Here is a 57179-nt window from a genome sequence, read left to right on the forward strand (position 1 = left end):
TTGATATTCTTCATCACTCTCACCTTTTTGCAATATTTCTTCCGCTTTCGAAATATGTGTATATTTATTAAACTGTGCCGCTATTAAATTCACCACATTTGCTGGTCCCATTGAAACCGTAACAAGCATAAAATCACCAGATTCTTTCGTTCCACCCTCAACTTGAACATAAGGCTCTAATTTGGCAGCCATTCCTGGTTTTGTTATATAATACGGTAAACGTACGTAAACAAGTAACATCGCCAATATAACCCCTATTAAGATTGCATATATAAACCGAAAACGCTTAAACATTATGTTTCTCCTTCCACTGCTCAATTAATAAATAAATATTTGAAATATGTTTTTCTGCTTCTACTTCTCCAACTCGAATAATGTCTTCAATGTTTGTAAAAGCACGTGAACTAAATTGCTCTACAGCTGGTCGCATCATTAAATCCGATGCAATTTGCCGATTCATTACAAGCTCATGCTGCATAATTTCAATACTTTGCATGATTACGTCATAAATGGACGTAACATCGCCATTTACCTTAATTGGAGATACATCAACAGCGATAACAATATCGGCCCCTAACTCTTTCACAACCGATACTGGGATGCGATCAATGACTCCACCATCCACTAATAATCTTCCATCTATTTTTTCTGGTACAAACACTCCAGGAACAGATATGCTAGCCCTCACCGCATCTGCAACTGGCCCACTTGTAAAAACCACTTTTTCCCCCTTCAATATGTCAGTAGCCACAACAGCCGTCGGGATATCTAACTCTTCTAAATTTTTATTATATGTAAACATTTTAATCATATCTTTGACACGTTTTCCAGCAATAAATCCCATTTTCGGTACCGTGAAATCTAAATAATACTTCCGCTTAAAAACAGATGCTAATTTATACAATCTTTCAACGTTACTACTTGCCGCATAAAACGTACCTATTAGCGCCCCCATACTACTTCCTGCAATCATGTGAATAGGGATACCCGCTTCCCTTAAAACCTTTATTACACCAATATGAGCAAACCCTTTCGCTCCTCCAGACCCAAGTGCTAAACCAATCTTTGGTTCTTTCATTTTTCTCACCCTTTAATTTTTTTCATTCCTTTTTCATACTTATGGTCTAAATTCACTACGTATCCACGTATACTGAAATGAACGTTTTTTGGGACAAAGGGGGATTTACTTACATGTATGAAAAATGGAAAACCGCTTTCCTTACCATATCAACGCTATTTTTAACCTTTTCTCTTGTACTCCACCCCCAAGCCGCTTTGCAAGCTTCTATTCGCGGGTTAAATATATGGTGGGAAGTTGTATTCCCTTCACTACTACCGTTTTTCATCATTGCGGAACTTCTAATTAGTATCGGTGTTGTAAAATTTATTGGCGTTATATTAGAACCACTCATGCGCCCACTTTTTCGCGTTCCAGGGATAGGCGGATTTGTTTGGGCGATGGGAATGGCTTCTGGTTTCCCTGCAGGCGCCAAATTAAGCGCTAGACTACGAAAAAGCAATCTTTTAACTCAGATTGAAGCAGAGCGCCTCGTTTCTTTCACAAATTCTTCTAATCCACTTTTTATTTTCGGTGCTGTGTCTATCGGTTTTTTTAATAATCCGAAATTAGGAATTATATTAGCCGCTGCCCATTATTTCAGTAACTTTGCTGTCGGATTAATTATGCGTTTTTACGGCGATAATACCGCTTACAAAATTAATACACACACTACAAAAAAACGTCGCTTTCAAAACCCTTTTTTAATCCTTCACGAGACACGCTTACAAGAAAAAAGACCAATTGGTAAATTACTTGGGGATGCCATTGTTTCTTCTATTCAAACATTACTTATGATTGGCGGATTTATTATTTTATTCTCTGTGTTAAATAAAATGATTACTGTATTTCACATTACAGCAGCTCTTTCTTTTATTATGCAACATATTTTATCATTCTTCCAACTAAGTACAGATTTTAGTATACCTATATTATCAGGTATTTTCGAAATGACACTCGGAAGCCAAATGATTAGTCAAATAAATGAAACACCGCTCTTACAACAAGCTATGGTAACAAGCTTCATTTTAGCATTTAGTGGTCTTTCTATTCAGGCACAAGTTGCTAGCATATTAGCTGAAACAGATATCCGATTTAAACCCTATTTTTTCGCACGAATTATTCAAAGTATTCTTGCCCCTATTTTTACATTTGTATTTTGGACACCATTTTATGAGAAAGTGAGTTCTTTCTCGCCTATGCCAAAAGATATTCCTGTATTTTTATCCGAACATCCTTCTATACTACATGAAATTTGGACATCTTTTATACATTATGGACCAATTTTCACATTATTTTGTCTATACTTATATGTTATTTTATTATTTTTGCGCACATATAAAGAAAAACCCCGTTCACTTTAACGGGGTTTGAAACTTTTCTTTTAAAGCACGTTCTACAATAGGAGGTACAAGATCTACTACACTTCCTCCATACCTCGCAACTTCTTTTACAATACTCGAGCTTAAAAATGAATATTGATTGTTTGTCATAATAAAAAATGTTTCAATATTTTCATCTAATTTTCGATTCATAGAAGTAATTTGCATCTCATATTCAAAATCAGAAACTGCTCGTAAACCACGTAATATTGCATTTGCATTACGCATTTTTGCATACTCTACTAATAGCCCACTATGTGAATCTACTTTTACATTCGGGATATCCTTTGTCGCTTCTCGAATTAATTCTAATCGCTCTTCAACTGAAAAGAATGGTTTTTTTGATGAATTGTTTAAAACGACTACGTACACCTCATCAAATACTTTTGCTCCCCTTTTAATAATATCCAGATGCCCAAGGGTAATTGGATCAAAACTTCCTGAAGAAATAGCTATACTTGTCATTCTGTCCCCTCACCTTCATACTTATAAATCGATATTGCAGTAATCCCATAATTCTCAGCTCGTACTTTTACAAGCCTTCCTATTGAATTAGGTAAAACTACATCATTACCATGCTCTGCCATAATTAATCCATCACTATGTAGCAATCCATGTTGATCCATTATACTAATTAAAGATACAATTTTTTGCTCTTTATATGGAGGATCTATCAATATAAGATCGAATGACATTTCACGTTTTATTAGCGCCTTTACTGCACGTTCAGCATCATTTCGATATACTTCAGCTTGTTCCTGTACTCTACAACTTTCTAAATTTTGATGAATTACTTTTATCGCTTTACTATCCCGATCAACAAAAATTGCTTTATCAATCCCTCTGCTCAAAGCCTCAATTCCAAGACCACCACTACCACCAAATAAATCAAGGGCGATACCACCATCAAAATAAGGACCTATCATATTAAAAATAGATTCTTTTACTTTATCTGTCGTTGGACGTGTTGTATTACCAGGAACCGCTTTAAGTGGGTGTCCTTTACATTTTCCTGAAACTACTCTCATCTGTTGTCACTACCTTTATTTCAATCTATCGAGCGATTATAGAAAGCCATTCCCACTTCGGTAACCGTTAACAAACCACATTCACCTAACTATAGGAAAACTCGGCCTCAAATAACCTCTCGTTATTTTTATATATTCATCTCATCATTCACTAATATGAACCCAATATGTATATTAGTTCCACTTTATCTTTTTTATCCTATCACAAAATAAAAAAAAGAAAAATAAAAAGCCCAACATAAAATTTAATTTCATTATGTATATCTTCATTTAGATTGGACATAAATAATTATAACAACATCACCTTCGATGTTGTTGCCAACCGCGGAGAAGACTTACGTTTCCCCATAAGTTCTTCCTCCGGTTTCTCCTCTCCCTTTGCCTTCTTACTAGTACATGCTAGTATAAGAAGGGCCCTGCTATGCAGGGTTTTTTTTCTTTGTGTGCTTTTCATTTAAAAAGTGAAATGGTACAGTAAAAGAAAGAGGAGGAAAAGATATGATTCAACGCTTTATAGAACTTGGAGAAGGCTACTCTGATTTATATGAATTACTTGAAATTGCCAAAACAAATCAAGAACGTATAGCACATATGTTACAATTTGAAACGATAAAAAACGATAAAAAAGTATGTTCGCTTGTTGTAATATTAAAACCAACTACTACTGGTGATTTCCAACCATTATACATATGTCGTGAAGGCATTCCTGTATTTGAAAATAAAAAAAGTAAACGTGTCATTTTATTTGAAGAAACGGCAGAACAACTCGGAAAAAAAGTGGCTACCTTTACTGTAAAACCATCTACAACTTTCCCAGAAAAAGAACTATTTTTTAATCATTTAATTGGTATTTTACGAATGAACAATTTCATTCCTCCGATGAAATAACACGTTATTTCAAGTGAAAAATCCCCGGCTAAATTTAGCCGGGGATTTTTTCTATTAGCTATAATCGTATTCTTTTGCTCGATCAGGACGGGAATTTTCAAATTCCGTTTTTAAATACGGGCGATACGACTGTTCTATCTTTTTCACAAAAGGAAGTTTGTTCAACTTATGCATCATATGCTCAATTTGTTCCATATCACAATATACTACAGCATATTTTAATCGTTTTGATATGTAATGTATGTTACCATATTTCCTTAAAATCTTGGCATGTTTCAATGAATGTAAATAAACAATCATACTTTGTCGTTGCCCGAACATAATCTTCTCCATCTTCTCCTTTTAAAAACATATATTTTATATTCTATGAAAACCAATCAGAAATTTATAACATTACAGGACAAACTCTGTATACGTTTTCTTCCAACTTCTAAAAAACGGGGTACATCACCCCGTTTTTTTACAACCACAACCTCCGCCAGTACCACAACCTCCACCACAGCCACCAGCATCAAAGAATGGATTTCCTGTTGGCACTTTAATGGAAGAAGACACTTCCGAACCGATTGCTACACTAACTTCGTCTAATAACTTCTGCAAAGCAGTTTCTGCTCTTTTAAAAGCTGCAACCTTATCATGTAAGTCCACAGAACGCTTTAATTCTCTCATTTTCATTGACACGGTAGTATAGTCAGGATGGTATTTTCCAAAACGCTGTACTTCCTCATACCGTTCTTTCATCGCTGTAAATTGCTGAATGAGCGTCTGAAGTTCCATATCTTCATGTAATTCTCTATAATACTTACGATAATCTTCTGCTATATCTGAACAGATAATCGCTTTTGCAAGCTGCTCTGCCTTATCTAATATTAATACGCTTTCTAGCGTCGCTACAATCATGAGAGACACCTCCGAGTATCCATCATACCACATTTAGATTAGAACTACTAATTGAAGTGACTTACTCAAAAGAAAGATATAATGAAACTATTTTTACACTATATCCGTACACACTTATACATTAATATGTTCCGCTATATTATATTTAAGAACATCCCACTTTCCACTATTTTGTTTCACATAACTAATACACGCATTTTTTAATGGTGTCTTAAATGTAATTTCATCTGGTTCAATGGCATGTAAAATCGCTTTTATCGCGTGTGAGTGAGCAACAATAATAATACGTTTGCCAAAATGAGTTGTCGCAACATCTTCTAAAGCAGCAAAGCAACGAGCTACAATCTCTTCATCTCGCTCCATACCTTCTACTTTACCTTCAGCAATCAACTCTCTAACAGCCGCAACCGGCTTCCCTGAAGCTTCTCCAAAATTCCGTTCAACAAATCGCTCATCTAATAAAATCGATTGTAATCCAACTGTCTTTGCAATTTCATTAGCCGTTTCTTGCGCTCTAATTAACGGGCTACTTATAATGATATCCCACGTTTCTTCTTGTAAAGCAGCTGCACTCTGACTCGCTTGCTTCTTACCAACTTCATTAAGCGGAATATCTTCTCGTCCCTGAATAATTTCTTGAAAATTCCAATCAGTTTGTCCATGTCGTACTAAACAAATTTCCGTCATGCTGCAACTCCTTTTTAAATAATCAACCTCTATTGTAACAAAAGTTCTGCATGACGGACATATTTTTCACTTCCAATTAGGTTGCATTTTGTTGCTTCATATACTGAAACATATCAATCATGATCGAAGCAACGGCCAATTGATTTTGAAACTTTTCCACTTTATCTGGTATTGTTTTTTTGAAATGTTGCATCGCCGCTAACTCAAAAGCCTCTTTTTCTTCAGGATTTCGTGTTAATTTTCTATACCAGTACGGTTGCTCTCTAATATAGCGAGATAAATCCTCATCAGCCTTTATAAACTCCATAATTTCTGCTCTCATCATCTTTCCCCCTAATCCTTTTGAAAGAAAAATGGGTTATTTTCTGAAGTACTTTGCTCTTGCTGCGTACGGTTACCTTGAAATTGCTGAATAACTTGTTGCACGCTCCCAATTGCACTCGTCACATTGGCTAAATGGTTCTGCATTTGTTCCACGTCCAACTTTTTAAAAAAAGAAAGCATTTGCCCCATCACATCAGCAGTTTTTTCCTCTTCAGTTCGATTATCTTTTTCTTTTTTATTTTCTTTTACCGAAGAAAACGCAGGCGCTCCATCCGGTCTATAAGTTGCCCATATTGGATCTTCTTCACCAAGTAAGTACCATTCTTCATAAAATTGTTGCCATGTTTTATGACCACTTCTAACCTCATGAACCATTTTAGGGTGATGGTTTACAAATTCTTTAAACTGTTGAACCGATGGATGTAACGGTCCTTTTGTTGTTGGCATAATCCTCACCTCTCCATGTATATCTACTATATAGTAAGAAAAAAAAGGCGCATGGTTCGCCTATTTTTAGACGATTCATGCACCTTTTTTTCTGCTATTTGCATACGGTCAGATTCCCACCTACAATTCAGTGAATACGAAGTAACTAATTTGGTGATGTTAACACCCCACCGCTTACAATTTCACTTTATTTTCGAATAAAGTTTTGTGTATAAAATTTATCGTATACACCCACACCTAATCCTGTAAATTGTTCATTTAATAAATTCTTTCTATGCCCCTCACTATTTAACCAACCTTGCACTGCCGCAATTCCATCACTATGTTGAGCCGCTATGTTCTCACCAGCAAGTTGAAATCCTACTTTCCCGCGCTGCAAGCGATCTCCTAGTGTACCTAATGTAGGTGAGTCATGAGAAAAATAATTATTGTCTTTCATATCTTTGCTGTGACCAACAGCAACATCTGCTGTTTCCTGATCCCATGTTAATAATGGTAATTTATGACGACCTCGAATGATATTTGTTAAATCAAAAATTTGTTGCATATTCCCATTTTCTACTTGTTTTATTTTTTCTGGAGTCAATGGTTGTTCTGCTATTAATTCACCTGAATAAACGAGCTGATACGGTCTTTGGCGTAATAAAGTTTCATCATCCATATAACGAACACCAACAAGCTCATGTGTAAATTGATCAAAATACAATTGCGCCCATCCATCTTCTACAGGTATTAACGGTTGTTCCATGACTTCGGTATCAGATAGCTCAAATTGATAACTATTTTTCCCTCTTTTTAATGAAATTTCATGCGAAAGCGGACTTTTTTTATATACTTCTTCATATTTTTCATTTATATAATAAGGTGGAACCTTAACTTGTTCACCAGCTGCGTATGCCGTTACAACTTTACGTTCAGAAACTCCAAATTGAACATACTGAGTTAAATCCTGGTTGTATACCCACCATTCATATCCGTATGCAGATGGCTCTATTCGAGAGGGTTCTCCCCACTTCGCTAATAAGTTTTCAGAGTCTTCACCAATCATATTTAAAACAGTGTCTGAGGAGTCTTCCTTAATTTGCTTTTTCTTTTTCACAATTTTATTTTCTTGCTTTGATTGAGATGGGGTTAATATATATTGTGAAACGAGTAATTTCCCGTATAAATCAACAGCTAAAATTAAAAATGTAATCATTACGATACGCAATAATTTCTTCAAACGATATACCTCCTGAACAAAACATAAAATTGAGATATACACAAATCCTTTTCTTTCTTTTTGTGTGTACCGTACTCTTTTCACTATATCATATTTTTGTGAAAAAAGTCTGGATTATCCCTTTTCTCTCAATATGAATTGCACTTTCTTATTATTCATACTATTATAAAAATAATGGTGTAACATTAAAAAAGGAGGTATTATATGCAATTTACAAATACGCAATTTAATGGAGCCGTCGTTGAATTAACTCTTTTAACTGAAATCATGGAAAACAACCACTTCGTACTTGCCGGACAGTGGGATTATGAGCGAGTTACATACGATTATAAATTTGAAATATTAAAGGATGTTTATTATTTACGAGTGCAAGGAGTTGCTGTTGAAGGTGACATTGGCAGTAGACACGCTGAAGTAAAACTACTTCCCCCCTTATTAGGAAAACATTATTATCCTCACGGCGTTGAATATGGTGATGATGAGACTTTCCCAACGAATGTACTTCAAAAAAGCGAACAACTCCTACAAAATGTCGAAAAAGAGTTAAAAGAATTTCAAATTATTGATTAACAAAAACAAGCGCATCAATATGATGCGCTTGTTTTATTTCCCTTCCCTAAGAATGAATCGTTTTTTTTACTGGATATCCATAAATAGATCCATCTTTTACTTTAATCTCATCTTCCCAAGGAACCTTATATTTACCTTCAGCTAAATCTTTTACAAACGTATATGGATTTTCTTTCACCCCACCAGGAGTTGCTACATATCCTCTTGAACCTAGATTATATATATTATTTTCCAATCCCCATCCTAATCTAGCCTGATCTGCTAGTTCTGGATATACTTCAGCAGTAACAATCTCCCAAGGATTTCGATGTCCCTGTACTAAAGTAGTCCCATCAAAATTACATACTTGTCCTTCACCAAAGTAATAAAATACGCCATCATAACCCGCTAAGTTTACCGACAATGTATACATTAAATTCTGCCATGCATTTGAACGATTGGTTAGCATCCATTGTTCACTAACTTGTGTACTATATCCAGAAATACGAATTAAGACATTTGCACCTTTATAGGCCGCTTCACGAGCTACTTCAGGGAACATGCCATCATGACAAATACAAACAGCTAATTTACTTCCTCCAGGTCCATCACAAACAGGTAAGCCTAAATCTCCAGCTTTCCAAGGCTCGACTGGCACCCAAGGATTTAGCTTACGATACTTCAAAATCATTTCACCTTGTGGATCAATAATAACTGCTGTATTATATGGCTCTCCACCATCAGGATTTTTCTCCATTATTGAAAAAACACCATATACTTTAGATTCTTTACATGCCTCAGCAAATAAGTCTGTTTCTGGCCCAGGCACTGTGCATAAAAATTCTTCTGTAGTCCATTTTTTTGTATTGAGCCCTTGTGTACTATATTCAGGAAATACTATCAATTCTAAACCAGGGTAACCTGATTTGGTCGAATGAATTGTTTTTATGATTTGTTGAATTTGTTTATCAATGTCTGCACGCGATTCTACTACTGGTACTGGATATTGAATTAGTGCTGTCAAAAAACCACTAATCGGCTTTACCATACTTCCACTACTACCCATTTAAACTCCCCCTTAAAATAGTTCGTGTTTATTAAAGATAACAATATATATTTGTAACTCTCTAAAAAACTTGCACTACATATGGAATTATTACGCATGAAAGCTAGTAGTAAATTTTATCTCCACTTTTAGTACACGCCTACACTAACTTAACATAAAAAATTAGAAAATTCAATCTTTTTAAGGTAGCTAAAACTAAGTAAAAAAAGCGCATGGAATCCCATACACTTTTTTTACTTAGTCTGTAAATACGGCGGCAATTGTTGCAACTGCTCCTTATCCTTTTCACGTTCTCTACGTGCCCATCTAAAGAATACATAGCCTATAATTGTACCGTACACTATTTCCTGGACAATTTTCATTATGATACCACCAGTTTGCTGGTCTTGTACGACTGGCATCCAGTGCAAAAATTCTGGTCCCGTTATATTTAAATCTGATAAAGTGCCCGCTGGTACACATAGTTCCATCGCTTTCATCCAAGCAGCCGGATCCGTATACGTTGCAAATAACGGGGCTGTCGCAAAAATGATTAACGCACAAGCAGGCGTTAATAATATGCCATTAGCAAACATATAACCAAGTTTCTTTATATCACTTAATGTTTGATATTCTGGTAATGGATTTAACATCGGCCACCACATCATGATTGCTGTAAAAAACAATATAGCGAGACAAATAGGATGAGCTATTTGACTTTGTTTTACCGTATCAAAAACAACTGGTAAATGATAAAAAGAAAACAGGCCGTTAAATACAAATAACGCAATAAGCGGTTTAGCAAATGCCTTTAATATAATTTGAACAAACTTAAAAGAAGTAATGTAACGATATAACCAAATTGGTATACCAAGCAACAGTAACGGTGGAACTGCAATATACATGACTGCCATTTCAAACATATGAGCACTAAATATAATATGGCCAATTAAATCAATAGGCCCTCCCTTTACAAAATACAAAAGAACAATACCAGTCGTAAAATAAAAAATTTGCTTCTTACTTACCTTCGTCGCATTTTCAAATCGCATTCTATATGGCCCAATAATTAAGAAGTACCCAATAAGAATCGAAAGCATAAATAATAAAAAGATTGGACTCCATAAAGCCTGAAAACCAAATATCCACAAGTTACTCATTTTCACACCTACCTTCGTAAGGTTATCTCATAATATGAAGAGGGAGCTGTGACAACACAAGCTCCCTTATTTTTCACTTTTCAAATCCACACGATTGTCATAAAAGCTAAAATTGTAATTAACCCTATTAGCAGACCAGAGTAAAGAAAGAAACTTGCTGCTTCATGTCCTTTATGACTCATATGCATAAAATAATACAATTGAAAAATTACTTGTACCACTGCTAATAGTAAAATAAACGGTACAGAGAAAATCGGACTAAAAGTTTTTGGATACGCCACCGCTACAAATGCAACTAATGTTAAAAAAATCATTAATGCAAACGTAATAACTTGATGCCTCATTTCCTCCGCACTTTTTCTCTTCCGATAAACAAGATCAACTTTAGGATTATTCGTTTGCTTTATCGCCATTGTTTATCCCACCATTCCCATTAAATATACTACAGTGAAAATAAACACCCAAACTACGTCAATAAAGTGCCAATAAATCGATGCAACATAAAACTTCGGTGCATTGTATAAATTTAGACCTCTCTTCGCATTTCTAAAGATTAATGTTAGAATCCAACATAACCCAAACAATACGTGGAGTCCATGTGTACCAACAAGAGCATAAAACGCAGAGCCAAACGCACTACTTCTCATAGTATGCTTAAATTCATGTGTATAATGATAAAACTCATATATCTCAAACCCTAAAAACCCTAAACCTAGCAATACTGTTACTAGTAACCAAAGCTGCATTTTCTTAAAGTTAAAGTTTTTCATGTGATACATCGCATATACACTCGTTAAGCTACTCGTTAATAAAAGCATCGTCATAATGAAAACGAGTGGCATTTGGAACATCTCTTGAGATGTTGGTCCACCATTTGTAGAATTCTTTAACGCTAAATATGTTCCGAATAAGGAAGCGAACAACACTGTTTCGCCTCCAAGAAATAACCAAAAACCGACAAACTTATTTTTCCCTTCAAGGGTTGCTTTTTCAGGCTCTGCTGGAAATGTTTCATTCGTTAATTTTTCATCTACATGCATTATGCCTTGCCCCCCTTATCCTCTAAATCTTCTTTATGAATATGATACCCATGATCATCAATTACTGAACGTAGGAACATTGCGCCAAATGTAATGATTAAACCAATAATTGCTACTAATAACCAGAACTTATCTTTTCCGCCCTGCATATACATCGCACCAAATGCCGCTATAAACAATCCGAAAGAAATGACAAATGGTGAAAACGAAGGATTTGGCATATGAATATCACCAACTGGTTCCGCTGCTGTCATCTCTTTATTACCTTCACGTTTTTCAATCCAAAACGGATCTAATCCGCGAACAAATGGTAATTGTTTAAAGTTATATTCTGGTGTCGGTGCTGGCATTGTCCATTCTAATGTACGTGCATCCCACGGATCACGACCAGCTTTTTCTTTTGATACTGTCGTTTTAATTACATTGAATAGAAGAACAATCGTTCCAAGAGCCATAAACACCGCTCCGATGGAACTAATCATATTCCCCATTTCCAACCCTTGCCCTTCAAGATATGTGTAGTAACGGCGTGGCATACCAATCAAGCCAAGGAAATGCTGAATAAAGAACGTTAAATGGAAGCCGATAAAGAATAGCCAGAACGTTATCTTTCCTAATGTTTCATTTAATACTTTATTAAACATCAGTGGCCAATAATAATGAGCTCCTGCAAGTAAACCAAATACAACACCGCCAACGATTACATAATGAAAATGCGCTACTACGAAATAGTTATCATGAAATTGATAATCAGCTGGTGCAGATGCTAGCATAACCCCTGTAACTCCACCCATTACGAATGATGGAATGAAAGCTACTGCCCACATCATTGGTGTCGTAAAACGAATACTTCCGCCCCACATTGTAAAGAGCCAGTTGAATATTTTGATACCAGTTGGAACCGCAATCGCCATTGTTGCGACCGAGAAAATAGCATTAGCAACTGGACCAAGTCCAACAGTAAACATATGGTGCGCCCATACCATAAATCCTAAAAATCCAATTAATACAGTCGCAAACACCATCGATGAATAACCAAACAATCGTTTTTTCGAAAATGTCGCGAAGATTTCTGAGAATATTCCGAAAGCTGGGAGTATAAGAATGTATACTTCTGGATGACCGAAAATCCAGAATAAATGCTCCCATATAATTGTATTCCCGCCCAATGCCGGATTAAAGAAACTTGTTCCAAATAAACGATCTAACATTAAAAGTCCTAATCCTACAGTTAACGGCGGAAAAGCGAATAATATAAGCGAAGATGTTACAAATGTCGTCCATGTAAACATCGGCATACGCATGTACGTCATTCCTGGCGCCCGCATATTAATAATGGTTACAAGGAAGTTAATACCTCCAATTAATGTACCAATACCTGAGATTTGCAAGCCGAGTACATAGAAATCAACACCATGACCTTTAGAGGCTAAAGCTAAAGATGCATAAGATGTCCATCCTGCATCAGGTGCTCCACCTAAAAACCAACTTAAATTTAAAAATACTCCACCAAAGAAAAATAACCAAAATCCGAGTGAATTCAAAAACGGGAACGCTACATCACGTGCACCAATTTGAAGTGGTACAGCGGCGTTCATAAATGCAAACACGAGTGGCATAGCTGCGAGGAAAATCATTGTTGTACCGTGCATCGTTAATACTTGATTATAAGCATCCCCAACAAGAAAAGCGTTGTTAGGAATCGCTAATTGAAGGCGAATAAATAGAGCTTCTATTCCGCCTATTACAAAAAACAATCCACCTGCAATTAAATAGAGAATGGCAATCTTTTTATGGTCTACTGTCGTTAAATAATCCCATATGACAGCACCCATCCCCTGTTTTTTTGCTACAGAACTCACGTTTTCAACCTCCCCTTCGCGAATAATCCCTCTTTACTTTTCAACTTTTAACGTTTGTAAGTATGCATTTAATGCATCAATTTGATCATCCGTTAAGTTGCCATATTTGCCAGTCATTTTGTTTCCTGGCTTCATATTTTCAGGATCTTTCAGCCATTTTTTTAAGTTTTCTTCATTGTTTTCGGCAATACCGGCAACCATATCGCGATCCGCAAAGTTTGCTAAGTTTGGTGCGATACGAGCGGAAGGTGGTCTACTATCATTAGATCCAACTGCATGACAACCAATACAGCTTTTATTAAATATTTCTTGGCCCTCTTGCGCCTTTGTTGAAGCTACTTCTTTCTTCCCATCAATCTTCTTCATATCAGCAAGCCATTTTTTGTACTCGCTTTCATCTAAAGCTTTCACTTTAAATTGCATTAAAGAATGTGATGGGCCGCAAAATTCTGTACAAAAACCATTATAAGTGCCCGATTTATCTGCCTTTAACCACATTTTGTTCACATTGTCTGTATTTGTATCCATTTTCCCTGCTAAAGATGGAACCCAAAATGAGTGTTTAATATCGGCACCCTTCAAATTTAAATACACTTTCTTACCTGTGGGGATGACCAAATCTTGCGAAGTTACTATCTTTTCTGATTTATAAGAAAATTCCCACCAATAAAGATTCGCTGTTACATCAACAACGATAGTATCTTTATCAATATTCTTTTTCTCCATCGCACTTACATCAGCAAGTTTGAATGTATATGTAACTGTTGGAACAGCTAAGATTAGTAAAAGAATAATCGGAATAACTGTCCATATAATTTCTAGCTTGTGATTCCCTTCAACTTGCTCTGGAATATAATCTTCCTGACCTTTCTTTTGTCGGAAACGCACAATTACATATAAGAAAATAATAGTAACTACTAGTACTACTCCTACCATGATTGCACTCGCCAGTAGAAGTAAATCATATTGCATTTTTGCTACTTCTCCTTGCGGAATTAAAGTAGATTGAAAGGCTTTACCGCATCCCCCTAACAGTAAAGCCAGCAGTGAAACGAACGAAAGCAGTCGCCACTGTTTCTTCATACAAACAACCCCCACTTTCCTTGTGAATTAGATTGTACTTTATAGTTAAGTAAAGTAAATCTCAACGTAAAGAAATCCAATTATGTCGTTGTCTTAGAAGAATGTAACTACAATCATTGATACAAATAAGATTGTTAAATAATTTAGGGAATAAACAAACATTTGCACGGACCATTTGATGTCATCTTTCTTACGGAAGCCATAAAATCCTAAAACGATCCATCCGATGTTAAGCAGTGTTGCAATTACCATAAATGTTATCCCTAGTCCACTCATATAAAATGGTAGTGGTAATAAACATACTGTCCAAATCATAATTTGGCGTTTCGTAATTTCAAATCCATGAACTACAGGAAGCATTGGAATTCCTGCATTTCGATATTCATCAACACGTTTCATTGCTAATGCAAGGAAATGTGGGATTTGCCAAATAAACATAATTAAAAATAACATCCAAGCAATTGGATGGCCTAAAGATGGATCGATTGCTGCCCATCCAATTAAAGGAGGAACTGCACCAGATATACTACCTACAACAGTATTTAGTGTATACTTTCTCTTTGTCCATAAACTATATAGAACAACATATGTGAAAGCACCAATAAATCCCATTAAGACTGCCATTGGTGTTGTTAATAATAAAAATACAAAACCAAGAAGTAATATGACTAGTCCAAATGTAAGTGCAAATCCTGGTTTATACTTTCCAGTAACCGTTGGACGGGTCTTTGTTCTTTCCATTAATGGATCGATGTCTCGATCAATGTAGTTGTTTAAACAACATACCCCTGCCATAACTAATCCAGAACCAACGATTGTAAAGAATAACTTATCCAGATTGTCCATTACACTTAATCCATTAAAGTGTAATGCCAACCAAAATCCTGTAAATACAGTAAGTGTATTTGAGTTTACAATCCCCATTTTAACGAGTGCTTTTAAATCTTGTAACCGAGTTGTTTCCGGTACACTTGTAACAGCGGACTCATCATGCAGCTCACTTGTTGCATGGTTCATCACTCTAACCCCCTCTTAAAACTTTCATCTTTCTTTTTGCGCATATTTCAAATGAAATAATTCGCTTCTATATAGCAATATTATTACAGTAGAAACATTGTTAACCCATTCTACTACTAATCTACGCCCATACTCCAATATATTAAATCATATTTCCCGAACATTTTGTGAAGAAAACATGAACTTTTTGTGTCGAATAAAAAAAACTTCATTCTGACTTGTCCTTATCATAACATGATGTTACCTTCTATAATAAACTATTTTGTCTTATTTAACACGTATTCTCCCCATTTCTTTTCAAAATAGCCTATTTTTCACCTAAAATTTTCCTTATGAACCCTGTTTTTACACCTATTTTCTCCCCCTTTCCTTCCCCCTCCATTTCTTTGCTATTTTATTATTTTTTATATATCATAGGAACTAGCGCGTTTTATTCTATACATAATGGAATGAAAATATTTCGCAATAACTTCATAGCAGAAAGATGGTGAAAGAGATTGCAACGCTTTATTAAATGGTTAGCAGTCATTACAAGCCTTGATTTATTAATAGTTTTATTAGGAGGCGCTTTAGTTACAAAAACAGGTTCTGGTCAAGGTTGTGGTAAATCATGGCCACTTTGTAACGGTGAATTTGTTCCATCTAATTTATCAATGGAAACTATTATTGAACTTAGCCACCGATTAACATCCGGATCAGCTGGAATTCTTGTCACTCTCCTTTGTATTTTGTCCTGGAAATATTATAAACATGTGCGTGAAACAAAAACGTTAGCAATTTTATCCTTCGTATTTTTAGTTGCACAAGCATTAATGGGAGCAGCAGCAGTTGTTTGGGGCCAAATGCCAGCTGTACTTGCTATCCACTTCGGTATTTCCTTAATTTCATTTGCTTCTGTCATTTTATTAACGTGTCTTATCTTTGAAATTGACCAAAAATTTGATGCACGTTCACTTATTATGGACAAAAAAATGAAATTTCATATTTATGGTGTAACAATTTACAGTTATATCGTCGTCTACACAGGTGCTTTAGTACGTCACGAACGAGCTAGCTTAGCCTGTCCAGACTTTCCTTTATGTAGCAAAAACAGACCTATGCCAACTCAACTACATGAATGGGTTCAAATGGGCCATAGAGTTGCAGCGATGTTAATTTTCGCTTGGATACTATACGCGATGATTCTCGCTATTCGCCATTACAAACAGCAACCTGTCGTATATTGGGGATGGATCATTTCATTTATCCTTGTTACACTTCAAGCTGTAGTAGGAGTTTTAGTTGTATTTACAAACGCTAGTTTAGCAATGGCATTGTTACATTCTCTATTCATTTCTTGCTTGTTTGCCGTACTATGCTATTTAGTTATGTTAGGAACAAGAAGTAAAGTGAATGCAAAAGAAGCCGAATTAACTTCTAAACAAACAAAATAATTTAAAACTAAAATCCCTTGCCAATTCGGCAAGGGATTTTTTGCAATAAAAAAAGAGCTGTATTTTACACAGCTCTTTTTTTATTTTAGTGATCTAATTCAATAAGTAAATCACCCGTTTGAATCGCATCACCATCGTTAACATATACTTTCTTCACTTTACCATTGAACGGCGCTTGAACTGTCGTTTCCATTTTCATCGCTTCTGTAATTGCCATAGAATCGCCTTTTTTCACTTCATCGCCTTCTTTTACAACTACTTTAATTACCGTTCCTGGCATCGTTGCACTAATATGATTTGGATTCTCACGGTTTCCTTTCACACGTTGTGCAACTGTTGCTTTTACACTCTCGTCTTTCACGATAATTTCACGTGGTTGACCGTTAAATTCCAAGTAAAGGACACGATTTCCATCCGGCTGAGGTTCTCCAATTGATACTAGTTTAACCATCAATGTTTTACCCTGTTCAATTTCTACATCAATTTCTTCACCTAGTCTCATACCATAGAAGAACGTCGGTGTATCAAGTACAGATACATTTCCATAAAGCTCAGCAACTTTTTCATAATCCATAAATACTTTTGGATATAAAGCATATGCAACTACATCAAAAATCGTTACTTCGCGTCCAAGTTTATGGAATAATTCTTCTTTTAACGCTTCGAAATCTACTGGCTCTAGTAATTCACCTGGTCTTACTGTTAATGGCTCTTTCCCTTTTAAAATAATCTTTTGTAATTCTTTCGGGAAACCACCGTACGGTTGACCTAAATCACCAGAGAACATTTCAACAACAGATCCTGGGAAGTCCATAGCATGTCCACGCTCTAAAACATCTTGTTCTGTCAGATGGTTTTGAACCATAAATAATGCCATATCACCAACAACTTTTGATGATGGCGTTACTTTTACAATATCTCCAAACATGTCATTCACACGGCGGTACATTACTTTCACTTCATCGAAGCGATCTCCTAAACCAACCGCCTTCGCTTGTTGCTGAAGATTACTATACTGCCCACCCGGCATTTCATGCATATATACCTCTGTATGAGGCGCATTCATACCACTTTCAAACGGTGCATAGTATTTGCGTACATCTTCCCAATAATGAGATAGTTTTTCTAAAGAATCTATATTAACATCTGGTTGTCTTTCGTTTCCACCTAATGCATAGTATAGCGTGTTCGCACTTGGTTGTGACGTTTGACCAGCCATAGAACTCACTGCTACATCGACGATATCAACACCCGCTTCAATTGCCTTCGTATACGTTAATATACCATTTCCACTCGTATCGTGCGTATGCAGGTGAATCGGAATCGACACTGTCTCTTTTAATGCAGAAACTAAATCATATGCTGCATTTGGTTTTAATAAGCCCGCCATATCTTTAATACCTAAAATGTGAGCTCCTGATGCTTCTAACTCTTTTGCTAAATTTTTATAGTAATTTAAATCATATTTACTACGCAGTGGATCATGGATATCCCCTGTGTAGCACATTGTTGCTTCTGCAATTTTACCAGTGTCTCGTACAGCGTCAATTGCAACTCTCATGCCTTCCACCCAGTTTAAGCTATCAAAAATACGGAATACATCAATGCCTGCTTGAGCAGAACATTCCACAAATTTTTGAATTAAATTATCTGGATAGTTTTTGTATCCAACTGCGTTTGAAGAACGAAGTAACATTTGGAATAAAACGTTCGGCATTTTTTCACGAAGATCTAGTAATCGTTCCCATGGATCTTCTTTTAAGAAACGATACGCAACATCAAACGTTGCACCGCCCCACATTTCCGCTGAGAATAGGTTCGGTAACATTCTCGCTGTTGGCTCCGCAATTTGATGTAAATCTTTTGTACGAATACGAGTTGCAAGTAATGACTGGTGTGCATCACGGAATGTTGTATCCGTTAAAAGTACACGTTTTTGATCCTGTACCCATTTTACTAATCCGTCTGCTCCACGCTCGTCCAAAATTTGTTTCGTTCCATTTTGGATTGGCTCTGAATGTTTTAAACATGGAATACGAGCATCTGGGAATATTGGTTTTTCTTTTTTACCTACTCCTGGGAAACCATTTACTGTTACTGTACCAATGTAATTTAACATTTTCGTTCCACGGTCTTTACGTTTCGGGAACAAGAACAATTCAGGTGACGCATCGATAAATGAAGTATCATATTCTCCTGATAAGAAGTTTTTATGTTTTACTACATTCTCTAGGAATGGAATATTTGTTTTAATACCACGAATACGGAATTCTTTTAAGTTACGTTCCATTTTTGCAGCAGCTTGCTCAAAAGTAAGTGCCCAAGTTGTAACTTTTACAAGTAAAGAATCGTAGTACGGTGTAATAACTGCACCTTGGAAGCTATTTCCTGTATCAAGACGTACACCAAAACCACCGCCTGATCGATACGCCATAATTTTTCCTGTATCCGGCATAAAATTATTTAGCGGATCTTCAGTTGTTACACGAGATTGAATTGCAAATCCATGTACAACTACTTCCTCTTGCTTCGGAACACCTACCATTTTGCTATGTAATGAATGTCCATCAGCTATTAAAATTTGTGATTGAACAATATCTACTCCCGTAATCATTTCTGTAATCGTATGTTCTACTTGAACACGTGGATTTACTTCAATAAAGTAAAACTCATCATCTTTTACAAGGAATTCTACTGTTCCTGCATTTAAATAATTTACATTTTTCGTTAACTTCACAGCAGCATCACAAATACGCTGACGCAGATCATCTGAAAGTGATACACTCGGTGCAATTTCTACAACTTTTTGATGACGACGTTGTACAGAACAGTCACGCTCGTATAAATGAACAACATTGCCTTCTTCATCTGCTAAAATTTGTACTTCTATATGTTTAGGTTTTTCAACGAATTTTTCGACGTAAACTTCATCATTACCAAAGGCTGCTTTTGCTTCTGATTTCGCTCGATTATATGATTCTCCTAATTCCTCACTAGTACGCACAATACGCATACCACGACCGCCACCCCCAAGGGATGCTTTAATAATAATCGGGTAATCATACTTTTCAGCAAATTTTTCGACTTCTTCTAATGAATTTACTGGACCATCACTACCAGGTATAACTGGAATTTGTGCTAGCTGCGCTTGTGTTCTTGCTTTCACTTTATCTCCAAACATATCTAAATGCTTACTTTTCGGACCGATAAAGATAATTCCTTCTTCTTCACAACGTTTAGCGAATTGAATATTTTCTGACAAGAAACCATATCCAGGGTGGATTGCATCTACATGATTACTTTTTGCAATCTCAATAATGCCTTCAATATCTAGATAAGCATCAATTGGTTTTTTTCCTTCCCCAACTAAATAGGACTCATCGGCTTTATAGCGATGATAAGAACCACTATCCTCTTTAGAATAGATTGCAACTGTTTTTAATCCAAGTTCCGAACAAGCTCGAAACACACGAATTGCAATCTCTCCACGGTTAGCTACCAATACTTTTTGAATACGTTGCAGCTTTGTCATGATTTTCCCCCTCTACTTTCCTACCACTCTAGAGATAAAATATATACACACCTTAAAAAGCGTGAAGTTCTTCACTTTCCACATTATATTATACTTAGAAAGCTTCACTTTATTTTTATCCATCATACCTTATTTTTTAACAAATGATAAGTTTTCTGTGCAATTTGTTTCACAAAAATAGTATAGCATACCTCTTCCTTTTCTAACAACTTAATTGTATATCACATTAAACTAAATGTGATATATTGTTTAACCAAAAGATATATTAATACATCACATTTAAAACTACTTAAAAATAAAAACACATCATGCTCTAAAGCACAATGTGTTTTTATTTTACAACTACAAGATGTGGTCCATTTTGTTCTTTTTCTTTCATTAATCCATTCTGTTGTTTCTCTTGTCGTTTCACGTGACTAGCAATATTGAGTAGTATCCCCATCGCAAGTAGATTAGCTAATAAAGAACTACCACCGTAACTGACAAACGGTAATGGTACTCCGGTAAGTGGTATTACTCCAGACATACCACCAACATTAATAAACGTTTGAACTCCAAACAAGCTTGCAATTCCGATAGCTATTAAACTTCCAAATGGATCTGTACACTTTTGTGCGACTCTAAATGATCGAATAATTATAAGCAATAAACAAATCAAAATGATTGCTACGCCTATAAAACCAAGTTCTTCCGATATAATTGCCATAATAAAATCCGTTTGTGGTTCTGGTAAATAACCATACTTTTGCACACTATTTCCTAATCCCCTACCATTAAGCCCTCCAGAAGCAATTCCAATAAATGAATTCACCAATTGGAATCCATCCTTTTGAGGATCATTAAACGGATCAAGGAAAACAGAAAAACGTGCCTTTTGATATGGATTTAATGCATAATTGCCAAGAAGATATAGTGCCGGAATCCATACTATAGAAGTTAAAGCAATTCGTTTAATCCATAAGTTAACCTGTACTCCCGAACAAAGGAACATAATTCCTACTGTTCCTGCAATTAACAAATCAGTACCTAAATCATTTTGCTTTAATATTAAAAACATGATTATACCAACACCAATGAGTACTGGACCTGACCCTTTGAAAACAGGTGTATTCGTTTCTTGTCTTTTCGCAAAAAAATGAGCTAATATGAGGATAACCGTTATCTTTACAAATTCCGCAGGCTGTATTCCAAATATCCATCCGTTTGCACCGTTTACTGACTTAGTGAAAAAGGCAGCTGCAGCTAATAAAGCAACACTAGCACCGTAACTCCCCAACAAAAAAATTCGTTTTCTCCAAACTTTATATGGGATAGTAGCAATAATTATTAATACTATTGTCCCAACAACTAAAGTAATTAATTGTCTTTTAAAAAAGAAATTTGCTGGTTTATCAAATCGCGAAATCGCAACAATGGAACTAGAACTATATACCATTATTACTCCCAGCACACATAAGATAACAAGAGGAAGTAACAATGAATAATCCATTGATTTCCATACTTTTTTCATTTCATTTCCTCTTTCTGTTTCAATTTAACTATTGTTGTATTCCATATGTACATTGATTCTTCCTGCTTTATTATACAAATAAAAAGCTCAAACTAATTTAGTTTGAGCCCCCTTATTTGAACCCGTTATTGTTGTTTGTTTGTAAATGCTTCATGAAGTGCAGATAACTCACGTTCGAGCTCACCTAACATTGCTTTCCCTTGTTCTTCTGCAATAAGACCAAGGCGAACTGCAAAATCGACCTCGCGGGATAGTCCAAACATTTGTGTGTCTAACACTTCTTCATATAATGGACATTGCGGCATTGTAAGATGGTCCATTTGCACCTTAATAAGTCTTAAAATCTTCTCTGCATCCGCTTGTAGAAGGGCTAGTGCCTTTTCCTGATGATTTGCTACTGTCTCAGACGCCAAATTGATTCCCTCCGTTTCCGTCCTACTCTCCTCTATCCTATCTATTAATATTAGCGATAGTTTTAATAAATTGCAATAGAAACATTTTTTGTGACAACAGTGTCTAATACTATTATACTGAAAAGTGGGAGTATAACACAAATGGGGGAACAACAATGAGCGAAATTTTATTTATTAACGGAAAAGTACGTTTTCCAATCACTATTGATCCAACTGTTTGGATCTTTGATGATCGAAAAGTAGATTTGACAACTTACTTTGATGAAACTAGAGAAAACACGTCTGAACTAGAAACTTATTTAAAAAACACTTCAGAACATTGGGATCGCGAAATCCGTGATGGTGCCGCTTTTCCTCCAATACAACAAAGTGTGAAGAAATATAAAAAAGAACAGCTGATTACTGGAACATTTGGTATACCATTTCATCCATTCCTTGCTAACGCTGAAATTTTAGAGGACGCTACGCAAGTTGAAATTGAAACGGTAGATCATACAATGACACTTCCATTAGAAACTGTCAAAAATGCTATACTAGGCTTTTCAAAAGAAGGAAAACCATTAAAAGAAGACGGGCCTGTTCATCTCTATTTCAACGATGGATCTAATCAACAAAATCCAATCCGTAACATCCGTAAATTTACAATTATTTAAAGAAAAGGAGTGAGCTTAAGCTCACTCCTTTTTACAATAAATCTGCTGCTAGTTGAGCTAAATTAGATCGCTCCCCTTTAACAAACTTCACATGACCACTAATACGCTGTTCTTTAAACTTCTCTACAACATACGTTAAGCCATTATTATATTCATCTAAATATGGGTGATCAATTTGCTGAGGATCTCCCATCAATACAATCTTACTCTTTTCCCCTACCCTAGTTAATATCGTCTTCACTTCATGCTTTGTTAAATTTTGTGCTTCGTCAATGATAATGAACTGATCTGGAATACTTCTCCCGCGTATATAAGTAAGGGCTTCTACTTCAATCGAACCCATTCCAGCTAAAATAGCATCTAACTCTCCTGGCTTTTTCGTATTAAATAAATACTCTAGGTTATCAAAAATTGGCTGCATCCATGGTCTTAATTTTTCTTCTTTTTCTCCTGGTAAATAACCGATATCTTTTCCGACTGGAACAATTGGTCTTGCCACAAGTAATTTTTTATATAACCCTAAGTCTTCTGTTTGCATAAGTCCCGAAGCTAACGCAAGTAACGTTTTTCCTGTGCCGGCTTTCCCCGTTAACGTTACAAGCGGAATATCTTCACGAAGCAACAATTCTAATCCCATAATTTGCTGCACGTTTCGTGGTCGTATCCCCCACACTTGTTCATTGTGAAAAATAAGTTTCTTTACCTTCTTCCCTAAGTGATCCACAATGCCAAGCGCAGAACTAGAGCCCCCTAATGCATCTTTCATTACTACAAATTGATTTGGGTAAAAAGGATGATTCGCAATTTCAGATAGAGGCAATTCACCTTTCTCATAAAAATAATCCAATTGTTCTTTTGATATATATCCTTCTAAAAAACCAGAATATATATTTTCTACTTCAATTACGCGATCACTTAAATAATCTTCAGCCTTCAAACCAATTGCATCAGCTTTTACCCTTACGAGTACATCTTTACTTACTAAAATAACAGACTTCCCGTCCTCTTTTTCCTGTTCTTCTAAAGATAGATTTTTTGCTACAGCTAAAATTCGATTATCATTTGTTTTTTCTACAAAAATATCTTGTAGTTGCACAAATGAACGATGGTTCAATTCAATACGAAATGTTCCGCCGTTTTCTAGCGGGATACTTTCATGCAGCTTTCCTATTTCACGAAATTTATCTATTAACTTAGATACATAACGAGCGTTTCTTCCTACTTCATCCATATAACGTTTTTTCGAATCAACCTCTTCTAATACAACTGCTGGAATCACTACTTCATTGGTTTCAAATGAAAAAATAGATAAAGGATCCTGCAAAAGTACATTCGTATCTAACACATAAATTTTATCCAACCTGTTACCCCCTGACTCCACTTTTAAATTTGTAGAACAAGGGTTTCATCCATAAAATATGGACGAACCATTGTTATAATTATATGTACCGTGTAAACGAGGTAGAATCGAAAATCATAGTCATTAAACCTTTTATTTATTCTTTATTCATTTCTATTCAATATATTACTTTTTATTATAATTATTAACGTTAAATCACAATAACCGACTACAAAAGTGAATAAACGAATTTCTTATTTAGCATCTTTATAATTCTCTTATCCCTACTAACACTTCGTTATCCAGCTTTTTCGCTGCCCGAAGATCATATGTTTTTTCATATGTTGGTTCAATTGCAAGTTTCGCTCCATAAAACATAACATCACGCACTTCTTGCACCTTTACTTCTATTACAGTTAATTTTAGAGAAATACCTTCCATTCTATCTGTCAAAATTTCACCTGCACCACTTATAGAAAATACGGATTCATTCGCCATTATAGTCAATACCACACCTGTATTATGACGTATATTTTCCACAATACGTGAACGTTGATTTACTGCAAATCGAATACTAGTTTCACTCACTGCATACACCCAAGAAATAGCACTTACGTTAGGAACTTGTTTTTCGAAATCTGTCGTTGCTATCATAACAATACACTCTTTACGCAACGTTTGTACTAAATCCTCTGTTAAGGTAGGCTCTACTACATTCGCCATATTTTCACCTCCAAATATACTTGGTATATCCTTATCATAACTTATTTTTTGAATTGCGAAAATATTATTTTTTCCCACTATTATTCAAAAACATTATACTTCCATGATATACTTATACTGATAGAATTCGTATTGAGGTGACGAAATGAGAGTCAAATGTATGATTTGTGATAAAAAAGATATGTTAGATGATGAAAATCCTATGGCAAAAAAACTGCGTAATCGCCCTATTCATACATATATGTGCATGGAATGTTCGGAACGAATTGCAGAGCGTACAATGGAACGTCATGCAAGTGGTAATTTCCGATTATATCGTGATAAAAAAATCGAAGATGATTGGTAAAATGTAAATAAGTCCTTACTCATATAGATAAGGACTTATTTATATTTTTCTGGTTCACGATTCATCTGATCCAAAAAACAATCAATGGCTTCTAACGGAAACCTTGCAGATTTCTGTTCTCCATTTATTTCATATGTAATTAAATACATTTCCTCGTTCTTTTCGACTTCCACATTTCTTAATTTATGTTCTTCATATACCATATTTTGAAATAACAAATATGTTTCTTTTGCAGCACTATCATCTGGACGTGCTTCCGCAACTGTTTTAATTGTTAACCAATTATATAGTACATCTTGTACTGAACGCATGAAAACTCCCCTTTCTTATCCTGCTTTTTGTTGTTTCGCTTGACGCAAACGCAGTCTATAAATTCCAAGTACAATTGCCGCTACAACAAGTCCTTCTCCAACAGGTAAAAACACAGCAAAAAAGGTTAATACTGTGCATCCAATTGCTAATGATATGTATATCACAATATTTTTTAGTACAGACAACTTTCTAGCAAACCCTAAATTATAAACGAGAGCACTTAATATAATAATCGTCCCATAAAGTAACCACATTCCTAACTCTGGATTTTCATCTACCTTACACAATTTTGCAAAAAAAGACATCCTTTCTAACACACTCTTCCCCCCCTAGCAGTAAAATGCAATTTTCTTTATACACTTAATACAAGAGTAACTCGCAAAAAAAATACTGTCCACAAAAAAGAGTAAATATTCTAAAAAATAAACAAAATAAAAAAACAACGCCCTTTATAAAGGGCGTTGTTTTTTTATTTTTACGCTTCAACAGATTTCTTTTTCTTAGCAGCTCTTTCGCGCTCACTCTTATCAAGAATCTTTTTACGTAGACGAATTGATTCTGGAGTTACTTCACAGAACTCGTCATCGTTTAAGTACTCTAATGATTCTTCTAAAGTCATTAGGCGTGGTTTCTTCATTGTTGAAGTTTGATCTTTCGTCGCAGAACGAATGTTAGTTTGTTGTTTCATTTTCACAACGTTAACTGTTAAGTCGTTCTCACGAGTGTGTTCTCCGACAATCATACCAGCATATACTTCTGTACCTGGTTCAACGAAGATTACACCACGGTCTTCAACTTGCATAATACCGTATTGTGATGCTTTTCCTGTTTCAAGTGAAACTAGAACACCTTGGCGACGTCCACCAACTTGTCCAGCGTGTACTGGTTGGTAGCAATCGAATGTATGGTTTAAAATACCGTAACCACGAGTTAATGTTAAGAATTCTGTTGTGTAACCAATTAAACCACGTGCTGGAACCATGAAAGTAAGGCGAACTTGACCGTTTCCGTTATTCACCATATCTAACATTTCACCTTTACGTGCACCCATAGATTCCATAATAGAACCAGTGTATTCTTCAGGTACATCGATTTGTACGCGCTCTACAGGCTCACATCTTACGCCATCAACTTCTTTAATGATTACTTCTGGCTTAGATACTTGTAATTCATAACCTTCACGACGCATGTTTTCAATTAAGATAGATAAATGTAGTTCCCCACGTCCAGATACGATCCACGCATCAGGAGAATCTGTATTATCTACACGTAAACTTACATCTGTTTCTAATTGTGAACGAAGACGCTCTTCAATTTTACGAGATGTAATGTATTTACCTTCACGACCTGCAAATGGGCTGTTATTTACAAGGAACGTCATTTGTAGTGTTGGCTCATCAATACGTAATAATGGTAACGCATCTTGATGTTCAACTGGACATACTGTTTCACCTACGTTAATGTCTTCCATACCAGAAACGGCTACTAAGTCCCCTGCTTTTGCTTCTTCAATTTCTTGACGTTTTAATCCCATGTAACCGAATAATTTCGTTACGCGGAATTGCTTCACGCTTCCGTCTACTTTCATTAAAGCAACTTGTTGTCCAACCTTCATTGTACCGCGGAATACGCGACCAACTCCAATACGTCCAACGTAGTCGTTGTAATCAAGAAGTGCTACTTGGAATTGAAGTGGCTCTTCGCTGTTATCAATTGGTGCTGGAATATGTTCGATAATTGTATCGAATAATGATTTCATATTCTCTTCTTGATTTGCTGGATTTGAATCTAAGCTTGCTGTTCCGTTCATTGCTGATGCAAATACAACTGGGAACTCTAATTGATCTTCGTTTGCACCAAGCTCAATGAATAAGTCGATTACTTCATCAACTACTTCATCTGGACGAGCGAAGTCACGGTCAATTTTGTTTACAACTACGATTGGAGTTAAGTTTTGCTCAAGAGCTTTCTTTAAAACAAATCGTGTTTGTGGCATACAACCTTCATATGCATCAACAACAAGTAAAACACCATCAACCATTTTCATGATACGTTCTACTTCTCCACCGAAGTCAGCGTGACCAGGTGTATCTAAAATGTTAATTCTTTTATCTTCATAGTGAATCGCTGTATTTTTCGCTAAAATTGTAATACCGCGTTCTCTTTCTAGATCATTTGAATCCATTGCGCGTTCTTCAACGTGTTCGTTCGCACGGAAAGTCCCCGCTTGACGTAATAACTGGTCAACAAGTGTTGTTTTACCATGGTCAACGTGGGCAATAATTGCTATATTACGTAAATCTTGTCGTTTTTTCAACATGTCCAACTCCTAATGTCTTTTTAATCCTTCTCTATTATAAGAGCGAAGGGGATACAATAGCAATTAAAATAAAAGCAAGAATGAAAATATAGTTGTATTCTTACTTTTGTGAAAGTAAAATGAGATTGGAGGGTGAAGAAATGGAACACATTCAATATCGCTTTTTATTAACTGCAATTATCGGTGTTATTTTCTTAATCGGTATCGGCATTATGATTGCTGAAAATAGTCCAATCGGTATTATTATTTGCATTATCGGCACATTTGTTACAGTTGGATACGGTTTTGTAACAAAAAGAAAAATGCGCAAATCACAATAACGCTAAAAAGTAAGAAGCTTATACACAGCCTCTTACTTTTTTTGTTGCTCTCATATAAACGATAACACTTCTTCATACACTCCTGGTTTTGCAACTAACACACTGCTCTTCTCTATGATAGAAAGTGGCGCTCCAGAGAATGTCGTCACCTTACCTCCAACTTCTTCTACAATTATCTGCCCTCCGCCAAAATCCCATGGTGATAATCTCGGCGTTACATATGCATCTATTCTTCCTGTTGCAACGTATACCATCTCTAATGCTGCACAGCCATATGACCTTGTGCCCCTTGCTTTCTTAACAAGTGCCATCATACTTTCCATATTAAGCAATGGATTATCTGTAAGCCATATCGCATTTAAAGCTACAATACCTTGCTCTACAGTTCCTTTTTCCAATGGAGGAATTGATATACCATTACAAAAAGCTCCAGATCCCTTGACTGCATGATATAGTTCATCATGCACTGGATCATATATAAGTCCAATCTTTCCGATACCGTTCTCATAAATCCCAATTGAAATCGCAAAATTTCTTTTTTGATGAACAAAGTTCATCGTGCCGTCAATTGGATCAATTAACCAAACAACCCCGTCAGAAGACGTTATCTCGTCTCCATAACCCTCTTCTCCTAAAATATTATGATTCGGGAATGTTTCTTTAATTTTCCCAATTAAAAACTGTTCTATCTCTCGGTCCATATTTGTAACTAAGTCAGCTGCATTTGATTTTGTTTCTATAATAAGTGCTTTTTTCATTGATGCCATTAAATGCTCTCCTGCATCCCGAATCCACCGTTTGGCGTGTGCATCGATGTCTTTCCATACTTCTTGCATGTTTAAACACTCCGATCTATACTGTTCACAGAAAAAACGAACCCTTTATAAGGTTCGCACCAACTAATTTTTTATACATATACTATTATTACGCTTCTAAACGAATCATTTCAAGTCTTAACACTTCTAACTTTTGTACACACTCTTCTTTTTTCTGGTTATCATCTTCCATCATCGCATCATATAAAGTTGCTAATTCATAATCTAGCTCCAAACGTAGCACCGGTATTCTCTTTTCAGCATCTGTTCTCTTTAACGCATTAATCACCTGTCTCATATTATTTGCCTCCTCCCAATATTCGTCTGCCCTCGGACTAGAATTAATTCAATTTTCTGATTTTTTGTTTTATACTATACTATGTTGGATAAATCATCTATGCAACAAAATTATATTTTTTTATTTAAATTTTTTTGTGCTGTTTTTTTTATGAATAGTACAAGCTATGCTAAAATAAAAGCAAAATAGGAGTTGGAGGAACAATCATGACAATACAAACATTCAAATCAACTGATTTTGATGTCTTTACAGTTGATGGTCTCGAAGAACGAATGAGTGCAATTAAAACGAACATTCATCCTAAGCTAGAAGCTTTAGGGGAACAATTTGCAGAATACTTATCCAAACAAACTGATGAGAACTTTTTTTATCATGTTGCAAAACACGCACGCCGCAAAGTCAATCCACCAAACGATACTTGGGTTGCTTTTTCAACAAATAAACGAGGATATAAAATGCTACCGCATTTCCAAATCGGCTTATGGGGTACTCATGCCTTCATATACTTTGGTTTAATCTATGAGTGTCCACAAAAAGTTGAGACGGCTCATGCCTTCTTAGAACATTTAAATGATTTAAAAACAAATATTCCAAATGACTTCGTTTGGTCCATTGACCATACTAAACCAAGTGTGAAATTACATAAAACACTTGAAACCGAAGACTTACAAAAGATGATTGAACGATTAGCTACTGTAAAAAAAGCAGAATTATTAGTTGGTATTCATATATCACCAGAGGAGTTTTCAGCAATGACCAACGAACAATTCCTTGCTAAGATTGAATCTACGATGCAATCACTCCTTCCTTTATATGCACTTTGTAATCGATAGTAGAAAACGGACAATTTATATTGTCCGTTTTTAGTTGTTATCACATTATATCACTTCAGTTTTTATTTTTCAAAATATTTTTTACATTTTTACAAGCTTTTGTTCTTCGACTTCTTTTGCCCTTTGAATAGCACGATATATAGAGTATCCACTTACCTCTTGAAATTCTTTATCAATTTTCTTTTCTTCTGCTTTCGATGGAACAATCTCTTTAAAACGACGATATAAACCCATTAACTCTTCTCTTATAATTCCTTTTTCATAAGCTTTCTCAATCGCTTCATAAAACTTCACCATTGTAACCATTTCCTCATTTGACCAATCATAATCTAACGGATATTGATATTCCATTTTGCACCTCATTTATCATTTCTTCTTGTTTCATTATGCTATCTTAAAGAGAATATTTTATTCTTCATTATAGCCACTCTGCATTATACACTATTTATTCATTTTAATGGAATTGTCTTCCTCTATTCATTAGTTGAGGCTAACTATTAAACATACTCACCTTAAAAAGATTTTTTTCTATACATCTATAATTATTGGTGATATAATGCTTTTGTTTTATAGAAAATAAAGTGAAGCTACCATCTCAAAAACGATTTTTTGAATGGCAGAAAAACAAGCCTTATTCTAAAAAGGGCTACACTTTTTTAGAGCAGGATTATATAAAACAAATTACACTAAATATTATGAAGAAGAAGGGGTGTATAGATTGTCCCAATACGAAACACCATTGTTTACCGCTTTAGTTGAGCACAGTAAGCGAAATCCAATTCAATTCCATATTCCTGGTCATAAAAAAGGACAGGGCATGGATCCTACATTTCGCGAATTTATTGGGCATAATGCATTAGCAATTGATTTAATTAATATTGCGCCACTCGATGATTTACATCATCCAAAAGGTATGATTAAAGAAGCACAAGATTTAGCAGCAGCCGCATTCGGTGCAGATCATACTTTCTTTTCTATTCAAGGTACAAGTGGCGCTATTATGACAATGGTGATGAGCGTTTGCGGTCCTGGTGACAAAATCCTAGTACCACGAAACGTGCATAAATCAGTAATGTCAGCTATTATTTTCTCAGGTGCAAAACCGATTTTCATGCATCCTGAAATCGATCCGAAGCTCGGTATTTCTCATGGAATCACAATTCAATCTGTCAAAAAAGCACTTGAAGAGCACTCAGATGCAAAGGGCTTACTTGTTATTAACCCAACGTACTTTGGGTTTGCTGCAGACTTAGAACAGATTGTACAATTAGCACATTCTTATGACATCCCTGTACTAGTCGACGAAGCTCATGGTGTTCATATTCATTTTCACGATGAATTACCTATGTCAGCGATGCAAGCTGGTGCGGATATGGCAGCAACAAGTGTTCACAAATTAGGAGGCTCTTTAACTCAAAGTTCTATTCTTAATGTGAAAGAAGGCTTAGTGAATGTAAAGCATGTCCAATCTATTATTAGCATGCTTACAACCACATCAACTTCTTACATCTTGTTAGCATCCCTTGATGTTGCGAGAAAACGTCTTGCTACAGAAGGAACAGCACTCATAGAACAAACAATACAATTAGCTGAGCATGTTCGTGATGCTATAAATTCTATTGAGCATCTTTACTGTCCTGGAAAAGAAATGTTAGGTACAGATGCTACCTTTAACTATGATCCTACAAAGATAATTGTATCTGTAAAAGATTTAGGTATTACCGGCCACCAAGCTGAAGTATGGCTTAGAGAGCAATATAACATTGAAGTAGAACTCTCAGATCTATACAACATACTATGTCTTATCACTTTGGGAGATACAGAAAGTGATACAAATACACTTATTGCAGCATTACAAGATTTAGCAGCAACATTTAGAAATAGGGCAGATAAAGGTGTTCAAGTACAAGTAGAGATTCCAGAAATTCCAGTGCTAGCACTTTCTCCTCGAGATGCTTTTTATTCGGAAACAGAAGTCATTCCATTTGAAAATGCAGCGGGGCGTATTATAGCTGATTTTGTTATGGTTTATCCGCCAGGGATTCCAATCTTTACTCCGGGGGAAATTATTACACAAGAAAACTTAGAGTATATTCGTAAAAACTTAGAAGCAGGTTTACCTGTACAAGGTCCTGAAGATATGACATTACAAACATTACGTGTTATTAAAGAGTACAAGCCTATCAGTTGATAGGCTTTTTTTTCACCTTTTTTCCTTTTCTTCATACGATACTTAAGAATGTAACGTATAGGTGGGGATACTATTATGATTGTAATAGGCCGTTCTATTGTACATCCTTATATTACAAATGAATACGAGCCATTTGCAGCAGAGAAACAACAAATTTTATCAATAATGGCAGGAAATCAAGAAGTTTATTCCTTCCGAACAGCTGATGAACTCAGCTTTGATCTCAATTTACGAGTTAATATTATTATCTCTGCACTAGAGCTTTTTCAAAGTGGATTTCAGTTTCGTACATTTCAGCAATCCTTTTGCAACCCCCAGTATTGGAAAAGAACGTCTCTTGGAGGATTCGAGCTTCTTCCAAACATACCACCTTCTATTGCCATACAGGATATTTTCAAAAACGGAAAACTATATGGAACTGAATGCGCAACCGCTATGATCATTATTTTTTATAAAGCTTTACTATCATTGTATGAGGAAGAAACTTTCAATCGTCTATTTGCAAACCTTTTACTTTATACATGGGACTACGACCAAGATCTAAGGCTCATAACAAAAAACGGTGGCGATCTTGTTCCAGGTGACCTCGTTTACTTTAAAAACCCACAAGTAAATCCAGCTACGATTGAATGGCAAGGAGAAAATACAATCTATTTAGGAAATTTCTTTTTTTACGGGCATGGCGTAGGTGTAAAAACAAAAGAAGAAATTATTTATTCATTAAATGAACGACGAGTCCCTTACGCTTTTATTTCAGCTTTCTTGACCGATACTATTACCCGTATCGATAGTCGTATAATGAGCCAATACGCTTCTTCTAGTACACCACAGACCTCCATAAGCTTTATTCCGATTAGGGATGATGCAATCGTTGCAACAGTTGGTCATACAACTACAATTTATTAAAAAAGCGCCTACACATGTAGGCGCTTTTTCTTATTATTAAGCTTTTGTATGTTCTTTATGGTCACATTCGCAATGAAATCCACATTTCCCGTATAGTACTGTTGATTTTTCATCTTCAAAATGTCCAATTGTTCCTTCACACACTTGGCATACGATTGTTCCCATTTTCATTTCCCCCTGAGTTTCAATAGTAATCTATTTATTTATCATTAAGCTTTCGCATTATCTTTTCTAGCACAGTCACAATTTGTTCCGCATTTTCCGTAAAGTACCGTCGTTTTCTCATCTTCAAAATGTCCGATTGTTCCTTCACATACTTGGCATACGATTGTTCCCATTTTTCATTTCCCCCTAAGTTTATGGTCCTAAAAACTTTTAGCTGTCCATTTCCTATCAATTATTGGGCTTTTGTATGCTCTGTGTGATCACATCCGCAAGATCCACATTTCCCGTAAAGTACCGTTACTTTCTCATCTTCGAAGTGTGCAATTGTACCTTCACAATCTTGACATACGATTGTTCCCATTTTTCATTTCCCCCTAAGTTTATAATCCCAAAAACTTTTTGTAACCGCTTAACTTTCTGTCTTTATTTTAATATGTTATACTTTTTACGTCAATAGGTTTTTAGTATAACACATTAAATATTTTAAATTTAAATTAGTATGCGATATTCAAATAAAAAACAGCCATATTTATAAGTACGACTGTTTCACATTAATTATTCTTCATATTCCGCATGTAAAGAAGTTGACGGAACTAGAAATTTGAAAAACTGAGCTAACTCCTTTGCTTCCTCTTCTGATCCTAATTTAAAAATCTCCTGTATATATTGAACATTCTCTACATCATCTCGTCCGAGTAAAGTAGACCTTCCTGTTTGCATACAAACAATGAGCGGCTTTCCAAAAAACATATTTGTATAAATAACACCAAAATCATAACGTGTATCATGTGTCATAAACCCTAAAAATCGTACCTTCACACTTTCATGCTCATCATACAATTTTTCAAACATTGGTTTCCACCTTTCTACATCACGTTTCATTAATAGTATATTAAACAAAACATGTAATACTCCTTTTAATTGTCAAAAAATTCAGTAGGATGTAGAATAATAGTATTCTACTAAGTTAGGGGGAACTTATATGCAACACGCCTTTATTACGCTTGTACCGAAATCCAACCAACAATCAGTTTCAATAGATGATATAAAACAACTTTTTCATTATTATAAAACAGTTACTTCTAAAACTGGTGCCCAAATTAATTACACGTATACAAATACCGCTTTTCCTTATGAAATTTTAGATACATCTACAACAACATTAAAACTTCAATCCAATCACGACCGGTATGACTCAATTTATATTGGTGTTGGTATAGAAAATGAACAATCTTTCATCCAAGTTTCTTTACCACCTAATGCAACATTTGGTGACAAAGGGAAAGCAAATGAATTTTGCCGTTTTTTAGCGAAGAAATTAGAAGGAGAGTTACAATTATTTAATGGACGAACAATGTATTTTTATAAACGCTAATTTAAAAAATAGATAATATGATTAAAAATAATATACAATTCGAACATGTAAGAAATAAAGCTTGCTTTCTTACGTGCAATACAAAATATGCTATTACATAGGCTAAATATAGAAATACGAAAAAAAGAATAACTTTATAATGAAACTTATCACCATTCGATAATGTTAATACAGTGGAAAAGCCACTCCATAGTAGTAAATGATAAAATATAACATGTAATATTTTCATGGAACCTTCTCCTTTGACATGCTCTATTTTATTAATATATGGGGGTACGTTTGAATCAATTACATATTATAGGATGATATATATTACCTTTGAAGTAAGTTAAGCCGGAATCATTTGTTAAAGTATTATATATTCATTCGACAAGTACGTTTAAAGACCTTGCAAGTCATTTGATGAAAATAAAAATAGCCCCTCTCTTACAATAAGAGAAGGGCTATTTACATTACTTAAATTATTTTACAATGTGAATTGGCATTCCAAGAGCAACTTCAGCTGCTTCCATTGTGATTTCACCTAATGTTGGGTGAGCATGGATTGTTTGAGCGATATCTTCAGCTGTCATTCCAGCTTCGATAGCTAAACCAATCTCAGAGATAATATCAGAAGCACCTGCACCTGCAACTTGAGCACCTACAAGAAGACCATCTTCTTTACGTGTTACAAGTTGTAAGAAACCGTCAGTGCTGTTTAATGATAATGCACGACCGTTAGCAGCGAATGGGAACTTAGATACAGTTACAGTCATTCCAGCTTCTTCAGCTTGTTTTTTAGTGTAACCAACAGATGCTAATTCTGGATCAGTGAAGCATACTGCAGGAATTCCGATGTAATCGATAGCTGATGCATGGCCACTAATTGCTTCTACAGCTACTTTACCTTCGTAAGAAGCTTTGTGAGCTAATGGTGGTCCAGGAACGATATCACCGATTGCATAGATGTTTGGTACATTTGTACGACATTGCTCATCGATTTCGATGATGCCGCGGTCAGTCATTTTAACTCCAACCTGCTCAAGACCGATTTCTTGAGTGTTTGGACGACGACCTACAGTTACTAATACGTAATCTGCTTCTACAGTTTGGATTTCACCTTTAACTTCAAAGCTAACTTTTACGCCAGTTTCTGTTTCTTCAACGCCTTTAGCCATAGCTTTTGTATGGATATTTACGTTACCTTTTTTCTGTAGAGCACGTTTAACAACAGAGCTCATAGCTTTTTCGAAACCAGCTAAGATTTCATCGCCAGCTTCTACTACAGTAACTTCTGTACCGAAGTTAGCATATGCAGTACCTAATTCCATACCGATGTAACCGCCGCCGATTACAACAAGTTTTTTAGGAATTTCAGGTAAGCTTAAAGCACCTGTAGAGTTGATAACACGTTTAGAGTATTTGAATCCTGGAATTTCGATTGGTGTAGAACCAGTTGCAAGAACAGCATTTTTAAACGTATAAGTTTGAGCTGCATCTTCAGTCATAACGCGTAATGTATTAGCATCTACGAAGTAAGCTTCACCGCGAATGATTTCAACTTTGTTACCTTTAAGAAGGCCTTCAACACCGCCAGTTAATTTCTTAACTACGCCGTTTTTCCATTCTTGAACTTTTGTAAAGTCAACTTTTACGTTTTCTGCAGTAATACCCATGTCATCAGAATGCATTGCATTCTCATAACGATGACCTGCATTGATTAACGCTTTTGAAGGAATACATCCAACGTTTAAGCATACGCCACCAAGGTTAGCTTTTTCAATGATTGCTACCTTTTGACCTAATTGTGCTGCACGAATTGCCGCAACGTATCCACCAGGACCTGCACCAACAACGACTGTATCTAATTCAATTGGGAAATCTCCTACTACCATTGTTATTACGCCTCCATTACTAATAATTGTGGGTCATTCAATAGACGTTTAATTTGGTTTAACGCTTTTTGAGCAGTTGCACCGTCAATTAAACGATGGTCAAAGCTTAGAGATAATGCTAATACTGGAGCTGCAACGATCTCACCGTTTTTCACAACTGGTTTTTCAGCGATACGGCCGATACCAAGGATTGCTACTTCTGGGTGGTTGATAACTGGAGTGAACCATTGTCCACCTGCAGAACCAATGTTTGTAATTGTGCAAGAAGCACCTTTCATTTCAGCTGGAGCTAGACGACCTTCACGTGCTTTACCAGCAAGATCATTGATCTCGTTAGAGATTGTGAAGATAGACTTACGATCTGTATCTTTAACAACTGGTACTAATAGACCTTTGTCTGTATCAGCTGCGATACCGATATTGAAGTAATGTTTATGAACTACTTCTTGAGATGCATCGTCTAAAGAAGTGTTTAACATTGGGTATTCACGTAATGCAGATGTTAAAGCTTTAACAACGTACGGAAGGTAAGTTAATTTAATACCTTTGTCAGCTGCTACTGCTTTGAACTTCTTACGGTGAGCAACAAGTTCTGTTACATCTACTTCGTCCATTAATGTTACGTGAGGAGCTGTGTGTTTAGAGTTAACCATTGCTTTCGCAATCGCTTTACGGATACCACTCATTTTCTCACGAGTTTCTGGATATTCACCAGCTGGGATTGGTTGTGCTTTTGGTGCTTCTTCTTTCGCTGCTGCTGGAGTAGCTTCTACTGCTGCTGGAGCCTCAGTTGCTGCTACAGTTTGTCCACCATTTGCAAATGCATCGATGTCAGCTTTTACGATACGGCCATTCTTACCAGTACCAGCTACTTTATGAATGTCTACACCTTTTTCACGAGCGTATTTACGAACAGATGGCATAGCGATTACGCGCTCATTTACTACTTCTGCAGTTGCTGCTGGAGTAGCTTCCGCTGCTGGAGCTTCTACTGCTGCTTCTTCAGCTTTTGGAGCTTCATCATGATCGTCACCTTTAAATTTAAGGTTTTCGTATCCAGGAGCATCAAATTTAATTAATGTATCTCCTACGATTGCAACTGTTCCTTCTTCTACAAGTACTTCAAGTACTTTACCTTTAACAGGAGAAGGGATTTCTACTACTGCTTTATCATTTTGTACTTCAAGAAGTACATCGTCTTCGTTTACTTCATCGCCTGGTTTAATAAACCATTTTACGATTTCACCTTCGTGGATACCTTCACCGATATCTGGTAGTTTAAATTCAAATGCCACGGAATTCAGCCCCCTGATTCATTTCATTATTATGGAATATGTACAAAAGAAACCAGCATGTGCTGATTTCTTTTGCACATGAAAAGCTAAAAATTAGAAGTTCATTACTTTGTTTACAGCTTCAACAATATCTTTGTGGTTTGGTAACCATACGCTCTCTGCTTGAGAGAATGGGAATACTGTATCAGCAGCTGCAACACGTACAACTGGAGCTTCTAAGTTTAAGATTGCACGGTCGTTAATTTCCGCTACAACGTTAGCTGCAATACCAGCTTGTTTTTGAGCTTCTTGAACTACAACTACGCGACCTGTTTTTTCAACAGAAGCGATGATTGTTTCGATATCTAATGGTTGAACTGTACGTAAGTCAACAACCTCTAAAGAGATACCTTCTTTTTCAAGTTCTTCAGCAGCTTTTAATGCAGCGTGAACCATAGCACCGTAAGCGATAACAGATACATCTGTACCTTCACGTTTGATATCAGCTTTACCTAAATCAATTGTGTAATCACCTTCTGGTACCTCTTGACGGAATGAACGGTACAATTTCATATGCTCTAAGTAGATAACTGGATCGTTGTCACGAATCGCAGAGATTAAAAGACCTTTAGCATCGTATGGAGTAGATGGAATAACAACTTTTAGACCAGGTTGTTGAGCCACTAATCCTTCTAAGCTATCAGCATGAAGTTCAGGAGTATGAACACCACCACCGAATGGAGAACGAACTGTTACTGGAGCAGTCCAACGTCCACCAGAACGGTAACGCATACGAGCTAATTGACCAGAAATTGAATCCATTACTTCATAAACGAAACCGAAGAATTGGATTTCTGGAACTGGACGGAATCCTTCAAGTGCAAGACCAACTGCAAGTCCACCAATACCAGACTCTGCAAGTGGAGTATCCATTACACGATCTTCACCAAATTCAGCTTGTAAACCTTCAGTAGCACGGAATACACCGCCGTTTACACCAACGTCTTCACCAAATACAAGTACGTTAGGGTCATTTTTCATTTCAACGCGTAAAGCATCAGTGATTGCTTGAATCATTGTCATTTGAGCCATGGCTTACTTCGACTCCTTTTCTTTGTAGATTTCATATTGTTCAGCTAAGTTGTAAGGCATTTTTTCGTACATGATTTCCATTAAATCAGTTACTTTTTGTTTTGGAGCTTGGTCAGCCTTAGCAATTGCTTGTTTGATATCTTCTTTTGCTTCTTCGATTACTGTCTCTTCAACTTCTTGAGACCATAGGCCTTTAGCTTCTAAGAACTTACGGAAGCGTACGATTGGGTCTTTTTGTTCCCATTCGTTTTCGATATCTTTTGTACGGTAACGAGTTGGGTCATCACCAGCCATTGTATGTGGACCGTAACGGAATGTTAAAGTCTCGATTAAAGTAGGGCCTTCGCCATTTACTGCGCGCTCACGAGCGAAAGCAGTTGCTGCGTATACAGCTAATGGATCCATACCGTCTACTTGAATTCCGTAAATACCTGCTGCTACTGCTTTTTGTGCTACAGTTTTAGCTGCAGATTGCTTTTCTACTGGAGTAGAGATTGCATAACGGTTGTTTTGAACAACGAAGATTGCTGGAGCTTTGAATGCACCTGCAAAGTTCATACCTTCGTAGAAGTCACCTTGTGAAGCACCACCGTCACCAGTGTAAGTAATTGCAACAGATTTTTTACCACGTAGTTTCATACCTAACGCAACACCAGCAGTTTGGATGATTTGCGCACCGATAATGATCTGTGGAGCTAATGCATTTACATTCTCAGGCATTTGGTTACCCATGAAGTGTCCACGAGAGAATAAGAATGCTTGGTATAATGGTAATCCGTGCCATACTAATTGTGGTACATCACGGTATCCTGGTAAGATGAAGTCTTCTGCTTCAAGTGCGAAATGACTTGCTAATTGAGAAGCTTCTTGTCCAGCTGTAGGTGCGTAGAAACCTAAACGTCCTTGACGGTTTAAAGAAATAGAACGTTGATCTAATACGCGAGTATACACCATACGACGCATTAATTCTTTTAATTGATCATCAGATAATTCAGGCATAGCTGCTTCATTCACAACTTCACCGTTTTCATTTAAAATTTGTAATGTTTCAAATTGAGCTGCGATAGCTTTCATTTGCTCATCAACATTAAATAGGGTCTTTTTTGTTTTAGTACCCATTCCGTTCACCTCTTCCTCTCTTGAACCATATTCTGAAACGCTTTCACTGGCTATTTTCCAGTTTAAAAAGCGCAACGATGTAAACCAACATGTTTGTATGTCGGTTGAGAATAATTTTGTGTACCTAACAATCTGTACTAATGTTTTTTCAGAAACATATTAATACAATCTTGATCACGTTTTTTAGTTTACAACTATTCTAATTACGATGTCAATTACTTTGAATACGTTTTTTTATAAATAATATGCAGGTTTCTACTACACAAACGTGTTTTTATTTTTTACATCTGTATTAGTAAGCATTGACCTACTGTTATATTATTCCCTTTTTCACTTATTTTTTCTCTTAGAATAATATGTAAACGATTTAATTCTCTTTAGTTTTTCTCTCTTCGTAACAAAAATATACAAACTACTCTTCCTTTTTTAGGTAAATACCTATACATTTCTACCCTCTCTTCCATACATTATAGTAACCGCAGTATTAGCGGGAAATGATAAAGGAGGTCATCTCATGTACGGATACTCATATTGCTATCCAACTTGTTCATATCCTTCCTACGGTTATGGCGGTTCTTGTGGCGGGTCTGGACGCGGCTTCGCCTTAATCGTTGTGTTGTTTATTCTTTTAATTATCGTTGGTGCTGCTTGCATTCGCTAATTGTAAAACGAAACAACTATGGAAAGAAAAAGACGGCTTTGCCGTCTTTTTCTGTTTACCACATACATAACTACTCTATAATAGAACGATTTCCAAAATGCCTTCCCTTTCTTGCCGATGACTTTTTCCATCTCCTTTGGTAGACTAAAGAGGAAAGGAGAGATTACATATGCTTACAATGAAAGATGTTATTCGCGAAGGAGATCCTATTTTGCGCAACGTTGCAGAAGAGGTGTCCTTACCGGCAAGCGAAGAAGATACAACTACCTTAAAAGAAATGATTGAATTCGTAATAAATAGCCAAGATCCTGAAATGGCTGAAAAATATAGTTTACGCCCTGGAATCGGATTAGCGGCTCCGCAAATCGGTGTTTCAAAAAAAATGATTGCAGTTCATGTAACCGATGCGGATGGTACATTATATAGCCATGCATTATTCAATCCAAAAATCATTAGCCATTCTGTTGAACGTACATATTTACAGGGTGGTGAAGGCTGTCTATCTGTAGACCGCGAAGTACCTGGTTATGTTCCTCGTTATACAAGAATTACAGTAAAAGCAACTTCTATTAACGGAGAAGAAGTAAAATTACGTTTAAAAGGTTTACCAGCAATCGTATTTCAGCACGAGATTGACCATTTAAATGGCGTTATGTTCTATGACCATATCAATAAAGAAAATCCTTTTGCCGCTCCTGATGATTCCAAACCTCTAGAGCGATAATAATAAAAAGGCGGAAGTTAATCTTCCGCCTTTTTATTATGAAATGGGTTCCATATTCAGTTATAGCAATCCAGCCCACTTTAGTCCATGATATATACCGTCTTCATTAACATCCTTTGTCACATGATTTGCAAGTTTTTTCAAGTCTTCATGGCCATTTCCCATCACAATACCTGTGCCAACGGCTTCGATCATTTCTAAATCATTTAAGCCATCTCCAAATGCATACACTTGATCACGATTAAAACCTAACTTTTCAATGTATTTCTCAATTCCTTTTGCCTTAGAACCACCATTCGGAATGATATCCATTGAATATGCATGCCAACGAATAAAATGAAAATCTGGATAATGATTAATAAACTTTTCCTCTTCATTTACTTCACAAAAAAGTAGTGTTTGATAAATATTACGTTCCTCATAAAAATTAGGCTCATATGCTGGATGCTCAAAGTTTAAGCTTCCAAAGCCTTCTTTCACATAATCATGATATTCCACTGATGCTCTCATATCTTGATGGTCAAGATATACAAGTGGATATCCTTCTTGTTTTGCAAACTGAGTAAACTTATGTAAAGCATCTGGATGTAACGGATTATTAAATATTACCTCATCTTCAAAGACAACATATTGTCCATTAAAACTAACATAATTATGTATATCAAGTTCCTTACGAATATCTTCGAACATAAATGGCGCGCGCCCTGTCGCAATTGCTACATGTACACCTTTTTCTTGTAACTGTTTTACTGCATCTCGTGTAGATTGCGGAATTTTTTTATCATGATCTAATAATGTTCCATCAATATCAAAAAAGACAATTTTATCATTCATTTGTCAAAATCCTTTCTGGCACTCTATATTCCTATTTTGAATATCACTTTTCAAATTCTAAAAAAAAGTATAACATATTAAACATCTGTGAAGAAAGCGTTCCCTTTCTGACCTTATTTGTAAACTTTGCATATATATATTAGTAAAACATGTGGATACTTGTTCGTATGAATTTTCTTTTCCATTCTTCCTCATACTATACCTATAACTAACGGCTACTAATCGTTACTATAGAATAACTTTCACTGTATGGGAAAGGACAAGATTCACCATTCACTTTTGTCCTATCTCTTATATCAGAGATAGAGTTTTCACTAGTAATAGGCATGTTTAAAATAAGGAAAGGAAGGAGTAATCATGCTGAAGAAGCTGAAGAAAAAGCTCAAGCGTTATTTAAATGGTCTAGTCCGTAAAAAGACAGTCGCTTAAATTGTGCCCATTTCGGGCTTTTTCTTCATTCTCATTCGAAAAAACATGAAAATCGTGACTGTTTGCTTTATAATAAGTAACAGATAATGCAAAACATAGACAAGGAGAGGTTTTCCAAATGATTTTTAAAGTATTTTATCAAGAAAAATTAACTGAGGTTCCAGTACGTGAAAATACAAAAGTTTTATATTTAGAGGCTACGTCTGAAAAGGATGTTCGTACAAAATTAAATAAGTTCGCATATAATATCGAGTTTGTTCAGTCTGTTACTGGCGCTCATCTTGAATATGAAAAAGAAAACGCTGATTTAACATTAGCGGAAATCGTATAGCGATATGAAATTTCTAAAAAACGACCAAGTTGCTGTATTTGCTCTCGGTGGGCTTGGTGAAATCGGTAAAAATACATACGCTGTTCAATTTCAAGATGAAATTATTATAATTGATGCTGGAATTAAATTTCCAGAGGACGAACTTCTCGGAATCGATTATGTAATACCAGACTACACTTATTTTGTGCGAAACGAAGATAAAATTAAAGGGTTATTCATTACACATGGTCACGAAGATCATATCGGCGGAATCCCTTACCTATTACGTCAAGTGAACATTCCAATTTACGGCGGAAAATTAGCAATTGCACTCATCAAAAACAAACTAGAAGAACACGGCTTACTTCGTAAAGCAAAACTTTACGAGATTCAAGAAGATGACGTTATTAAATTCAAAAAAACGTCTGTATCCTTCTTCCGTACAACTCACAGTATTCCAGATTCGTACGGCGTTGTTGTGAAAACACCTCAAGGTCAAGTCGTTCATACAGGTGACTTCAAATTTGACTTCACACCAGTTGGTGAACCAGCTGATTTAACAAAAATGGCTGAAATCGGTAAAGATGGCGTACTATGTCTATTATCTGATAGTACGAACAGTGAAGTTCCAAACTTTACTATGTCTGAGCGTCGCGTTGGTGATAGCATTCAAGACATTTTCCGTAAAGTAGAAGGACGGATTATATTCGCAACCTTTGCATCAAATATTCACCGCTTACAACAAGTTGTTGAAGCTGCTGTTGAAAACAACCGTAAAGTAGCTGTGTTTGGTCGAAGTATGGAAGCAGCGATTGAAATTGGACAAAACCTTGGTTATATTCGTTGCCCGAAAGATACATTCATAGATGCATCTCAACTAAACCGCTTACCAGCTAATAAAGTTGTTATTTTATGTACAGGTAGTCAAGGTGAACCGATGGCAGCACTTTCACGTATTGCAAACGGTACACACCGCCAAATTCAAATTATTCCTGGAGATACAGTTGTTTTCTCTTCTTCACCAATTCCAGGAAATACAATTAGCGTAAGTCGTACAATTAACATGTTGTACCGCGCTGGCGCTGATGTAATTCATGGGAAACTTTCAAATATCCATACAAGTGGACACGGTGGACAAGAAGAACAAAAGTTAATGTTACGTCTAATTAAACCGAAGTACTTCATGCCAATTCATGGTGAATATCGTATGCAGCGTATGCACATGAACATAGCAAATGATTGTGGCATCCCTGAAGAAAATTGCTTCATTATGGATAATGGCGATGTTCTTGCTTTACGTTCGGATGAAGCTAGCGTAGCTGGAAAAATCCCATCTGGTTCGGTCTACATTGATGGAAACGGTATTGGAGATATTGGCAATATCGTATTACGCGATCGTCGTATCCTTTCTGAAGAAGGACTTGTAATTGTAGTTGTAAGCATTGATATGAAAGAATTTAAAGTTGCAGCAGGACCTGATATCATCTCACGCGGTTTCGTTTACATGCGTGAAAGTAGCGATTTAATCAATGATGCACAAACATTAATTACAACTCATTTAGAAAAAGTAATGGAGCGTAAAACAACACAATGGTCTGAAATTAAAAATGAAATTACAGACACATTAGCTCCATTCCTATATGAGAAAACGAAACGCCGTCCAATGATTTTACCAATCATTATGGAAATATAAGAAAAAGGACAATGCCATGAAGGCATTGTCCTTTTCTTTTCTCTTATCTTAAAAAGTGTTTAAATCGATCCACTTCATCGTCATGACCAATGACAATTAATATATCTCCTGCTTGAATATTCTCCGTAGCTCGAGGGGATACGATAACTTCTTTGCCTCGTTTAATTGCTACAATATTCAATCCAAACTTCGCACGAATATCTAATTCAATTAAAGAGTGCCCATCAATTTTTTTATTCGCAATAATCTCTACAATACTATGCTCATCTGAAAGCTCAAGGTAGTCTAGCACATTGCTTGATGCAATATTATTAGCAATCCTTTTTCCCATATCACGTTCTGGATGCACAATATGATCTGCACCTATTTTACTTAACACTTTTTCATGATAATCATTTTGAGCTTTTACAGTAATATTTTTTACACCCAACTCTTTCAAAATCAAAGTCGTTAAAATACTTGAATTTAAATTATCTCCAATAGCAACGACTACGTGATCAAAATTTCGAATACCAAGGCTTTTTAATACCATCTCATCTGTTGAATCTGCAATTACAGCATGCGAAGCTATATTTGCAAATTCATTAATTTTATCCTCATCTGAATCGATTGCCATTACTTCCATTCCTAATTGAGCTAATTCTCGGCAAATACTTCCACCAAAGCGACCAAGTCCAATGACAGCAAATTCTTTTTCTTTCTCACCCACGGGAATTCCTCCAATAACTTCAAGTACTATTTATTTTCAGTGTAACACACTTTATATGCGTCACAAAAACTGTAATTAGCTCTTATTTTTGTTTTTGTATATAAAAATATTGTTGCAAGTAAAAAGCGATACCAACAAGTAGCATAGCAAATACAAATATATTTCCAAAAGAACTAAATGTTTCAAAAACGAATAATAATGTTTCTTGACCAAAAAAGGCAAATAGAAGCTGTGTGAATGCAAATAACAACGCCCATATGTAATGATCTTGATGGAATAAATAATGCGTTGCACCTAAAAAAGCAATAAACGAAAAGATAAAGATCCACCAATTTTCTAAAAATAGTTGCCAATTAGAAAATTGATATCCATTTACTAATATCGCAATAAGCGCGATAACTACCATCGTCGGCACACTCCAAAATAATGCCCGTCCTCTAAAGAAACGAGTGCCTTTAACATCTCCTTTTTCATGTGCAATATATGTTAGTACTACTGTGCTTATATACAAAACAGAAAGAATTGTTAAAACGATAATAAGCCAAAAATGTAATTGATAATATTCATGCTCTATATTTGTCACGATTGCAGCTAACATGCACGGAATTAACATTCCCGTCCAACCATCTACTTTTCTTTCATTCCAAAAGACCGTATTACCAATCCTTATTCCTAACAACATAAAAATAATGATACCCAATACAAATAACGTAGTTTTATTCCCTACTAAACTCGTTGAAAAAGCAATTAATCCAATAAATAAAAAGAGCACAAACCCATTCATAATTTCTAGTACAGGTGATAAATATCTCTTCACCCATTTGTATGTTTCGTCATATTCATTATTATCTACTAGACGATAGGCATAAAAACTTATCCCAAAATAAACCGCCGCAATAATAACGTACGCATATAAGACGAAACATAAAATCGCACTGCTAATTTGCACGTAATTCCCCACCCTTTTTTCTATGTTTCACATTGATTTTACACACTTTTCATACTAAAAGTAAACATATATAAGTTAGTCAAATAATTAATAATGAGCAGTGGCTAACCCCCCTGCTCATTATTAAAACAGTACAATTAACTTTAATTCTTCCATTTGTATGTCAATGTCTAAAATCAATCTATACGAGCGTTACTTACACCTCAGAACAAAAAGTTTTTTGGAACCTTCAAGAAAGTGGAAGTTTTATTTTCTATTCCCTTTCCACTTTACATATTGGCTTAAAAATGTAATTGCCTTTTCAATCACTTCTTCGTCTGGTTTTAATTTTGCATGATGTAAACCATATTCTGAATTTACTCCAAGCCAAAACATAAATCCAGGGATTTCTCGAAGCATATAACCAAAATCTTCACCCGTCATTGCCTCAGTACATGTAATAACATTCATATCAGTTTGTTTATGTACAAATTCCATAAACTCTCTCGTTAACTCTTCATGGTTATATACTTGATGATACATTGCTCCGTAATCTATAATCGCCTCACACTGGAAAGAAGCTTCGATACCTGCAACAATTGACTCAATTCTGCTTTTCACACGCTTCATTGATTCCACTGATAATGTTCGAATCGTTCCTTCTAAACGAGATTTTTCTGCAATAATATTTTGAACCGTACCACCAGTAATTTTCCCGATTGTAATTACTGCACTATCAAGAGGATTTACATTGCGACTAATAACGGATTGAAGCTGTGTAACAAGATGACTCGCTGCAACAATCATGTCATTTGCAGTATGTGGATAGGCAGCATGGCCACCTTTCCCTTTTAAATCAATATATAATTCTGAAGTATTGGCAAATAACAGTCCTTCTTTCGTTGCAATTGTCCCCACAGCGTATTCTGGTGCAATATGAAGACCAAGAATTATATTTGGTTTCCATTCTTTTAACTCTTCACTTTCTAACATAGGAAGAGCACCGCCTGGTCCTTCTTCTGCTGGCTGGAATAGAAATACAAGGTCATCATCTATTCTTTCGCTCACAGCTTTCGTTAGAAGGCCTAAACCGATTGTTGTATGTACATCATGGCCACATGCATGCATCATTCCTTCATGAATAGAAGCAAACTCGTATCCAGTTTCCTCTGTAATTGGTAAACCGTCTATATCTGCACGATAACCTATTATTTTTTCGGGATTTTTTCCATTTACTTTAACGATTACACCCGTTTTCCATGTCTTCACTTCCACAAATTCATGAGAAAGTGTTCCTATATAATCTAAAATATACTGTTGTGTTTTCCATTCCTTAAATCCGATTTCTGGAATTCTATGTAGATCTCTACGAATTTGGACAAATTTGCTTACTGTCATTTTTGCACCTCTATCTATAAAAAGCGTAAGAGCCCATTTACGCTCTTACGCTTTTTTTACTTTTTATTTCTCTGGGTTTAATTGACGAAGCTCTTGTTTAATTTCTGTTTTTGCTTTTGTCTTCTCATCAATTTCTTTAATTACACGTGCTGGAGTACCTGCAACAACTGTGTATGGAGGCACATCTTCTGTTACAACAGCTCCCGCTGCTACAACTGCACCTTTACCTACTGTAACACCCTCTAAAACAACTACATTTGCACCGATTACTACATCATCTTCAACGATAACTGGTTTTGCAGAAGGTGGCTCAATAACACCTGCAAGTACAGCACCTGCACCTACGTGACAGTTTTTACCGACTGTTGCACGTCCACCAAGTACTGCGTTCATGTCGATCATAGAACCTTCACCAATTACAGCACCAATGTTAATTGTTGCATTCATCATAATTACAGCGTTGTCACCAATTTCAACATGGTCACGAATAATAGCACCTGGCTCGATGCGAGCTTTAATACCTTTTAAATCAAGCATTGGGATTGCAGAATTACGACGATCGTTTTCTACAACGTAGTCAACGATGTGCTTATTATTCTCATCAAGAATTGTCTTAATTTCAGACCATTCTCCGAATAATACACCTGATTTTTTATTCACAAATGCTTGTACTGTTTCAGGGAATGTTACTTCTTTTAAATCCCCTTTTATGTATACCTTTACAGGAGTTTTCTTTTCACTTTTTTGAATAAACGAAATAATTTCGTTAGCGTCCATCATTTTCATTCTTGTTGCCTCCTAAATCCATTTATAATGTTACTCTACCAAACGAAAGAGCGAGTAGCAAGATAATAATCTTATTTTCCCCTTTGAATTTCTTCTATAATTTCTAAAAATGCTTGTACTTGCTTCAACTGCCTTGCCGAGTCACTTGTTAACAACCATGTTTCTCTCGTCAGTTGAACAGGTGTTTTATACATATTTTCCTGTACTTCCTTTAAAACAGTAGAAGGTAAAAGGGCATAACCTATACCATTTAAAACAAGTTGTTTACATGTTTCAATTTGGTCAACTACAATCGTTCGCTTAGGCGGATTAGAAAATAAACCATACCACCAATTTTGTATTTGTCCATAATAAGTCGAGTCACTTTTAAATTGAATGAACGGTCTATTTGTTTCTTTTAACATCGAAATATCTTTTATTTCTTTATCAACTAAATACAGTTCATCTTCAAATAATTGTTGCTTCTGACCTTTATATTCTTGTGTTCCCCTCAGTATAGCAACATGCACGTCTCCTTCATAAAACTGCTTTTGCACTTCACTACTCCATCCAGTAAACAGCGATATCTTTACAGAAGGATATTTATGCACAAACTTTTTCAAAACAGGAGGGAGCCAATATTGACCAATAACTGATGCAACAGCTATTTTTAACGTTCCATGAGTTTCCGTTCTGAAAACAGCCAGCTCACTTTTTATATCTTCTTCCCTTTGCAACATTTCTTTGGCATAATTTGCAACTTTTTCCCCTTCAGGTGTAATTGTCAATCCTTTTTGTGAGCGAATAAAAAACTTCATTCCCCATTGTTTCTCCATAGATTGTAATCGTTGACTCAGCGCAGGTTGGGAAACAAATAAACGTTCCGCCGCTTTTCTCATATTTGATTCCTGAGCTAACACAACCATCATTTGAAAATCATCAATTTGCAACTTTCTCCCTCTTTCCTTAGCTTCCATACACCTTATTTCAATAAGCTTTTCATCCTTAATTTACCCGAATGCTTTCATTCAGAAAATACAATTGTCCAGCACAAACTTTCCTTATGTTTTATGTCTTTTTAAATATAATACATACACAAGTGATATGCACGAAAAAAAAGTGACTTCTTCGTTTCTATGAAGTCACTTTTTTCACTTTATCGATTATGTTGCCTTACTTTCTTATTCAACAATTTTAAAATAGCCCGACGTGTTAAAATCCCCTCAAAATAGCCTTCTTCATTAACAGCGCAAATAAAAGGATGATCAATTGTCATTTCTAAAGCCTTTGCAAATGAATCGTCTAATTTAAGAACAGGTATATCTTCTTTCATCACCTGCTCTACTTTCATATCATCGAGCCTTTCAAACTCAATACGTTCTAATCCTAACATACCATCTAATATCATGGCAGTACTAATCAAACCATGTAGTTTATACATTGGATCTAAGACAGGTATCGCTGAATATCCAGATTTTACAAGAACGAGTAAAGCATGTTCTAAACTATTTCCAATTTGGACATGAGCTACTTTTTCCGATGAAATCATTAAATCCTTCACAAGAATTTGTTGAAATTCGTCTTTCGGAATACTAATCATATTACATCCCCCATTTTCCCTTTTTCCTGCTTATGTTCACAACTCTATTCACATTTTATGACAGCGTTTTCATATTATTATTTTGTCCTAAATTTATTTCAATAAAAATACAATCACACAGCTATTTTAGCATACCGCACAAAAAAAAGACTACCATTCCGGTAGCGCTTAATACCCTTTATTTTTTAATCTGTAAAATAACCTTGTGATTTTTTTATATTGCATCACATCTGTCTGTTTCAAACCATTCTCAATATCTGTAAGTTCCACAGCTAAAATTTCACTTGCGTAATTTTGCTGAAATAAAATATCTAGTAGTAAACTTTCTTCTTCCTTCGTTAAAACAACTTCCCTTTGCATATACCCCTCTCCTTACACTCGCATCGTTACTCTTATTATATAAAAAATTCAACCTATTTAATAGATGTAATATTCAGTTTTCGTTTAAAGATATGTAACAATCGTACACATACAAAAAAATCATTTCGTATATCGATTTGCATAGCTAAACGCCGCATAAGCATCCGGCTTAATTTTTGCAGTTAATCCCATCGCTCGAATTTTTTCTGTCATATCTAAAATAAATTCTTTTGTTAAGCCATCATTCCCAATGTCTAAATGAATTTCCATTATGAATCCAGCCCCATCTTGAGCATAAGGATGCAATAACTCCCATATTGTTTGTATATGAGTAGGCGTAAATAGACATGCGATTTCTTGACTAAACTGCGTTTCTAAATATATTTTCTCACGTAAGGTCGCTGGCTTATCTTTTACTGATTTATGGTGTAAACAACCCCAGGCACCTTTTCCAACACGATGAATATGGATTGCTGTAATAAACCTCGTATCCTTTTGATGCGCTTGCGAGTCTGTCCCAATGGATAATCGATACAAATTTCGCGGATCCTTTTCAATGAAACTACAAATACGGTTAAAGACCATATCAAAATTTAAATGTCTCTCTGAAACATTGTAAAATTTATGTGCACCGTCCATAGAGTCACGTCCTTTCAATTAGACAGACTTTTCGTATTCTCATTGTATGGGACAAAAACTAAAATTATAACTTCCTATCCTTTATTCGTTTCAATATTTCGAATTACAAAGTGACAAACTTGGCACGTATAAATTACATTTTGATTAGATTGAGCCGTTAATACATGAATAATCTCAGCAGAACTTTGACAATTAGGACAAATCACAACTGGTAAACGTTCCATACGATAACCTCCTAGTTATATTTCTCCCGCTATTTGCAAAACCCAGCGATAGTGAGAAGTTTAGCTTCACATATTCACCCGGTTGACGGGACTAATTATCCACATGGATAAGCAAACTTGCACGGATTAAATTTTCATTTTAATACCATTGTAGGAAAAATAAAAAACTTCTATACATTATGCTAGAAAGTAATAGAACTAAAAAAGGTACTGCCATGTGGCAGTACCTTTTTTATATGTATCAAGAAATGATATCGTAAATCTCAATTGCAACCATGTCGATATTATCGAATTGATATACTTGAGGTTTTTCACCTTGTTGATACACTTCTAACTCATACATTTCACTTTTATCGAAAAATTTCACGCTACATTTGCGCTCACCGTTCACTTCAAAATAGCGTTGTGCTACTTCACCGCTTTCAGCTTGTTCTTGTAGACTAACAAGTCGAGTTAAAATTCCTTGGAGTAGAGACATGAAATCTCTCCTTTCTCTGATCTTCCTACCAATAGGTTTTACAGCTATACTCATTCTATCCGTCATAACAGAAAAAATGTTCCACACTCTAGGATAAAGGTTATTGGCCAGAAACTCAACTAAAAATTTGTCGAAATGCGAAGGAAAAAACAGAAAGAACATATTTCTCCTTCATTATTGCGGTTTTTATACTGGAAGAATATAATAAAAAACAGAAAAAAGGAGGAATTACAATGAAAAAAATTGAGGTTTATACACAACCCGATTGTCCGCCATGTGTTATTGTAAAAGAATTTTTGAAGCATAATAACGTTGCATATGAAGAATTTGACGTAAAAAAAGACGCTGCTGCTCGCAATCGTCTTTTAAACGACTATGATTCCTATTCAACTCCAACAGTCGTAATTGATGGCGAAGTAGTTGCAGGTTTTCAAATTGAAAAGTTACAACAACTACTCAATATAGAATAGGAATAGGAATAGGTAAATACCTATTCCTATTCTTATCCCGCTGTTTGTAGGTAGTAAAACTCCCACTAATTAAAAGTTTCACTTTATAATTGTTGCAATCTTTTTATTTCAGTTAAAAGTTCCTGACTTTCATGATATCCTGCTAACTTCCATTTATCTTGATCCCTTTTCAATGTTACAATTTGATATTGTCCACTTTTTGTCCGCTCGTATACATATAAATTTTTATGTTCTTCATCATACGACATTTTCGTTTCTGAATTAAAAGAAAACGGTGCTTCTTTTGCCGGAAGTAAATATTCACCACTTTGTTTATCACTTCTGCTATTTTCATCTGTAAATACTTGAAGGAAATTATCTGTAAAATACGGTGATAACGTCTCTATCATCTTATTCATCGGCAAATGCTTCCCACGAATTGAAAACTGGGTTTCATAGCCTTTTTGTATCGTTGTAAATACTTCTTTCCGATCGACTTCCACTTCCTCTTTTCCTAAAACAGTCGTAACACTATAACCAACTAGAAAGGCAACACATACAAATAGAACAAGCCATATTCCATATTTCCTCATTTTTTCACCTTCCTTTTAAAAGAACTTGTCTTTGTAGTATTCATTGTAACAATGATTATGCAAAGAAAGGACAGATTTCGTTCGTAAAATCTTTACAACGATAGACAGCATTTTCATCACCATTTTCACTATTACCAATTTATGATAAAAACAAACAAAAAATGCACGAATCTCTTCGTGCATTAAAATAAAACATCTTCTTCATATAAATATTCATAAGATAAATCTATAAATAAAAAGTTGTCATCATCAATCGGGAAAGAAAATGTTCGTACCATTTCTCCCGTTTCAATATCTGCATATAAATCTGAAAGCCTCGCCTTATTCTCAAAACGCATTTTCATTATATTCTCGAGAAAATACGGGCGCCAGCTCCAGTTCTTCATATAATAATCCGGCATCACAATCCATTCTCCATCTTTTTTCATAACATTTCCTGATTGTTGGAAACCATCTTCATTACAAATAAATATACGAAAACTACACTGTGATACACTTTGACTAAATTGTAATAACCAATCATTTATATCTTCATTCTTTTTTTGTTTTGATAAAACATCGCCAATGCGATCGCGTAACATCTCTGTTAAATTATAAATTTTTTGTAACTTCTTCTTTTCATGCTGAATAAACTGATGACATTCATTACCTAGTCGCTCTTTCAAAACATTCGTTTCAATAAAATCAGGTAAACATTCTTTTAAATAATTACCTTGATAATATCTTCCACCGTTCTTCCAAGCATATTGCAGTTGATAAAAAGCATCTATTTCTTCATATAATAAAGTTGCACCAATTCTTCTAGCAAGTAATGATAAAGAATATAAAATATCTTGATAAGATTGTAAAAGTGCTGTTTGCCTTAAGTTCGTTAAATCTACTTTTAAAATATCAGGTGCTAACACGCTAATACGCTCTAAATTACTTGTACCCGTTCCGACTTTATTAATCGAAATTTGAATACCATATGTACGATAATACATAAGCAAATGATTAAATTGCTCTATATCTTCTTTACATTCATGCTCTGTAATCTCTAAAACAATTTGTTTTAAATTTAAACCTTGTTCTTCATACCTCAATAAAAGTTGAAGCAAGCTTTCATCATCATCATTCATTAATACATTAGCATTCCGATGTATAAATAATAATAATTTTTGATCGCTTTCTAAATAACGATTTAAAGCTTTTTCTACTATAATATTATCCGCTTCCAGTTGAAATTCACTTGGAATCGAATCATCGTGAAAGAAAGAAGCTAAACTTTGTATGCCCTCTTCTGTTTGAATACGTCCTACTACTTCATATCCAATTACAGTATGCTCATCAGCACTAAAAATAGCTTGATAATAAGGAAGGACTTTATCCAAGTTACTCATTACATCTAATGCATCTATCAACGTGCTTCCCTCCCTTTACTTTTCAAAAATTATAACATGATATTTACGGAAAAATAATAAAAAATCCCTTCAGTTTTCCTGAAGGGATTAGAGGGGTAAAATGCTAAGGGGAATTAGCAATTCTACTATGAAGAAAAAAGAGGTCTTAAATATAACGTATATATGACCTCTTGTAAACACTTTTCTTTCATATGTCACAATTCCGTCACATTTAACCGTAAAAAAATGAATCAAACATTCATTTTTTTATCCCTTTTAAAATGGATATTGATGTAAATGTTGTCCTCCATCCATTGTCATGCAAGTTCCATTTATGTACGCAGCTTCATCTGAGCATAAATAATAAGCTAGACCAGCGATTTCTTCTGGCGTACCCAGCCTTCCAAGCGGAACACTTTGTATCGTACGCTTAGCCATTTCTTCTGAAATCCATAATTTATCAGCACCGCCCGTACGTTCAATTGGTCCTGGAGCGATAGCGTTAACTCGTATTCCATATTTACGTCCCCACTCAACAGCGAGCGTCTTCGTCATCGCTAATACTCCTGCCTTCGCTGCAGCCGAATGAATAACTCCTGGACCTGCATCCCATGCATATGTTGCTACCATGTTAATGATATTCCCTTTTATACCTTTTTCAATCCAATATTTTCCGACAGCATGGCTACAGTAAAATGTACCGTTTAATACAATATTAATGACCGAATTCCAGCCATTCACGGATAAATCTTCTGCTGGACAAATAAAGTTTCCAGCTGCATTATTTATTAAAACATCAATTCGACCAAACTTCTCATCAATCTGTTCAATCATTTTCTGAATGTCATCCGTATTTCTTACATCCATTTGTACAGGTAATACTTGCCCTGGAAATTGTTCAATTTCCAACTTTGTTTCCTCTAGTTTTTCTTTTGTACGTCCTGTAATAACAACTCGTGCCCCTTCTTTTGCAAAGCGAGTCGCCATTCCTTTTCCCATTCCACTCGATCCACCTGTTATAATAACTACCTTTTCTTTCACATACATCCCCTCCAAAAAAATGAATACACATTCATTTTATCACTTTATTTAATAGAAATCTTTATATTTTTAAACTTTTCTGATATTTTAATGTAAAGAACTTTCTTTTTATTCATTTTTTTCGTAATCTATACTAATTTTTTATTATGTAAAGTATATTTTTAAATAAACTGAAAGGAGATTTGAGTAGCCTGTAAATGGAATAAAAACATTGAGGTATACTCATATTTTTATGACGCACATTACAAGAAGAAATTTTTTAAAAATTGGTATGCGTACTTGTCTCTATTCATTTATAACCAGTGGCATCGGATACTACTATGCTAAATATATAGAACCCCATTTCATTTCTTTTACACAGCACACATTAAAATCACAACTCATCCCAAAAAGTTTTCATGGTATGAAAATTCTTCAATTCAGCGATTTACATCTCGGATACTATTTCTCGCTTCAACATTTATCTCAAGTTGTTTCTAAAATTAATGCTGTAAATCCAGATATTGTCCTTTTTACCGGAGATCTCATTGATAATTATCAAACGTATACTGACACTCCTTTTGTCGCGTCCATTTTAAAAAATATACAAGCCCCCTTCGGTAAATTCGCTATTTATGGTAACCATGATCACGGTGGATATGGAACTGAATACTATGAGCACATCATGCGTGAATCAGGATTTGAACTATTGCTAAATAGTAAAAAAAGAATTCGTCTAATGGATAATAGTGAAATTTCTATTTTCGGTCTCGATGATATACTACTAGGCAAACCAAAAATAGAGAAAACATTACAACATGCACGGCAAAATACTTATAACATCGTTCTTGTTCACGAGCCAGATATCGCGCCGCAAATTTCCAAATATCCAATCAACTTGCAACTTTCTGGTCATAGCCATGGCGGACAAGTACAAATTCCTTTTTTAGGGGCTATTATTACACCATCACTCGCCAAAGACTATATTGAAGGCTTCTATACGATGCAGGATTTAACTCTCTATGTCAATCGAGGCCTCGGAAGAACACGTGTCCCATTTCGTTTCATGTCAAAACCTGAAATCACAATTTTCACACTCCAACATTCGTAATAATTCGCCTATTTTCTTACATATCCTTTCTTGTACGCGCTCATCCATGTTTCGTTTACCATATGATAAAAGTGAGTCCAATAAAGGAGGTATGTTCATGTATCCATATTATCAACCAATTCCAGTCCGTTCAGCACCTATTGGTCCAGTAGGCGACTCACGCTTCTTCCCGTTTTTTGGCGTTCCCTTTCTAGCTGGAATTGCTGGTGGATTGCTCGGCGGAGCATTAGCTTTCGGCCCTCGACCATTTTATCCACCTTATCCACCACCTTTCCCGCCGCCAGCACCTTATCCTTGTTACGGTGGACCATGTCAGCAACCCTACTATTACTAGGTTAAAG

Annotated in this window: 69 protein-coding genes (1 of these 69 cut by a window edge); 18 read left to right on the top strand and 51 right to left on the bottom strand. The window is 35.5% G+C overall.

Annotated elements, in window-relative coordinates; genetic code table 11:
• Positions 1-294, bottom strand: the 5' end (the start) of a protein-coding gene (locus M1D73_RS20230) for a SepM family pheromone-processing serine protease (RefSeq protein WP_000476281.1). The gene continues 744 nt to the left of window position 1, outside the view; only the first 294 of its 1038 coding nucleotides appear in the window; it begins with the start codon at positions 292-294; its stop codon lies beyond the left edge, outside the window.
• A complete protein-coding gene (locus M1D73_RS20235) occupies positions 287-1078 on the bottom strand; it encodes a patatin-like phospholipase family protein (RefSeq protein ID WP_000662588.1) in 792 nt (263 codons plus the stop codon). The genes M1D73_RS20230 and M1D73_RS20235 overlap by 8 nt, the downstream gene beginning before the upstream one ends.
• A 113-nt stretch (positions 1079-1191) precedes the next feature.
• On the opposite strand from M1D73_RS20235, the gene ylbJ reads away from it, so the two are divergent.
• Entirely contained in the window at positions 1192-2421 is a 1230-nt protein-coding gene (gene ylbJ, locus M1D73_RS20240) for a sporulation integral membrane protein YlbJ (RefSeq protein ID WP_000273082.1), read from the top strand.
• On the opposite strand, the gene coaD is transcribed toward ylbJ, so the two are convergent.
• Both coaD and rsmD read right to left on the bottom strand, forming a co-directional pair.
• Entirely contained in the window at positions 2413-2904 is a 492-nt protein-coding gene (gene coaD, locus M1D73_RS20245) for a pantetheine-phosphate adenylyltransferase (protein ID WP_000200601.1), read from the bottom strand. The genes ylbJ and coaD overlap by 9 nt on opposite strands.
• Positions 2901-3467 (bottom strand): 16S rRNA (guanine(966)-N(2))-methyltransferase RsmD, encoded by a 567-nt coding sequence (gene rsmD / locus M1D73_RS20250; RefSeq protein WP_001266978.1) that lies wholly within the window; start codon positions 3465-3467, stop codon positions 2901-2903. The genes coaD and rsmD overlap by 4 nt, the downstream gene beginning before the upstream one ends.
• Before the next feature lie 498 nt (positions 3468-3965).
• Between rsmD and M1D73_RS20255 the strand changes: the two genes are divergently transcribed.
• Complete coding sequence (locus M1D73_RS20255; RefSeq protein WP_000616017.1) at positions 3966-4355, top strand: DUF7147 family protein; 390 nt, start codon at positions 3966-3968, stop codon at positions 4353-4355.
• Positions 4356-4409: 54 nt separating this feature from the next.
• On the opposite strand, the gene M1D73_RS20260 is transcribed toward M1D73_RS20255, so the two are convergent.
• The 6 genes from M1D73_RS20260 to M1D73_RS20285 form a co-directional block, all read right to left on the bottom strand.
• Positions 4410-4676: a YlbG family protein gene (locus M1D73_RS20260; protein ID WP_002082261.1), complete on the bottom strand. Its 267-nt coding sequence runs from the start codon at positions 4674-4676 to the stop codon at positions 4410-4412.
• A 126-nt stretch (positions 4677-4802) separates the two neighbouring features.
• Entirely contained in the window at positions 4803-5255 is a 453-nt protein-coding gene (locus M1D73_RS20265; RefSeq protein WP_000634366.1) for a YlbF/YmcA family competence regulator, read from the bottom strand.
• Between the two features lie 114 nt (positions 5256-5369).
• Entirely contained in the window at positions 5370-5942 is a 573-nt protein-coding gene (locus M1D73_RS20270) for a histidine phosphatase family protein (RefSeq protein ID WP_000134946.1), read from the bottom strand.
• Between the two features lie 76 nt (positions 5943-6018).
• Positions 6019-6264 (bottom strand): YlbE-like family protein, encoded by a 246-nt coding sequence (locus tag M1D73_RS20275; protein ID WP_001200990.1) that lies wholly within the window; start codon positions 6262-6264, stop codon positions 6019-6021.
• An 11-nt stretch (positions 6265-6275) separates the two neighbouring features.
• Positions 6276-6713 (bottom strand): YlbD family protein, encoded by a 438-nt coding sequence (locus M1D73_RS20280; RefSeq protein ID WP_001143346.1) that lies wholly within the window; start codon positions 6711-6713, stop codon positions 6276-6278.
• A 187-nt stretch (positions 6714-6900) separates the two neighbouring features.
• Positions 6901-7935 (bottom strand): CAP domain-containing protein, encoded by a 1035-nt coding sequence (locus tag M1D73_RS20285; protein WP_000735376.1) that lies wholly within the window; start codon positions 7933-7935, stop codon positions 6901-6903.
• Between the two features lie 204 nt (positions 7936-8139).
• Here M1D73_RS20285 and M1D73_RS20290 point away from each other — a divergent pair, with 204 nt between their 5' ends.
• Positions 8140-8505: a YugN family protein gene (locus M1D73_RS20290; protein ID WP_001160952.1), complete on the top strand. Its 366-nt coding sequence runs from the start codon at positions 8140-8142 to the stop codon at positions 8503-8505.
• Between the two features lie 46 nt (positions 8506-8551).
• On the opposite strand, the gene M1D73_RS20295 is transcribed toward M1D73_RS20290, so the two are convergent.
• The 7 genes from M1D73_RS20295 to ctaB all read right to left on the bottom strand — a co-directional run bounded on the left by M1D73_RS20295 (position 8552) and on the right by ctaB (position 15691).
• Positions 8552-9550 carry a formamidase gene (locus M1D73_RS20295; protein WP_000535802.1) on the bottom strand — a complete coding sequence of 333 codons (999 nt, stop codon included), beginning with the start codon at positions 9548-9550 and terminating at the stop codon, positions 8552-8554.
• Positions 9551-9783: 233 nt separating this feature from the next.
• Positions 9784-10689 (bottom strand): cytochrome c oxidase assembly factor CtaG, encoded by a 906-nt coding sequence (ctaG, locus tag M1D73_RS20300; protein ID WP_000069023.1) that lies wholly within the window; start codon positions 10687-10689, stop codon positions 9784-9786.
• 80 nt (positions 10690-10769) lie between these two features.
• Positions 10770-11102, bottom strand: coding sequence for a cytochrome c oxidase subunit IVB (gene ctaF / locus M1D73_RS20305; RefSeq protein WP_000985706.1), 333 nt, complete (start codon positions 11100-11102; stop codon positions 10770-10772).
• Between the two features lie 3 nt (positions 11103-11105).
• Positions 11106-11729, bottom strand: a complete 624-nt coding sequence (gene ctaE / locus M1D73_RS20310) for a cytochrome c oxidase subunit III (RefSeq protein WP_000557861.1) — start codon at positions 11727-11729, stop codon at positions 11106-11108.
• Positions 11729-13564 (bottom strand): cytochrome c oxidase subunit I, encoded by a 1836-nt coding sequence (ctaD, locus tag M1D73_RS20315; protein ID WP_153579316.1) that lies wholly within the window; start codon positions 13562-13564, stop codon positions 11729-11731. The genes ctaE and ctaD overlap by 1 nt, the downstream gene beginning before the upstream one ends.
• Positions 13565-13624: 60 nt before the next feature.
• Positions 13625-14674 carry a cytochrome c oxidase subunit II gene (gene coxB / locus M1D73_RS20320; protein ID WP_000745268.1) on the bottom strand — a complete coding sequence of 350 codons (1050 nt, stop codon included), beginning with the start codon at positions 14672-14674 and terminating at the stop codon, positions 13625-13627.
• Positions 14675-14767: 93 nt separating this feature from the next.
• On the bottom strand, positions 14768-15691 hold the full coding sequence (ctaB, locus tag M1D73_RS20325; protein WP_001015058.1) for a protoheme IX farnesyltransferase: 924 nt from the start codon (positions 15689-15691) through the stop codon (positions 14768-14770).
• Between the two features lie 497 nt (positions 15692-16188).
• Between ctaB and ctaA the strand changes: the two genes are divergently transcribed.
• Positions 16189-17124, top strand: coding sequence for a heme A synthase (gene ctaA, locus M1D73_RS20330; protein ID WP_001188743.1), 936 nt, complete (start codon positions 16189-16191; stop codon positions 17122-17124).
• Positions 17125-17209: 85 nt separating this feature from the next.
• On the opposite strand, the gene pyc is transcribed toward ctaA, so the two are convergent.
• The 3 genes from pyc to M1D73_RS20345 form a co-directional block, all read right to left on the bottom strand.
• Complete coding sequence (gene pyc / locus M1D73_RS20335; protein WP_000164087.1) at positions 17210-20656, bottom strand: pyruvate carboxylase; 3447 nt, start codon at positions 20654-20656, stop codon at positions 17210-17212.
• 331 nt (positions 20657-20987) lie between these two features.
• A complete protein-coding gene (locus M1D73_RS20340) occupies positions 20988-22166 on the bottom strand; it encodes an FtsW/RodA/SpoVE family cell cycle protein (protein ID WP_000758402.1) in 1179 nt (392 codons plus the stop codon).
• 125 nt (positions 22167-22291) lie between these two features.
• Entirely contained in the window at positions 22292-22579 is a 288-nt protein-coding gene (locus M1D73_RS20345) for an Fpa/YlaN family protein (protein WP_000135694.1), read from the bottom strand.
• 155 nt (positions 22580-22734) lie between these two features.
• Between M1D73_RS20345 and M1D73_RS20350 the strand changes: the two genes are divergently transcribed.
• On the top strand, positions 22735-23232 hold the full coding sequence (locus M1D73_RS20350) for a molybdopterin-binding protein (protein ID WP_001289809.1): 498 nt from the start codon (positions 22735-22737) through the stop codon (positions 23230-23232).
• A gap of 31 nt (positions 23233-23263) precedes the next feature.
• Here the strand turns inward: M1D73_RS20350 and M1D73_RS20355 are convergent, their stop codons facing one another.
• Positions 23264-24592: a PhoH family protein gene (locus M1D73_RS20355; protein WP_000358083.1), complete on the bottom strand. Its 1329-nt coding sequence runs from the start codon at positions 24590-24592 to the stop codon at positions 23264-23266.
• Positions 24593-24838: 246 nt separating this feature from the next.
• The gene (locus M1D73_RS20360) at positions 24839-25294 is read right to left on the bottom strand and encodes a pyridoxamine 5'-phosphate oxidase family protein (RefSeq protein ID WP_000024594.1); all 456 of its coding nucleotides are present in this window, start codon (positions 25292-25294) and stop codon (positions 24839-24841) included.
• Positions 25295-25439: 145 nt separating this feature from the next.
• On the opposite strand from M1D73_RS20360, the gene M1D73_RS20365 reads away from it, so the two are divergent.
• Entirely contained in the window at positions 25440-25640 is a 201-nt protein-coding gene (locus M1D73_RS20365) for a YlaI family protein (protein ID WP_002082250.1), read from the top strand.
• A 35-nt stretch (positions 25641-25675) separates the two neighbouring features.
• Here the strand turns inward: M1D73_RS20365 and M1D73_RS20370 are convergent, their stop codons facing one another.
• From M1D73_RS20370 to typA, 3 genes are all read right to left on the bottom strand, one after another.
• A complete protein-coding gene (locus M1D73_RS20370) occupies positions 25676-25951 on the bottom strand; it encodes a hypothetical protein (RefSeq protein WP_001258156.1) in 276 nt (91 codons plus the stop codon).
• Positions 25952-25966: 15 nt separating this feature from the next.
• Positions 25967-26269, bottom strand: coding sequence for a YlaH-like family protein (locus M1D73_RS20375; protein ID WP_000893662.1), 303 nt, complete (start codon positions 26267-26269; stop codon positions 25967-25969).
• 158 nt (positions 26270-26427) lie between these two features.
• Entirely contained in the window at positions 26428-28272 is a 1845-nt protein-coding gene (typA, locus tag M1D73_RS20380) for a translational GTPase TypA (RefSeq protein WP_000914762.1), read from the bottom strand.
• Positions 28273-28412: 140 nt separating this feature from the next.
• On the opposite strand from typA, the gene M1D73_RS20385 reads away from it, so the two are divergent.
• Positions 28413-28592 (top strand): DUF5325 family protein, encoded by a 180-nt coding sequence (locus M1D73_RS20385; RefSeq protein ID WP_000400127.1) that lies wholly within the window; start codon positions 28413-28415, stop codon positions 28590-28592.
• A gap of 50 nt (positions 28593-28642) precedes the next feature.
• On the opposite strand, the gene M1D73_RS20390 is transcribed toward M1D73_RS20385, so the two are convergent.
• Together M1D73_RS20390 and M1D73_RS20395 are read right to left on the bottom strand one after the other, a co-directional pair.
• A complete protein-coding gene (locus tag M1D73_RS20390) occupies positions 28643-29428 on the bottom strand; it encodes an inositol monophosphatase family protein (protein WP_098212668.1) in 786 nt (261 codons plus the stop codon).
• Between the two features lie 88 nt (positions 29429-29516).
• Positions 29517-29705, bottom strand: a complete 189-nt coding sequence (locus M1D73_RS20395) for a hypothetical protein (protein WP_001250165.1) — start codon at positions 29703-29705, stop codon at positions 29517-29519.
• 206 nt (positions 29706-29911) lie between these two features.
• Here M1D73_RS20395 and M1D73_RS20400 point away from each other — a divergent pair, with 206 nt between their 5' ends.
• Positions 29912-30538, top strand: a complete 627-nt coding sequence (locus M1D73_RS20400; RefSeq protein ID WP_000155317.1) for a YktB family protein — start codon at positions 29912-29914, stop codon at positions 30536-30538.
• An 81-nt stretch (positions 30539-30619) separates the two neighbouring features.
• Here the strand turns inward: M1D73_RS20400 and M1D73_RS20405 are convergent, their stop codons facing one another.
• The gene (locus tag M1D73_RS20405) at positions 30620-30889 is read right to left on the bottom strand and encodes a UPF0223 family protein (protein WP_000456562.1); all 270 of its coding nucleotides are present in this window, start codon (positions 30887-30889) and stop codon (positions 30620-30622) included.
• 367 nt (positions 30890-31256) lie between these two features.
• Between M1D73_RS20405 and speA the strand changes: the two genes are divergently transcribed.
• Both speA and M1D73_RS20415 read left to right on the top strand, forming a co-directional pair.
• Positions 31257-32729, top strand: a complete 1473-nt coding sequence (gene speA, locus M1D73_RS20410; protein ID WP_000084899.1) for an arginine decarboxylase — start codon at positions 31257-31259, stop codon at positions 32727-32729.
• A gap of 75 nt (positions 32730-32804) precedes the next feature.
• Entirely contained in the window at positions 32805-33635 is an 831-nt protein-coding gene (locus M1D73_RS20415; RefSeq protein ID WP_000635337.1) for a protein-glutamine gamma-glutamyltransferase, read from the top strand.
• A 36-nt stretch (positions 33636-33671) separates the two neighbouring features.
• Here the strand turns inward: M1D73_RS20415 and M1D73_RS20420 are convergent, their stop codons facing one another.
• From M1D73_RS20420 to M1D73_RS20435, 4 genes are all read right to left on the bottom strand, one after another.
• Complete coding sequence (locus M1D73_RS20420; RefSeq protein WP_064449204.1) at positions 33672-33800, bottom strand: GapA-binding peptide SR1P; 129 nt, start codon at positions 33798-33800, stop codon at positions 33672-33674.
• A gap of 44 nt (positions 33801-33844) precedes the next feature.
• A complete protein-coding gene (locus M1D73_RS20425; protein WP_000536803.1) occupies positions 33845-33973 on the bottom strand; it encodes a GapA-binding peptide SR1P in 129 nt (42 codons plus the stop codon).
• 59 nt (positions 33974-34032) lie between these two features.
• The gene (locus tag M1D73_RS20430) at positions 34033-34161 is read right to left on the bottom strand and encodes a GapA-binding peptide SR1P (RefSeq protein WP_000536778.1); all 129 of its coding nucleotides are present in this window, start codon (positions 34159-34161) and stop codon (positions 34033-34035) included.
• A 194-nt stretch (positions 34162-34355) separates the two neighbouring features.
• Positions 34356-34652, bottom strand: a complete 297-nt coding sequence (locus M1D73_RS20435) for a DUF3055 domain-containing protein (RefSeq protein WP_000462038.1) — start codon at positions 34650-34652, stop codon at positions 34356-34358.
• A 130-nt stretch (positions 34653-34782) separates the two neighbouring features.
• Between M1D73_RS20435 and M1D73_RS20440 the strand changes: the two genes are divergently transcribed.
• Positions 34783-35175 (top strand): DUF1885 family protein, encoded by a 393-nt coding sequence (locus M1D73_RS20440; protein WP_001163299.1) that lies wholly within the window; start codon positions 34783-34785, stop codon positions 35173-35175.
• 1 nt (position 35176) lies between these two features.
• Here the strand turns inward: M1D73_RS20440 and M1D73_RS20445 are convergent, their stop codons facing one another.
• The 5 genes from M1D73_RS20445 to pdhA form a co-directional block, all read right to left on the bottom strand.
• On the bottom strand, positions 35177-35404 hold the full coding sequence (locus tag M1D73_RS20445) for a hypothetical protein (RefSeq protein WP_000697469.1): 228 nt from the start codon (positions 35402-35404) through the stop codon (positions 35177-35179).
• 232 nt (positions 35405-35636) lie between these two features.
• Positions 35637-37049 (bottom strand): dihydrolipoyl dehydrogenase, encoded by a 1413-nt coding sequence (lpdA, locus tag M1D73_RS20450; RefSeq protein ID WP_000260104.1) that lies wholly within the window; start codon positions 37047-37049, stop codon positions 35637-35639.
• 5 nt (positions 37050-37054) lie between these two features.
• Positions 37055-38344: a pyruvate dehydrogenase complex dihydrolipoyllysine-residue acetyltransferase gene (gene pdhC / locus M1D73_RS20455; protein ID WP_000863419.1), complete on the bottom strand. Its 1290-nt coding sequence runs from the start codon at positions 38342-38344 to the stop codon at positions 37055-37057.
• A gap of 93 nt (positions 38345-38437) precedes the next feature.
• Positions 38438-39415 carry a pyruvate dehydrogenase complex E1 component subunit beta gene (pdhB, locus tag M1D73_RS20460; RefSeq protein WP_000068168.1) on the bottom strand — a complete coding sequence of 326 codons (978 nt, stop codon included), beginning with the start codon at positions 39413-39415 and terminating at the stop codon, positions 38438-38440.
• A 3-nt stretch (positions 39416-39418) separates the two neighbouring features.
• On the bottom strand, positions 39419-40534 hold the full coding sequence (gene pdhA / locus M1D73_RS20465) for a pyruvate dehydrogenase E1 component subunit alpha (protein WP_000536895.1): 1116 nt from the start codon (positions 40532-40534) through the stop codon (positions 39419-39421).
• A 514-nt stretch (positions 40535-41048) separates the two neighbouring features.
• On the opposite strand from pdhA, the gene M1D73_RS20470 reads away from it, so the two are divergent.
• On the top strand, positions 41049-41195 hold the full coding sequence (locus M1D73_RS20470; protein WP_000274562.1) for a YjcZ family sporulation protein: 147 nt from the start codon (positions 41049-41051) through the stop codon (positions 41193-41195).
• A gap of 169 nt (positions 41196-41364) precedes the next feature.
• On the top strand, positions 41365-41919 hold the full coding sequence (gene def / locus M1D73_RS20475) for a peptide deformylase (protein WP_000957048.1): 555 nt from the start codon (positions 41365-41367) through the stop codon (positions 41917-41919).
• A 60-nt stretch (positions 41920-41979) separates the two neighbouring features.
• Here the strand turns inward: def and M1D73_RS20480 are convergent, their stop codons facing one another.
• Entirely contained in the window at positions 41980-42753 is a 774-nt protein-coding gene (locus M1D73_RS20480) for a Cof-type HAD-IIB family hydrolase (protein ID WP_000998268.1), read from the bottom strand.
• Between the two features lie 547 nt (positions 42754-43300).
• Here M1D73_RS20480 and M1D73_RS20485 point away from each other — a divergent pair.
• Both M1D73_RS20485 and rnjA read left to right on the top strand, forming a co-directional pair.
• Positions 43301-43513: a DNA-dependent RNA polymerase subunit epsilon gene (locus M1D73_RS20485; RefSeq protein ID WP_000576435.1), complete on the top strand. Its 213-nt coding sequence runs from the start codon at positions 43301-43303 to the stop codon at positions 43511-43513.
• A gap of 4 nt (positions 43514-43517) precedes the next feature.
• On the top strand, positions 43518-45185 hold the full coding sequence (gene rnjA, locus M1D73_RS20490; protein WP_000670377.1) for a ribonuclease J1: 1668 nt from the start codon (positions 43518-43520) through the stop codon (positions 45183-45185).
• A 43-nt stretch (positions 45186-45228) separates the two neighbouring features.
• Here the strand turns inward: rnjA and M1D73_RS20495 are convergent, their stop codons facing one another.
• The 10 genes from M1D73_RS20495 to M1D73_RS20540 all read right to left on the bottom strand — a co-directional run bounded on the left by M1D73_RS20495 (position 45229) and on the right by M1D73_RS20540 (position 52286).
• A complete protein-coding gene (locus M1D73_RS20495; protein ID WP_000504032.1) occupies positions 45229-45894 on the bottom strand; it encodes a potassium channel family protein in 666 nt (221 codons plus the stop codon).
• Positions 45895-45976: 82 nt separating this feature from the next.
• Positions 45977-46843 (bottom strand): cytochrome C oxidase assembly protein, encoded by an 867-nt coding sequence (locus M1D73_RS20500; protein ID WP_121868062.1) that lies wholly within the window; start codon positions 46841-46843, stop codon positions 45977-45979.
• Positions 46844-47089: 246 nt separating this feature from the next.
• On the bottom strand, positions 47090-48220 hold the full coding sequence (locus M1D73_RS20505; RefSeq protein ID WP_000218672.1) for an N-acetyldiaminopimelate deacetylase: 1131 nt from the start codon (positions 48218-48220) through the stop codon (positions 47090-47092).
• A gap of 63 nt (positions 48221-48283) precedes the next feature.
• Positions 48284-49006, bottom strand: a complete 723-nt coding sequence (gene dapD / locus M1D73_RS20510; RefSeq protein WP_000783241.1) for a 2,3,4,5-tetrahydropyridine-2,6-dicarboxylate N-acetyltransferase — start codon at positions 49004-49006, stop codon at positions 48284-48286.
• 71 nt (positions 49007-49077) lie between these two features.
• On the bottom strand, positions 49078-49962 hold the full coding sequence (locus M1D73_RS20515) for a LysR family transcriptional regulator (RefSeq protein ID WP_002026259.1): 885 nt from the start codon (positions 49960-49962) through the stop codon (positions 49078-49080).
• Between the two features lie 179 nt (positions 49963-50141).
• Positions 50142-50585, bottom strand: a complete 444-nt coding sequence (gene cbpB, locus M1D73_RS20520; RefSeq protein WP_000623579.1) for a cyclic-di-AMP-binding protein CbpB — start codon at positions 50583-50585, stop codon at positions 50142-50144.
• A 168-nt stretch (positions 50586-50753) separates the two neighbouring features.
• A complete protein-coding gene (abbA, locus tag M1D73_RS20525) occupies positions 50754-50945 on the bottom strand; it encodes an antirepressor AbbA (protein ID WP_001188692.1) in 192 nt (63 codons plus the stop codon).
• Between the two features lie 120 nt (positions 50946-51065).
• Positions 51066-51584, bottom strand: coding sequence for a ribonuclease H-like YkuK family protein (locus M1D73_RS20530; protein ID WP_000348488.1), 519 nt, complete (start codon positions 51582-51584; stop codon positions 51066-51068).
• Positions 51585-51658: 74 nt separating this feature from the next.
• Positions 51659-51808 carry a hypothetical protein gene (locus M1D73_RS20535; RefSeq protein WP_000440540.1) on the bottom strand — a complete coding sequence of 50 codons (150 nt, stop codon included), beginning with the start codon at positions 51806-51808 and terminating at the stop codon, positions 51659-51661.
• A gap of 241 nt (positions 51809-52049) precedes the next feature.
• The gene (locus tag M1D73_RS20540) at positions 52050-52286 is read right to left on the bottom strand and encodes a YkuJ family protein (RefSeq protein WP_000055151.1); all 237 of its coding nucleotides are present in this window, start codon (positions 52284-52286) and stop codon (positions 52050-52052) included.
• A 233-nt stretch (positions 52287-52519) separates the two neighbouring features.
• Between M1D73_RS20540 and M1D73_RS20545 the strand changes: the two genes are divergently transcribed.
• Positions 52520-52756 (top strand): glutaredoxin family protein, encoded by a 237-nt coding sequence (locus tag M1D73_RS20545; RefSeq protein WP_000717873.1) that lies wholly within the window; start codon positions 52520-52522, stop codon positions 52754-52756.
• Between the two features lie 83 nt (positions 52757-52839).
• Here M1D73_RS20545 and M1D73_RS20550 read toward each other — a convergent pair whose 3' ends face one another.
• The 3 genes from M1D73_RS20550 to fadH form a co-directional block, all read right to left on the bottom strand.
• A complete protein-coding gene (locus tag M1D73_RS20550) occupies positions 52840-53328 on the bottom strand; it encodes a DUF3993 domain-containing protein (protein WP_001233804.1) in 489 nt (162 codons plus the stop codon).
• A gap of 182 nt (positions 53329-53510) precedes the next feature.
• A complete protein-coding gene (locus M1D73_RS20555; RefSeq protein WP_000564306.1) occupies positions 53511-54728 on the bottom strand; it encodes an EAL domain-containing protein in 1218 nt (405 codons plus the stop codon).
• A gap of 255 nt (positions 54729-54983) precedes the next feature.
• Positions 54984-55748 (bottom strand): 2,4-dienoyl-CoA reductase, encoded by a 765-nt coding sequence (gene fadH, locus M1D73_RS20560; RefSeq protein ID WP_000660913.1) that lies wholly within the window; start codon positions 55746-55748, stop codon positions 54984-54986.
• A gap of 232 nt (positions 55749-55980) precedes the next feature.
• Between fadH and M1D73_RS20565 the strand changes: the two genes are divergently transcribed.
• Together M1D73_RS20565 and M1D73_RS20570 are read left to right on the top strand one after the other, a co-directional pair.
• The gene (locus M1D73_RS20565; protein WP_002026257.1) at positions 55981-56838 is read left to right on the top strand and encodes a metallophosphoesterase; all 858 of its coding nucleotides are present in this window, start codon (positions 55981-55983) and stop codon (positions 56836-56838) included.
• Between the two features lie 97 nt (positions 56839-56935).
• Entirely contained in the window at positions 56936-57172 is a 237-nt protein-coding gene (locus M1D73_RS20570; protein WP_000283738.1) for a hypothetical protein, read from the top strand.
• Positions 57173-57179 lie beyond the last annotated feature (7 nt).

It is taken from the genome of Bacillus sp. PK3-067 (assembly GCF_056738645.1).

Excerpts from the sequence above, each read along its gene's own strand:
- M1D73_RS20235 (WP_000662588.1), bottom strand. The coding sequence starts at position 1,078 with ATGAAAGAACCAAAGATTGGTTTAGCACTTGGGTCTGGAGGAGCGAAA.
- M1D73_RS20270 (WP_000134946.1), bottom strand. The coding sequence starts at position 5,942 with ATGACGGAAATTTGTTTAGTACGACATGGACAAACTGATTGGAATTTT.
- M1D73_RS20515 (WP_002026259.1), bottom strand. The coding sequence starts at position 49,962 with ATGGAAGCTAAGGAAAGAGGGAGAAAGTTGCAAATTGATGATTTTCAA.
- M1D73_RS20425 (WP_000536803.1), bottom strand. The coding sequence starts at position 33,973 with ATGGGAACAATCGTATGCCAAGTATGTGAAGGAACAATCGGACATTTT.
- pyc (WP_000164087.1), bottom strand. The coding sequence starts at position 20,656 with ATGACAAAGCTGCAACGTATTCAAAAAGTATTGGTAGCTAACCGTGGA.
- M1D73_RS20530 (WP_000348488.1), bottom strand. The coding sequence starts at position 51,584 with ATGGACGGTGCACATAAATTTTACAATGTTTCAGAGAGACATTTAAAT.
- cbpB (WP_000623579.1), bottom strand. The coding sequence starts at position 50,585 with ATGATTAGTATTCCGAAAGACGAATTTCAACAAATTCTTGTGAAGGAT.
- M1D73_RS20550 (WP_001233804.1), bottom strand. The coding sequence starts at position 53,328 with ATGAGGAAATATGGAATATGGCTTGTTCTATTTGTATGTGTTGCCTTT.
- M1D73_RS20260 (WP_002082261.1), bottom strand. The coding sequence starts at position 4,676 with ATGTTCGGGCAACGACAAAGTATGATTGTTTATTTACATTCATTGAAA.
- M1D73_RS20255 (WP_000616017.1), top strand. The coding sequence starts at position 3,966 with ATGATTCAACGCTTTATAGAACTTGGAGAAGGCTACTCTGATTTATAT.
- ctaB (WP_001015058.1), bottom strand. The coding sequence starts at position 15,691 with ATGAACCATGCAACAAGTGAGCTGCATGATGAGTCCGCTGTTACAAGT.
- M1D73_RS20470 (WP_000274562.1), top strand. The coding sequence starts at position 41,049 with ATGTACGGATACTCATATTGCTATCCAACTTGTTCATATCCTTCCTAC.
- M1D73_RS20365 (WP_002082250.1), top strand. The coding sequence starts at position 25,440 with ATGAGAGTCAAATGTATGATTTGTGATAAAAAAGATATGTTAGATGAT.
- M1D73_RS20280 (WP_001143346.1), bottom strand. The coding sequence starts at position 6,713 with ATGCCAACAACAAAAGGACCGTTACATCCATCGGTTCAACAGTTTAAA.
- M1D73_RS20540 (WP_000055151.1), bottom strand. The coding sequence starts at position 52,286 with ATGTCTCTACTCCAAGGAATTTTAACTCGACTTGTTAGTCTACAAGAA.
- ctaE (WP_000557861.1), bottom strand. The coding sequence starts at position 11,729 with ATGCATGTAGATGAAAAATTAACGAATGAAACATTTCCAGCAGAGCCT.
- M1D73_RS20480 (WP_000998268.1), bottom strand. The coding sequence starts at position 42,753 with ATGAATGATAAAATTGTCTTTTTTGATATTGATGGAACATTATTAGAT.
- abbA (WP_001188692.1), bottom strand. The coding sequence starts at position 50,945 with ATGCAAAGGGAAGTTGTTTTAACGAAGGAAGAAGAAAGTTTACTACTA.
- lpdA (WP_000260104.1), bottom strand. The coding sequence starts at position 37,049 with ATGGTAGTAGGAGATTTCCCAATTGAATTAGATACAGTCGTTGTTGGT.
- ylbJ (WP_000273082.1), top strand. The coding sequence starts at position 1,192 with ATGTATGAAAAATGGAAAACCGCTTTCCTTACCATATCAACGCTATTT.
- M1D73_RS20400 (WP_000155317.1), top strand. The coding sequence starts at position 29,912 with ATGACAATACAAACATTCAAATCAACTGATTTTGATGTCTTTACAGTT.
- M1D73_RS20430 (WP_000536778.1), bottom strand. The coding sequence starts at position 34,161 with ATGGGAACAATCGTATGTCAAGATTGTGAAGGTACAATTGCACACTTC.
- M1D73_RS20405 (WP_000456562.1), bottom strand. The coding sequence starts at position 30,889 with ATGGAATATCAATATCCGTTAGATTATGATTGGTCAAATGAGGAAATG.
- M1D73_RS20350 (WP_001289809.1), top strand. The coding sequence starts at position 22,735 with ATGAGCGAAATTTTATTTATTAACGGAAAAGTACGTTTTCCAATCACT.
- M1D73_RS20390 (WP_098212668.1), bottom strand. The coding sequence starts at position 29,428 with ATGCAAGAAGTATGGAAAGACATCGATGCACACGCCAAACGGTGGATT.
- M1D73_RS20505 (WP_000218672.1), bottom strand. The coding sequence starts at position 48,220 with ATGACAGTAAGCAAATTTGTCCAAATTCGTAGAGATCTACATAGAATT.
- M1D73_RS20360 (WP_000024594.1), bottom strand. The coding sequence starts at position 25,294 with ATGGCGAATGTAGTAGAGCCTACCTTAACAGAGGATTTAGTACAAACG.
- M1D73_RS20275 (WP_001200990.1), bottom strand. The coding sequence starts at position 6,264 with ATGAGAGCAGAAATTATGGAGTTTATAAAGGCTGATGAGGATTTATCT.
- M1D73_RS20385 (WP_000400127.1), top strand. The coding sequence starts at position 28,413 with ATGGAACACATTCAATATCGCTTTTTATTAACTGCAATTATCGGTGTT.
- M1D73_RS20570 (WP_000283738.1), top strand. The coding sequence starts at position 56,936 with ATGTATCCATATTATCAACCAATTCCAGTCCGTTCAGCACCTATTGGT.
- M1D73_RS20420 (WP_064449204.1), bottom strand. The coding sequence starts at position 33,800 with ATGGGAACAATCGTATGCCAAGTGTGTGAAGGAACAATTGGACATTTT.
- M1D73_RS20445 (WP_000697469.1), bottom strand. The coding sequence starts at position 35,404 with ATGAAAATATTACATGTTATATTTTATCATTTACTACTATGGAGTGGC.
- ctaG (WP_000069023.1), bottom strand. The coding sequence starts at position 10,689 with ATGAGTAACTTGTGGATATTTGGTTTTCAGGCTTTATGGAGTCCAATC.
- M1D73_RS20565 (WP_002026257.1), top strand. The coding sequence starts at position 55,981 with ATGACGCACATTACAAGAAGAAATTTTTTAAAAATTGGTATGCGTACT.
- dapD (WP_000783241.1), bottom strand. The coding sequence starts at position 49,006 with ATGAAAATGATGGACGCTAACGAAATTATTTCGTTTATTCAAAAAAGT.
- rnjA (WP_000670377.1), top strand. The coding sequence starts at position 43,518 with ATGAAATTTCTAAAAAACGACCAAGTTGCTGTATTTGCTCTCGGTGGG.
- M1D73_RS20435 (WP_000462038.1), bottom strand. The coding sequence starts at position 34,652 with ATGTTTGAAAAATTGTATGATGAGCATGAAAGTGTGAAGGTACGATTT.
- rsmD (WP_001266978.1), bottom strand. The coding sequence starts at position 3,467 with ATGAGAGTAGTTTCAGGAAAATGTAAAGGACACCCACTTAAAGCGGTT.
- coxB (WP_000745268.1), bottom strand. The coding sequence starts at position 14,674 with ATGAAGAAACAGTGGCGACTGCTTTCGTTCGTTTCACTGCTGGCTTTA.
- ctaD (WP_153579316.1), bottom strand. The coding sequence starts at position 13,564 with ATGGGTGCTGTCATATGGGATTATTTAACGACAGTAGACCATAAAAAG.
- typA (WP_000914762.1), bottom strand. The coding sequence starts at position 28,272 with ATGTTGAAAAAACGACAAGATTTACGTAATATAGCAATTATTGCCCAC.
- M1D73_RS20535 (WP_000440540.1), bottom strand. The coding sequence starts at position 51,808 with ATGGAACGTTTACCAGTTGTGATTTGTCCTAATTGTCAAAGTTCTGCT.
- M1D73_RS20440 (WP_001163299.1), top strand. The coding sequence starts at position 34,783 with ATGCAACACGCCTTTATTACGCTTGTACCGAAATCCAACCAACAATCA.
- M1D73_RS20545 (WP_000717873.1), top strand. The coding sequence starts at position 52,520 with ATGAAAAAAATTGAGGTTTATACACAACCCGATTGTCCGCCATGTGTT.
- M1D73_RS20295 (WP_000535802.1), bottom strand. The coding sequence starts at position 9,550 with ATGGGTAGTAGTGGAAGTATGGTAAAGCCGATTAGTGGTTTTTTGACA.
- M1D73_RS20370 (WP_001258156.1), bottom strand. The coding sequence starts at position 25,951 with ATGCGTTCAGTACAAGATGTACTATATAATTGGTTAACAATTAAAACA.
- M1D73_RS20485 (WP_000576435.1), top strand. The coding sequence starts at position 43,301 with ATGATTTTTAAAGTATTTTATCAAGAAAAATTAACTGAGGTTCCAGTA.
- M1D73_RS20290 (WP_001160952.1), top strand. The coding sequence starts at position 8,140 with ATGCAATTTACAAATACGCAATTTAATGGAGCCGTCGTTGAATTAACT.
- def (WP_000957048.1), top strand. The coding sequence starts at position 41,365 with ATGCTTACAATGAAAGATGTTATTCGCGAAGGAGATCCTATTTTGCGC.
- M1D73_RS20265 (WP_000634366.1), bottom strand. The coding sequence starts at position 5,255 with ATGATTGTAGCGACGCTAGAAAGCGTATTAATATTAGATAAGGCAGAG.
- pdhA (WP_000536895.1), bottom strand. The coding sequence starts at position 40,534 with ATGGGTACTAAAACAAAAAAGACCCTATTTAATGTTGATGAGCAAATG.
- coaD (WP_000200601.1), bottom strand. The coding sequence starts at position 2,904 with ATGACAAGTATAGCTATTTCTTCAGGAAGTTTTGATCCAATTACCCTT.
- pdhB (WP_000068168.1), bottom strand. The coding sequence starts at position 39,415 with ATGGCTCAAATGACAATGATTCAAGCAATCACTGATGCTTTACGCGTT.
- M1D73_RS20415 (WP_000635337.1), top strand. The coding sequence starts at position 32,805 with ATGATTGTAATAGGCCGTTCTATTGTACATCCTTATATTACAAATGAA.
- ctaF (WP_000985706.1), bottom strand. The coding sequence starts at position 11,102 with ATGGCGATAAAGCAAACGAATAATCCTAAAGTTGATCTTGTTTATCGG.
- M1D73_RS20340 (WP_000758402.1), bottom strand. The coding sequence starts at position 22,166 with ATGAAAAAAGTATGGAAATCAATGGATTATTCATTGTTACTTCCTCTT.
- M1D73_RS20395 (WP_001250165.1), bottom strand. The coding sequence starts at position 29,705 with ATGAGACAGGTGATTAATGCGTTAAAGAGAACAGATGCTGAAAAGAGA.